Origin of the sequence: Streptomyces sp. NRRL F-2580 (assembly GCF_000720115.1) — a bacterium.
Classification (GTDB): Bacteria; Actinomycetota; Actinomycetes; order Streptomycetales; family Streptomycetaceae; genus Streptomyces.
Map to the genome: position 1 here is coordinate 167,835 of NZ_JOIR01000013.1, position 55,908 is coordinate 223,742.

At 74.4% G+C, this 55,908-nt stretch carries 48 protein-coding genes and 2 pseudogenes (2 of these 50 running past the window's edge); 24 read left to right on the forward strand and 26 right to left on the reverse strand.

From position 1 onward, the window contains the following. From IF88_RS40410 to IF88_RS0117015, 4 genes and pseudogenes are all read left to right on the forward strand, one after another. Window positions 1–158, forward strand: a pseudogene (locus IF88_RS40410) (GNAT family N-acetyltransferase); it begins 419 nt to the left of the window's first position. A gap of 88 nt (window positions 159–246) precedes the next feature. After that, window positions 247–531 carry a DUF6400 family protein gene (locus IF88_RS0117005; RefSeq protein WP_030712206.1) on the forward strand — a complete coding sequence of 95 codons (285 nt, stop codon included), beginning with the start codon at window positions 247–249 and terminating at the stop codon, window positions 529–531. Then, the gene (locus IF88_RS0117010) at window positions 518–778 is read left to right on the forward strand and encodes a hypothetical protein (protein ID WP_030712208.1); all 261 of its coding nucleotides are present in this window, start codon (window positions 518–520) and stop codon (window positions 776–778) included. Before IF88_RS0117005 ends, IF88_RS0117010 begins: the two co-directional genes overlap by 14 nt. A 111-nt stretch (window positions 779–889) precedes the next feature. Continuing rightward, window positions 890–1,720 carry a class I SAM-dependent methyltransferase gene (locus IF88_RS0117015; protein ID WP_030712211.1) on the forward strand — a complete coding sequence of 277 codons (831 nt, stop codon included), beginning with the start codon at window positions 890–892 and terminating at the stop codon, window positions 1,718–1,720. Window positions 1,721–1,755: 35 nt separating this feature from the next. On the opposite strand, the gene IF88_RS0117020 is transcribed toward IF88_RS0117015, so the two are convergent. Further along, window positions 1,756–2,715: a LysR family transcriptional regulator gene (locus IF88_RS0117020; protein ID WP_030712213.1), complete on the reverse strand. Its 960-nt coding sequence runs from the start codon at window positions 2,713–2,715 to the stop codon at window positions 1,756–1,758. A 179-nt stretch (window positions 2,716–2,894) separates the two neighbouring features. Here IF88_RS0117020 and IF88_RS0117025 point away from each other — a divergent pair, with 179 nt between their 5' ends. Further along, the gene (locus IF88_RS0117025) at window positions 2,895–6,368 is read left to right on the forward strand and encodes a M28 family peptidase (RefSeq protein WP_030712215.1); all 3,474 of its coding nucleotides are present in this window, start codon (window positions 2,895–2,897) and stop codon (window positions 6,366–6,368) included. A 78-nt stretch (window positions 6,369–6,446) separates the two neighbouring features. On the opposite strand, the gene IF88_RS0117030 is transcribed toward IF88_RS0117025, so the two are convergent. Both IF88_RS0117030 and IF88_RS0117035 read right to left on the reverse strand, forming a co-directional pair. Further along, window positions 6,447–7,556, reverse strand: coding sequence for a serine hydrolase domain-containing protein (locus IF88_RS0117030; protein WP_030712217.1), 1,110 nt, complete (start codon window positions 7,554–7,556; stop codon window positions 6,447–6,449). A gap of 192 nt (window positions 7,557–7,748) precedes the next feature. Beyond that, entirely contained in the window at window positions 7,749–8,033 is a 285-nt protein-coding gene (locus IF88_RS0117035; RefSeq protein WP_030712219.1) for a hypothetical protein, read from the reverse strand. 99 nt (window positions 8,034–8,132) lie between these two features. Here IF88_RS0117035 and IF88_RS0117040 point away from each other — a divergent pair, with 99 nt between their 5' ends. Together IF88_RS0117040 and IF88_RS0117045 are read left to right on the forward strand one after the other, a co-directional pair. After that, window positions 8,133–8,525 (forward strand): response regulator, encoded by a 393-nt coding sequence (locus IF88_RS0117040; protein WP_051837048.1) that lies wholly within the window; start codon window positions 8,133–8,135, stop codon window positions 8,523–8,525. Between the two features lie 304 nt (window positions 8,526–8,829). Beyond that, complete coding sequence (locus tag IF88_RS0117045; protein ID WP_030712223.1) at window positions 8,830–9,480, forward strand: DUF4360 domain-containing protein; 651 nt, start codon at window positions 8,830–8,832, stop codon at window positions 9,478–9,480. An 81-nt stretch (window positions 9,481–9,561) separates the two neighbouring features. Here IF88_RS0117045 and cynR read toward each other — a convergent pair whose 3' ends face one another. Next, window positions 9,562–10,470: a transcriptional regulator CynR gene (cynR, locus tag IF88_RS0117050; RefSeq protein ID WP_030712226.1), complete on the reverse strand. Its 909-nt coding sequence runs from the start codon at window positions 10,468–10,470 to the stop codon at window positions 9,562–9,564. A 125-nt stretch (window positions 10,471–10,595) separates the two neighbouring features. On the opposite strand from cynR, the gene IF88_RS0117055 reads away from it, so the two are divergent. Continuing rightward, window positions 10,596–11,207, forward strand: coding sequence for a carbonic anhydrase (locus tag IF88_RS0117055; RefSeq protein WP_030712228.1), 612 nt, complete (start codon window positions 10,596–10,598; stop codon window positions 11,205–11,207). Window positions 11,208–11,254: 47 nt separating this feature from the next. Next, a complete protein-coding gene (gene cynS, locus IF88_RS0117060) occupies window positions 11,255–11,725 on the forward strand; it encodes a cyanase (RefSeq protein WP_030712230.1) in 471 nt (156 codons plus the stop codon). Window positions 11,726–11,955: 230 nt separating this feature from the next. Here cynS and IF88_RS0117065 read toward each other — a convergent pair whose 3' ends face one another. Both IF88_RS0117065 and IF88_RS0117070 read right to left on the reverse strand, forming a co-directional pair. Next, on the reverse strand, window positions 11,956–12,366 hold the full coding sequence (locus IF88_RS0117065) for a rodlin (RefSeq protein WP_030712232.1): 411 nt from the start codon (window positions 12,364–12,366) through the stop codon (window positions 11,956–11,958). A gap of 79 nt (window positions 12,367–12,445) precedes the next feature. Next, complete coding sequence (locus tag IF88_RS0117070; protein WP_030712234.1) at window positions 12,446–13,207, reverse strand: class I SAM-dependent methyltransferase; 762 nt, start codon at window positions 13,205–13,207, stop codon at window positions 12,446–12,448. 63 nt (window positions 13,208–13,270) lie between these two features. Here IF88_RS0117070 and IF88_RS0117075 point away from each other — a divergent pair, with 63 nt between their 5' ends. Continuing rightward, window positions 13,271–14,866 carry an AMP-binding protein gene (locus tag IF88_RS0117075; RefSeq protein ID WP_030712237.1) on the forward strand — a complete coding sequence of 532 codons (1,596 nt, stop codon included), beginning with the start codon at window positions 13,271–13,273 and terminating at the stop codon, window positions 14,864–14,866. A gap of 23 nt (window positions 14,867–14,889) precedes the next feature. On the opposite strand, the gene IF88_RS0117080 is transcribed toward IF88_RS0117075, so the two are convergent. The 3 genes from IF88_RS0117080 to IF88_RS0117090 all read right to left on the reverse strand — a co-directional run bounded on the left by IF88_RS0117080 (window position 14,890) and on the right by IF88_RS0117090 (window position 16,686). Beyond that, window positions 14,890–16,044, reverse strand: coding sequence for a serine hydrolase domain-containing protein (locus tag IF88_RS0117080; RefSeq protein ID WP_030712239.1), 1,155 nt, complete (start codon window positions 16,042–16,044; stop codon window positions 14,890–14,892). Between the two features lie 121 nt (window positions 16,045–16,165). Then, on the reverse strand, window positions 16,166–16,348 hold the full coding sequence (locus IF88_RS0117085) for a hypothetical protein (RefSeq protein WP_030712242.1): 183 nt from the start codon (window positions 16,346–16,348) through the stop codon (window positions 16,166–16,168). Window positions 16,349–16,410: 62 nt separating this feature from the next. Then, window positions 16,411–16,686, reverse strand: a complete 276-nt coding sequence (locus IF88_RS0117090) for a hypothetical protein (RefSeq protein ID WP_030712245.1) — start codon at window positions 16,684–16,686, stop codon at window positions 16,411–16,413. A 273-nt stretch (window positions 16,687–16,959) separates the two neighbouring features. Here IF88_RS0117090 and IF88_RS0117095 point away from each other — a divergent pair, with 273 nt between their 5' ends. Next, entirely contained in the window at window positions 16,960–17,391 is a 432-nt protein-coding gene (locus tag IF88_RS0117095) for a GNAT family N-acetyltransferase (protein WP_030712249.1), read from the forward strand. 130 nt (window positions 17,392–17,521) lie between these two features. Continuing rightward, window positions 17,522–18,247, forward strand: a complete 726-nt coding sequence (locus IF88_RS47270; RefSeq protein WP_051837050.1) for a hypothetical protein — start codon at window positions 17,522–17,524, stop codon at window positions 18,245–18,247. Here the strand turns inward: IF88_RS47270 and IF88_RS0117105 are convergent. Further along, window positions 18,244–18,936, reverse strand: a complete 693-nt coding sequence (locus tag IF88_RS0117105; RefSeq protein WP_030712255.1) for a lysophospholipid acyltransferase family protein — start codon at window positions 18,934–18,936, stop codon at window positions 18,244–18,246. The two genes, IF88_RS47270 and IF88_RS0117105, sit on opposite strands and share 4 nt — an antisense overlap. A 446-nt stretch (window positions 18,937–19,382) precedes the next feature. On the opposite strand from IF88_RS0117105, the gene IF88_RS47840 reads away from it, so the two are divergent. Beyond that, complete coding sequence (locus IF88_RS47840; protein WP_234323564.1) at window positions 19,383–22,205, forward strand: D-alanyl-D-alanine carboxypeptidase; 2,823 nt, start codon at window positions 19,383–19,385, stop codon at window positions 22,203–22,205. Between the two features lie 85 nt (window positions 22,206–22,290). Here IF88_RS47840 and IF88_RS0117115 read toward each other — a convergent pair whose 3' ends face one another. Beyond that, window positions 22,291–23,097 carry a hypothetical protein gene (locus IF88_RS0117115; protein WP_030712261.1) on the reverse strand — a complete coding sequence of 269 codons (807 nt, stop codon included), beginning with the start codon at window positions 23,095–23,097 and terminating at the stop codon, window positions 22,291–22,293. Continuing rightward, complete coding sequence (locus tag IF88_RS0117120) at window positions 23,097–24,374, reverse strand: VWA domain-containing protein (RefSeq protein ID WP_030712264.1); 1,278 nt, start codon at window positions 24,372–24,374, stop codon at window positions 23,097–23,099. The genes IF88_RS0117115 and IF88_RS0117120 overlap by 1 nt, the downstream gene beginning before the upstream one ends. A 172-nt stretch (window positions 24,375–24,546) precedes the next feature. On the opposite strand from IF88_RS0117120, the gene IF88_RS0117125 reads away from it, so the two are divergent. Continuing rightward, window positions 24,547–24,912 (forward strand): DUF6204 family protein, encoded by a 366-nt coding sequence (locus tag IF88_RS0117125; RefSeq protein WP_030712267.1) that lies wholly within the window; start codon window positions 24,547–24,549, stop codon window positions 24,910–24,912. 91 nt (window positions 24,913–25,003) lie between these two features. On the opposite strand, the gene IF88_RS0117130 is transcribed toward IF88_RS0117125, so the two are convergent. After that, on the reverse strand, window positions 25,004–26,659 hold the full coding sequence (locus IF88_RS0117130; protein ID WP_030712273.1) for an FAD-dependent monooxygenase: 1,656 nt from the start codon (window positions 26,657–26,659) through the stop codon (window positions 25,004–25,006). 76 nt (window positions 26,660–26,735) lie between these two features. Then, the gene (locus IF88_RS0117135; RefSeq protein ID WP_030712274.1) at window positions 26,736–27,146 is read right to left on the reverse strand and encodes an organic hydroperoxide resistance protein; all 411 of its coding nucleotides are present in this window, start codon (window positions 27,144–27,146) and stop codon (window positions 26,736–26,738) included. A gap of 128 nt (window positions 27,147–27,274) precedes the next feature. On the opposite strand from IF88_RS0117135, the gene IF88_RS0117140 reads away from it, so the two are divergent. Together IF88_RS0117140 and IF88_RS0117145 are read left to right on the forward strand one after the other, a co-directional pair. Next, on the forward strand, window positions 27,275–27,760 hold the full coding sequence (locus tag IF88_RS0117140; RefSeq protein ID WP_030712277.1) for a MarR family winged helix-turn-helix transcriptional regulator: 486 nt from the start codon (window positions 27,275–27,277) through the stop codon (window positions 27,758–27,760). Between the two features lie 48 nt (window positions 27,761–27,808). Beyond that, on the forward strand, window positions 27,809–28,843 hold the full coding sequence (locus IF88_RS0117145; protein ID WP_030712281.1) for a PHP domain-containing protein: 1,035 nt from the start codon (window positions 27,809–27,811) through the stop codon (window positions 28,841–28,843). A gap of 112 nt (window positions 28,844–28,955) precedes the next feature. Here the strand turns inward: IF88_RS0117145 and IF88_RS0117150 are convergent, their stop codons facing one another. Then, window positions 28,956–29,957, reverse strand: a complete 1,002-nt coding sequence (locus IF88_RS0117150; protein ID WP_234323565.1) for a UbiA family prenyltransferase — start codon at window positions 29,955–29,957, stop codon at window positions 28,956–28,958. A 76-nt stretch (window positions 29,958–30,033) separates the two neighbouring features. On the opposite strand from IF88_RS0117150, the gene IF88_RS0117155 reads away from it, so the two are divergent. Genes IF88_RS0117155 through IF88_RS0117165 form a run of 3 tightly spaced genes read left to right on the forward strand, consistent with a single transcriptional unit; the run spans window position 30,034 to window position 32,732 of the window. After that, window positions 30,034–31,092: a type III polyketide synthase gene (locus IF88_RS0117155; protein ID WP_030712287.1), complete on the forward strand. Its 1,059-nt coding sequence runs from the start codon at window positions 30,034–30,036 to the stop codon at window positions 31,090–31,092. A 30-nt stretch (window positions 31,093–31,122) separates the two neighbouring features. Continuing rightward, window positions 31,123–31,707 carry an isoprenylcysteine carboxyl methyltransferase family protein gene (locus IF88_RS0117160; protein WP_051837052.1) on the forward strand — a complete coding sequence of 195 codons (585 nt, stop codon included), beginning with the start codon at window positions 31,123–31,125 and terminating at the stop codon, window positions 31,705–31,707. Continuing rightward, window positions 31,704–32,732 (forward strand): NAD(P)/FAD-dependent oxidoreductase, encoded by a 1,029-nt coding sequence (locus IF88_RS0117165; protein WP_030712293.1) that lies wholly within the window; start codon window positions 31,704–31,706, stop codon window positions 32,730–32,732. Before IF88_RS0117160 ends, IF88_RS0117165 begins: the two co-directional genes overlap by 4 nt. A 54-nt stretch (window positions 32,733–32,786) precedes the next feature. Here IF88_RS0117165 and IF88_RS0117170 read toward each other — a convergent pair whose 3' ends face one another. Then, window positions 32,787–33,809 carry a hypothetical protein gene (locus IF88_RS0117170; protein WP_030712296.1) on the reverse strand — a complete coding sequence of 341 codons (1,023 nt, stop codon included), beginning with the start codon at window positions 33,807–33,809 and terminating at the stop codon, window positions 32,787–32,789. 182 nt (window positions 33,810–33,991) lie between these two features. On the opposite strand from IF88_RS0117170, the gene IF88_RS0117175 reads away from it, so the two are divergent. After that, entirely contained in the window at window positions 33,992–35,623 is a 1,632-nt protein-coding gene (locus IF88_RS0117175) for a carboxylesterase/lipase family protein (protein WP_234323566.1), read from the forward strand. On the opposite strand, the gene IF88_RS42110 is transcribed toward IF88_RS0117175, so the two are convergent. Both IF88_RS42110 and IF88_RS0117185 read right to left on the reverse strand, forming a co-directional pair. After that, window positions 35,607–36,266, reverse strand: coding sequence for a hypothetical protein (locus tag IF88_RS42110; protein WP_158754427.1), 660 nt, complete (start codon window positions 36,264–36,266; stop codon window positions 35,607–35,609). The two genes, IF88_RS0117175 and IF88_RS42110, sit on opposite strands and share 17 nt — an antisense overlap. 80 nt (window positions 36,267–36,346) lie before the next feature. Next, the gene (locus IF88_RS0117185; RefSeq protein ID WP_030712302.1) at window positions 36,347–37,066 is read right to left on the reverse strand and encodes an MOSC domain-containing protein; all 720 of its coding nucleotides are present in this window, start codon (window positions 37,064–37,066) and stop codon (window positions 36,347–36,349) included. A gap of 26 nt (window positions 37,067–37,092) precedes the next feature. Between IF88_RS0117185 and IF88_RS0117190 the strand changes: the two genes are divergently transcribed. Then, entirely contained in the window at window positions 37,093–37,578 is a 486-nt protein-coding gene (locus IF88_RS0117190) for an HAD domain-containing protein (RefSeq protein WP_030712303.1), read from the forward strand. On the opposite strand, the gene IF88_RS0117195 is transcribed toward IF88_RS0117190, so the two are convergent. The 5 genes from IF88_RS0117195 to IF88_RS0117215 all read right to left on the reverse strand — a co-directional run bounded on the left by IF88_RS0117195 (window position 37,544) and on the right by IF88_RS0117215 (window position 50,514). Next, a complete protein-coding gene (locus tag IF88_RS0117195) occupies window positions 37,544–39,364 on the reverse strand; it encodes an SWIM zinc finger family protein (RefSeq protein WP_030712305.1) in 1,821 nt (606 codons plus the stop codon). The genes IF88_RS0117190 and IF88_RS0117195 overlap by 35 nt on opposite strands. Continuing rightward, on the reverse strand, window positions 39,361–43,422 hold the full coding sequence (locus IF88_RS0117200; protein WP_030712309.1) for a vWA domain-containing protein: 4,062 nt from the start codon (window positions 43,420–43,422) through the stop codon (window positions 39,361–39,363). The genes IF88_RS0117195 and IF88_RS0117200 overlap by 4 nt, the downstream gene beginning before the upstream one ends. Continuing rightward, window positions 43,419–44,576, reverse strand: a complete 1,158-nt coding sequence (locus IF88_RS0117205; protein WP_030712312.1) for an ATP-binding protein — start codon at window positions 44,574–44,576, stop codon at window positions 43,419–43,421. The genes IF88_RS0117200 and IF88_RS0117205 overlap by 4 nt, the downstream gene beginning before the upstream one ends. Window positions 44,577–44,725: 149 nt before the next feature. Further along, complete coding sequence (locus IF88_RS0117210; protein ID WP_234323567.1) at window positions 44,726–49,651, reverse strand: DNA-binding protein; 4,926 nt, start codon at window positions 49,649–49,651, stop codon at window positions 44,726–44,728. Then, the gene (locus IF88_RS0117215; RefSeq protein ID WP_030712323.1) at window positions 49,648–50,514 is read right to left on the reverse strand and encodes a DUF4132 domain-containing protein; all 867 of its coding nucleotides are present in this window, start codon (window positions 50,512–50,514) and stop codon (window positions 49,648–49,650) included. Before IF88_RS0117215 ends, IF88_RS0117210 begins: the two co-directional genes overlap by 4 nt. Before the next feature lie 200 nt (window positions 50,515–50,714). Here IF88_RS0117215 and IF88_RS0117220 point away from each other — a divergent pair, with 200 nt between their 5' ends. Continuing rightward, window positions 50,715–51,455 carry an HNH endonuclease family protein gene (locus IF88_RS0117220; protein WP_078892940.1) on the forward strand — a complete coding sequence of 247 codons (741 nt, stop codon included), beginning with the start codon at window positions 50,715–50,717 and terminating at the stop codon, window positions 51,453–51,455. Between the two features lie 132 nt (window positions 51,456–51,587). Here IF88_RS0117220 and IF88_RS43620 read toward each other — a convergent pair. Together IF88_RS43620 and IF88_RS0117230 are read right to left on the reverse strand one after the other, a co-directional pair. Next, window positions 51,588–51,871, reverse strand: a pseudogene (locus IF88_RS43620) (hypothetical protein); the annotation flags it as partial. Window positions 51,872–52,130: 259 nt separating this feature from the next. Then, window positions 52,131–52,664, reverse strand: coding sequence for a GNAT family N-acetyltransferase (locus IF88_RS0117230; protein ID WP_030712327.1), 534 nt, complete (start codon window positions 52,662–52,664; stop codon window positions 52,131–52,133). 150 nt (window positions 52,665–52,814) lie between these two features. Between IF88_RS0117230 and IF88_RS0117235 the strand changes: the two genes are divergently transcribed. Further along, window positions 52,815–54,107 carry a sulfite oxidase gene (locus IF88_RS0117235; protein WP_030712330.1) on the forward strand — a complete coding sequence of 431 codons (1,293 nt, stop codon included), beginning with the start codon at window positions 52,815–52,817 and terminating at the stop codon, window positions 54,105–54,107. A gap of 8 nt (window positions 54,108–54,115) precedes the next feature. Here IF88_RS0117235 and IF88_RS0117240 read toward each other — a convergent pair whose 3' ends face one another. Beyond that, window positions 54,116–55,279, reverse strand: coding sequence for an alpha/beta hydrolase family protein (locus IF88_RS0117240; protein ID WP_030712333.1), 1,164 nt, complete (start codon window positions 55,277–55,279; stop codon window positions 54,116–54,118). Window positions 55,280–55,707: 428 nt separating this feature from the next. On the opposite strand from IF88_RS0117240, the gene IF88_RS0117245 reads away from it, so the two are divergent. Beyond that, window positions 55,708–55,908, forward strand: partial view of a hypothetical protein gene (locus IF88_RS0117245; RefSeq protein WP_030712337.1) — the start only. Its footprint extends 267 nt past the window's final position; only the first 201 of its 468 coding nucleotides appear in the window; its start codon is at window positions 55,708–55,710; its stop codon lies beyond the right edge, outside the window.

Genomic DNA, 55,908 nt, shown 5'->3' on the forward strand with positions numbered 1-55,908 from the left:
ACGAGCGCGTCTACCTGCACACGAACGTCGACATCCCGGGCGCGGAGCGGTTCTGGCGCAGCCTGGCCACCGAGGTCTGGGACGCCCGCACGACGGGCGAGCACGGCGGATTCGGGACGGTCCACTTCGAGATCCCGGCGCCCTGGGCGCTGCCGTGACTCCGCGCTCCGCCGCGACTGCGGGCCGTGCTGTGACTCCGCCCACCCTCCCTTGACCGATCAAGGAAGGGTTACCTAAGTTCGACTCATGAGCCCGCAGCATCCCACTCCCCCCACCGGCCCGGACCACGCGTCGGCCGAGCCCGAGCTCGTCGGCTTCACCGTCGACCTCACCTCCCAGGAGGTCCTCCGGCGGGCCCAGGTGATGGAAGCCCTCGGCCCCGACTGGGATCCGATCGAGGTGCTGCGCGGCGAGGAGGCGGCGTACGACCTGCTGTACTCGGGACTCGACGCGGAGCAGCAGCGCGTGTACGACGACCTGGTCGCGGCGGGCGTGCTCCCCGATCGAGGACACGGCCGTGCTGCCGCTTGACCCACAGGCCGACATCGGCCGCCGGGCCTGGGTGGCCTGCCCGAACTGCGACGACACCCGTGGGTGCGAACCGTGCGGGAAGCGCGGCGCCTGCTCCGCGCACTGGCGCTACCTGCTCTCCAACACGGGCAGCCTGCTCCACCTCCAGTGCCCGGGCTGCGCCCACGTCTGGGTGCACGAGAGCGGCTTCGGCGCCACCCGCTCCACCCTGTGGAGCCGTCTCACCGGTGGCCTGTCCCACCCCTGACTCGCGCCTCGGCCCACCCCTGACCCGCCCCGCGGCGGTCGACGGGCCGGGCCCGCGGCAGGTGCCTATCCTCGAAGAAGGGGCTGCTCCGAGCCGTGGAGGACGGCTGTCATGACCGAGGCGAGCGAAGCGGCCCAGGCGGACCGCACCCTGAAGGCCCGGCACCGCGCGATGTGGGCGCAGGGCGACTACCCGTCCGTGGTCTCCCACGTCATTCCCGACCTCGGTGCCCGGCTCGTGCGGGAGTGCGGCGTCCGGCAGGGTGACCGGGTGCTCGACGTCGCGGCGGGCTCCGGCAACGCGGCCATACCGGCGGCCCTGGCCGGGGCCGACGTGGTGGCCTCCGACCTCACCCCCGAGCTGCTGGAGATCGGGCGGCACCTGGCCGCCGTACGCGGCGCCCGGCTGGAGTGGCGGGAGGCGGACGCCGAGGCGCTGCCGTTCGCGGACGGGGAGTTCGACATCGTGATGTCGTGCGTCGGCGTGATGTTCGCCCCGCACCACCGGCCCGCCGCCGAGGAGATGCTGCGCGTCTGCCGCTCCGGCGGCACGATCGGGCTGGTCAACTGGACCCCAGAGGGCTTCGTGGGCCGGATGTTCGCCGCCATGAAGCCGTTCGCTCCCCCGTCGCCGCCCGGCGTCCAGCCGCCGCCCCTGTGGGGGGACGAGGAACACGTCCACGAGCTGCTGGGCGACGCGGTGACCGACGTCGACGCCCGCCGCGAGACGGTCCGCGTGGACCGCTTCGGGGAGCCCTCGGGCTTCCGGGAGTTCTTCAAGGCCTGCTACGGGCCGACGATCGCCGTCTACCGCGCCGTCGCGGGCGATGCGGACCGGGTCGCGGCGCTGGACGCCGCGCTCGACGCCCTCGCCGCCGAGCACACCGTGGACGGGGTCATGGAGTGGGAGTACCTCCTGCTGACCGCCCACCGCCGGGGCTGACCGGCCCCTGGCCGGCTCCCGGGGTCACGCCCCGGTCAGTCGACGGCCGGGTGCACTTCCGGGTGGGCGTCCCACCACTCCTTGTGGAAGGGATTGTTGTCCACATTGGCCAGATAGGCGCGGGCCGCGGCCCGGTAGAGCAGTTCCGCCTGCCCGGCCGAGAGCGCCGAGCGGTTCCAGGCCAGCCGGATGCGGCCCGTGATGGGGGTGCCGACGAGCGGGCGCATCACCGTACCCTCCCCCGGCGGCGCCGTCGGCTGGCACAGCGAGACCGCGCGGCCCGCGGCGATCAGGTCGTGCTGCATCTTCCGGTCGGTGATCCGGTAGCGCAGTGACGGACTGAATCCGGCCTTCGCGCAGGCGGCCACGAGGGCCTCGGGGCCGCCGTCGTCGTCCTCGACCAGGGTCAGCCACGGCTCGTCGGCGAGGTCCGCCAGGTCGATGCGGTCGAGGCCCGCCAGGGGGTGCTTCGCCGACAGCCGGATGCAGAAGGGCTCCTTCGGGATCAGCGTCCTGGCCAGGGTGCCCTCCGGCAGCGGGACCTCGTGGTCGTTGACCTCCCCGTAGACGATGGCGTCGTAGCGCCCTGCGCCGAGCATCCGGGCCAGCGCGGTCACCGAATCCTCCAGGTCCACGGCGATCTCCCGGCCGGACATGGACAGGTCGGTCTGGGCCAGCAGGCCGTCGAGCAGCACGAGCAGGATGCAGCCCAGGCGCAGCGGGCCGCCGGAGGACAGGGCTCGCGCGTCCGCTCCCAGGGCGTCCATCTCGCTGAGCACGCGCCGCGCCCTGGCCAGGACGAACTGGCCGAGCGCGGTGGGTTCCACCCCGCCCCGGCCGCGCACGAACAGCTCGCCGCCCGTGACCTGTTCGATGCGCCGCAGCTGCGCGGAGAGTGCCGGCTGGGAAACACCGAGCCGCCGCGCCGCGCCCCCCAGGCTGCCCGCCTCCGCTATCCGGCAGACGGCTTGCAGATGCCTCAACTCCAGCTGCATCCGGGCAGCGTACGCAGCCGGCCGTCCCGGCACCATAACGCGGGCCTTATGCCGGCCGGGATGTCCCATTCCCGTCATGTCCACGCTCATACTCGGCCGCGAACGAACACTCATCCCCGACCCCCCCACGATCGGAGTGGACGTTGCAGCCCAGAAGATGGACGGCGGCCGTGGCAGCGATGGCGCTGACCGCAGGACTCGCCGGCACGCTGGCCGGAACGGCATCGGCGGCGCAGCAGGCGCAGCCCGCACCCTCCCCGAAGGACACACCGGCCGCCCGCGCGGTCGCGGCGGCCGACCAGGCCGTCGACAGTGGTCTCGACTCCCTGGTCAACTCCTCTCAGGAACAGTACGAACGACGCCTCGTCACCCCCTGGGTGAAGGACCTCTACTCCGTCTCGTACGAGCGCAGCTACCGCGGCCTGCCGGTCGTCGGCGGCGACGCGGTCGTGCTCGCGGACGGCGCCGGCAAGGTGCGCGCCCTCCAGTCCGCCTCCTCCGTGCGGATCGACGTGGCGACCCGCGCGTCGGTCTCCGCGAAGGACGCCGAGTCCACCTCGCGGTCGAGGCTGGCCTCGGTCGACAAGGTCGAGAGCAGCCGGCTCGTCGTCCGGCTCAAGGACGACAAGCCGGTGCTGGCCTGGGAGACCGTGTTGAGCGGCCGTACCAAGACCGCGCCCAGCCGCTTGCACGTGTTCGTGGACGCGCGGACCGGCGCCTTCGTCGACAGCTACGACGACGTGGTGGCCGGCTCAGGCAACAGCAAGTGGAACGGGCCGGGACCGGTCTCCATCGACACCACCAACTCGGGTTCCACATACACGCTGCGGGACCCGAACCGGCCCGGCCTCAGCTGCGCGGACTACGCCAACGGCTCGGTCTTCACCAAGTCCTCCGACTCCTGGGGCACCGGCAACCCCACGAGCAAGGAGACCGGTTGCGTCGACCTGATGTTCGCGGCGCAGAAGCAGTGGGACATGCTCTCCCAGTGGCTCGGCCGCAACGGCATCAGCGGCAACGGCCGCAGCTTCCCGGGCAAGGTCGGGCTGAACGACCTCAACGCCTACTGGGACGGCAGCTCGGTCACCATCGGGCACAACAGCGCCAACGAGTGGATCGCCGGCGTGGACGTGGTGGCCCACGAGTACGGGCACGCCATCGACTCCAACACCCCCGGCGGCACCAGCGGCCAGGAGTCCGGCCTCGGCGAGGGCACCGGCGACATCTTCGGCGCGCTGACCGAGGCGTACATCAACCAGCCGGCCCCCTACGACACCCCCGACTACACCGTCGGCGAGGTCATCAACCTCCAGGGCCGCGGCCCGATCCGCAACATGTACAACCCGCCGGCCGTCAACAACGACCCGGCCTGCTACAGCTCCGCGATACCCGGCACCGAGGTGCACGCAGCGGCCGGACCGCTGAACCACTGGTTCTACCTGCTGGCCGAGGGAAGCAGCCCGGGCGGCGGCAAGCCGAACAGCCCGACCTGCAACCAGTCCACGGTCACAGGAGTGGGCGTCCAGAACGCCGGCAAGATCTTCTACGGCGGCATGCTGCTCAAGACCAGCAGCATGTCCTACAAGAAGTACCGCACGGCGACGCTGAACTCCGCCAAGTCCCTCGACACCACCTGCGATCTCTTCAACAAGACCAAGAGCGCCTGGGACGCGATCAGCGTGCCCGCCCAGTCCGCGGACCCGGCCTGCACCCCGAGCGGCCAGAACAACGACTTCTCGATGGCGCTGAACCCCTCGTCGGGCACCGTCCAGCAGGGCGGTACGGTCACCACGACCGTCGGCACCACCGTCACCACCGGCACCGCCCAGTCGGTGACGCTGACCGCGAGCGGCCTGCCGGCCGGGGTGAGCGCCTCCTTCAACCCCGCCACCGTGCAGTCCGGCCAGTCCTCCGTACTGACCCTGACCGCCACCGCCAACGCGGCGCCCGGCGCGTCCACCGTCGTCGTCAAGGGACAGGGCGCCGCCCTCTCCCACACCGTCGACTACTCGCTGAACGTCGGCGGGACCCAGCCCGGCAACGACCCGCCGGACATCAGCGTCGCCAACGTACAGGCGCACCTGGCCCAGTTCGGCACCATCGCGTCCCAGAACGGCGGCCACCGCCGGGCCGGCAGCGCCGGCTACACCCAGTCCCTGGCCTACGTGAAGGGCAAGCTGCAGGCCGCCGGCTACACCGTCACCGAGCAGAACTGCACCTCCTGCACCTACCCGTCGAACAACCTGATCGCCGACTGGCCGGGCGGCCCCGCCGACCAGACCGTCATGTTCGGCGCCCACCTCGACAGCGTCTCGGCCGGCCCCGGCATCAACGACAACGGCTCGGGCTCCGCGACCCTGCTGGAGAACGCCCTCGTCCTCGCCCAGAAGAACCCCACGATGACCAAGCACGTACGCTTCGCCTGGTGGACCGACGAGGAGCAGGGCCTCAACGGCTCCGAGTTCTACGTCAACCAGCTGAGCAGCGCCCAGCGCGCGACCATCAAGGGCTACTACAACTTCGACATGGTCGGCTCCACCAACGGCGGCTACTTCATCAACAACGTCAACTCCGCCACCGCGGCCCCGCTCAAGGCGTACTGGACCTCGCTGAACCTGGCACCCGAGGAGAACGTCGAGGGCCAGGGCCGCAGCGACGACTACTCCTTCCAGCAGGGCGGCATCCCCACCTCCGGCTACGCGGCCGGGGCCAGCGCCCGCAAGACCTCGGCGCAGGCCGCGAAGTGGGGCGGCACGGCCAACGCCGCCTACGACTCCTGCTACCACAGCTCCTGCGACACCACGAACAACATCAGCGCCACGGTGCTGGACCGCAGCGCCGACGGCGTCGCCTACGCCGTGTGGAAGCAGGCCGTCGGCGGTGAGACGCCCGCGCAGGACTTCTCCGTCGGTGTCAGCCCGTCCGCGGGCAGCGCGGCCCCCGGCGGTTCCACCACCGCCACGGTGAACACCGCCACCGTGAGCGGCGCCCCCCAGACCGTCGCCCTGTCCGTCAACGGCGCACCGGCCGGCGTGAGCGCCACGCTGAGCCCCGCGTCCGTTCAGTCCGGCAGCTCCTCCACCCTGTCCGTCCAGGTCGGCGCGAGCACCGTGCCCGGCACCTACACCCTGACGGTCACCGGCTCCGGCACCGTCAGCCACACCACCACCTACACGCTGACCGTCACCGGCGGCGGCAGCTGCACGCCGCGCCAGCTCGTGGTCAACGGCGGCTTCGAGAACGGCGCGAGCCCCTGGAGCGCGACCGCGGGCGTCATCACCAACCAGTCCGGGCAGGCCCCGCACGGCGGCAGCTACAAGGCGTGGCTGAACGGGTACGGGTCCACCCACACCGACAGCGCCGCGCAGTCGGTGGCCGTCCCGTCGGGCTGCTCCTCGTACCGGCTCTCGTTCTTCCTCCACATCGACACGGACGAGGACGAGAACGTCGCCTACGACCGGTTCACCGTCTCGGTCGCCGGCCAGACGCTGGCGTCCTTCTCCAACGTGGACGCGAACTCCGGCTACGCCGAGAAGTCCTACGACCTCTCCGCCTTCGCAGGCCAGACCGTCACCCTGAAGTTCAACGGCGTGGAGGACCAGTCCCTCCAGACCTCCTTCGTCGTGGACGATGTCGCCCTCCAGGTGAGCTGACGCCCACCCGGCCCTCCGATGTCCGGCCCGGCCCCCGTACGGCGGGGGCCGGGCCGGACGCCTGCCGGCGGGACTCCGTCAGGCGGAGCCGGTCTTGGCGAACTCGGCTTCGAGCACCTCGGTGAAGAGGCCGATCGGGTCGCTCCAGTCGCCGTTGAGGCTCTGGGAGACCAGGTGCTCGCCGTCGCGGGTGCCGAAGGTGTAGCAGAACGATCCGGTGAAGGCGCCGCCCATGCCCCAGAGCGTCGCGCCGCAGGACAGGTCCACCGATGCCACGCCGAGGCCGTAGGAGGTGCCGGGGATCCACTTGCCCTCGGGGGTGGGGAACACGGTGAACATCTCGCCCTGCTGGGCGGGCGGCAGCAGCCGACCGGCCAGCAGCGCGCCGAAGAACCGGTTCAGGTCGCCGACGGTGGAGACCATGCCGCCGGCCGTCCAGGCGAAGCTGGCGTCGATCTCGGTCACGTCGTGGATCTCGGCATCGGGCGCGGGCAGGTGGTTCTTGCTGTAGAGACGGGTGTGCGGTCCGCGCAGCTCGTGCTGGCCGCCGCCCGGCAGGTAGGTGCCGGTCAGTCCGAGCGGGCGGACGATGCGATCGTCGAGCTCGTCGGCGTAGCTCCGGCCGGTGGCCTTCTCGATGACCAGGCCGCACAGGACGTAGCCGGTGTTGCTGTACGTCCACCCCTCACCCGGCGCGAAGTCGGGGGCGTGGGACATCGCGACCCCCACCAGCTGCTCGGGGCGGAACCGGTCGTAGCGGTGCTCCAGGAACGCCGGGCCGTAGTGCCGGGACGTCAGCCGTTCGTCCTGGGCGTAGTTGAAGAGTCCGCTGGTCATGCCGAGCAGCTGGCGCAGGGTGATCCCGCCACCGTCGTTGCCGTTGCCCCGGACCAGGCCCGGCAGCCACTGCTCGACGGTGTCGTCCAGGCCGAGCGTGTGCTCGGCCGCCAGCTGGAGGAGGAGGGTGGCCGTGAACGTCTTGGTGGTGCTGCCGATGCGGAACTGCTCCTGCGCCAGCCGCGCACGCCCGGACGCCTTGTCCGCCACCCCCGCCGCGGCGAACCAGCCTCCCGCGCGGTCCTGGACCTCGGCGACCATCCCGGGAAGGCCGCTCTCGCTCACCGCCCGGTCCAGGACCTCCTGCACGGCCGCACGTGAACTCATCCTCTGGGGAACGGACTTGGTCATCTCGGTCTCCTCGGTGCGGCTCCGGCGTTCTTCCCGAAGGGAAAAACGCTACGCCGCGGGGCCCGCGTGGCGCTGGCCCGCTCCCGGCCAACATCGAGGACGACCTGGGCAGCCGGACGGGTTCGCCCTCTTTCTCCCCGCGGCCTCAGCTGCTACGGGAGGTCGGCGGGGCGAGGGGCCGGCGGCCCGTGGTCACCGGGAGGTGCCGCCCCCGCCCCGCTCGGGGGCGATCATGGCGGTCAGGCCGAGGTCCAGCTCCGCACCGTCGACGAGCAGCGCCTCGATCGAGCGGGTACGCGGGTCGATGTCGGCCTCCATGCCCTCACCGCGGTAGTGGGGGTAGCCGGAGGCGCCGGTCTCCCCGGTGGCCTCGACCGTGGCCGCGCGCAGGGCCCTGTCCGCGGCGGAGCCGCCGCGCAGGTTCTCGATGTGTTCGGGCACCAGCAGGATCCGGAAGCTCTGCGGCTCAGTGGTCATGGCTCGAAGCTACCCGATCAGGTGCCCCGGAGCGGGCGCTCACACGCCCCACCTCGTACGCTCTCCAGGACCCACGGACGCGAACGAAGAGGCAACACCATGAGCGGCGATTCCCCGAGCAAGATCCTCCTTGTGGCGAAGGACCGCACCCTCCGGACCTTGCTGGAGCGGCTCCTGGTGGGCCGCGGGTTCGCCGTGGTCGACGGCGGGAGCGGGGTGGACACCGTTGCCCTGCTGGGCACCGCCGGCCCGATCGCGCTGGTGATCTGCGAGCGCACCGGCCCGGGGCTGGACGAGGTGGCGATGTTCGAGGAGATCCGCCGCCACCCGGACCACGGGCGCGTGCCGATCCTCGCGCTGCCGCCCGCGGACCCGGAGTGCACGGTCCGTGCCCTGGAGGCCGGGGTGAGCGACTGCCTCGCGAAGCCGTTCCACCCCACCGAGTTCCTGGCCCGCGTCGAGCGCCTGGCCCGTCCGGACACCGCGGCCTGATTCCGCTCTTGGGTCTCCGGCCCGTCGTCGGGATCCGGCCGGTCCGGGCCGGAGCGTGCGATTGGCCGGACATCGCCCTGGTCCGGGCCGCCCGGGGTTCCTACGATTCGGGCACCCGGTCTTCACCCACCGGGAATTTTCAGGGACATGCTTAGATTCCCCTTCCTGGGCCTGCCCCGTTCCACCCTGCACACCGGTCTGTGACGACCCGGCCCCGCTCTGGCCGGCCGCACCCCCCACCCTCCGGCGCACGGGCACACCCGTCTGCGCGCCGCCCGGTACCGAAGCAGTGGATTGGAGAACCATGTCCGGTGGATTCCTCGTGAGCGGCGCGATCGGCGCCCTGCTCACCGCCACCCTCCCCACGCACACCACCCCCTCGACCATCGTGGACCCGCCGCCCGACCGGATCGTGATCGAGGTCGCGACGGTCAACGGATCCGGGTGCCCCAAGGACACCGCGGAAGTCGCCGTGTCCCAGGACAACACCGCGTTCACCGTGACCTACAGCCAGTACCTGGCACAGGTCGGCGGCGGCGCACCGCCCACCGCGGCGCGCAAGAACTGCCAGCTCAGCCTGATCGTGCACGTGCCCCACGGCTTCACCTACGCGATCGCCAGTGCCGACTACCGCGGCTACGCCTCCCTGGCACCGGGCGCGAAGGCCACCGAGAAGGCCTCGTACTACTTCCAGGGCTCCCCGGACACGGCCGCCCTCACGCACAACTTCAGCGGCCCGCGCGAGGACAACTGGCAGGCCACCGACGTGACCGACTGGGCCCAGCTGGTGTGGGCACCGTGCGGCGTGCAGCGCAACTTCAACATCAACACCGAGCTGCGGGTCAACAGAGGCACCTCGGCCCCGTCGTCCACCAGCTACATGACCATGGACTCCACGGACGGCAGCATCAACACCATCTACCACCTGGCCTGGAGGGAGTGCAGCCGCAACTGAGCCCGCCCGCTCCCCCGCACGTCCGCCTCCCCGCTCCGCGCTCCCGGGCGCGGCGGGGAGGCGCACCGCCTTCCCGGCCGGCTAGGCTCCGTCCCCCTCGGCGGGGTGGTAGCCGCGGGTGCGGACCACCTGGGCGATGAGCTCGGCGAAGGCGCGGGAGGCGGCGCTCTCGTAGGCGTTCTCGCGGCGCAGCAGGGTGACCGTGCGGGACGGGAGGGCGGGGTCCAGCGGGACGGGACGCAGGTACGGGTGGTCGTCGGTCACCGCGGCGGGCAGGACGGTGGCCAGCGAGGTGCGCCGGACGATCTCCGTGAGGGCCTGGACGGAGTTCGCCTCGACCTCGATGTGCGGCCGGACGCCGTGGGCGGCGAGGTAGGCGTCGACGTGCCCGCGGGTCGCGAAGTCCCCGCTGAGCAGCGCCAGTCGGCGCGCCGCCAGGTCGCCTACGGACAGCGGTCCCGGATCCGCGTCGGCGGCGGCGACCAGGGCCAGGGCCTCCGTGAACAGCGGGGTCGCCGCGAGACCCGGCAGGTGCGGCCCCCGGAAGGCGAGGCCGAGGTCGTGGTCGTCGGCGAGCAGGCCGGCTTCGATCCGGTCCTGAGGCATCTCCCGGACCTCCAGGGTGATGCCGGGGTGGGCCGTGTGGAGTGCGGCGACGAGCGGGCCGACGAGGTACGCGGTGAAGGTGGGGGTCAGGGCGAGGCGCAGGTGGCCGCGGGAAAGGTCGGCGAGGTCCAGGACGGCCCGCTCGGCGGCGGCGAGTTCCCGTAGGGCGGAGCGCGCGTGGTGGACGTACGTCGCACCGGCGTCGGTGAGCCGGACGGCGCGTCCGGTGCGGTCCAGCAGCTGGGCGCCCACGGTGTGTTCGAGCTGCTTCACCTGCTGGGACAGGGTGGGCTGGGAGATCCGCAGTTCCTCGGCGGCGCGGGTGAAGCTGCCGTGTTCGGCGACGGCGATCAGATAGCGCAGGTGACGCAGTTCCAGAGCCATGCAGACAACTATAGATGCCATCGATGACAGACATGGGTTTTGCGTCTTGGACACAATAGATGCAGCTCATGCATGGTGGAACACGTCAAGCCCCCCGGGGGCACGTCCCATCAAAGGGAGTGACCGTGCAGGACCTTTCGGATGGCGTCGCACGCTTCCGGCGCGAGGTGTTTCCGGCGAAGGCCGAGCTCTTCGCCCGGCTGGCCGGTACGCACCGGCCGACGACCCTCTTCATCGGCTGCTCCGACGCCCGCGTGGTGCCGGAGCTGATCACCCAGAGCGAGCCCGGCGAGCTGTTCGTCGTCCGCACCGCCGGGAACCTCGTCCCCGCGTACGCACCGGGCCCGGACGGGGTGACGGCCAGCATCGAGTACGCCGTCGCCGTCCTCGGTGTCACCGGCATCGTCGTGTGCGGGCACTCCGCCTGCGGGGCGATGACCGCCCTGGCCGAGGGCACGGACCTGGGCGCGGCCCCCTCCGTCGCCGACTGGCTGCGGCACGCGGACGCCTCGGTGGCCCGGACGGCGAGCACGGGCCCGGACCGGGTGTCCGCCCTGGTCCGCGAGAACGTACGCGCCCAGCTCGCGAACCTGGCCACCCACCCCTCGGTCGCCCGCGCCCGGGCAGCGGGAACCCTCACCCTGCGCGGATGGGTCTACGACATCCGCTCCGGCGGTGTCGCGGAGGTCGGCCCGGTCACCGACCGCCGGGCCGCGCTCACCCCGCGAACCATCTGAACCCCTCCTCCCCCTCTCCCCCCTCACCCCAGTCAGGACGTCCCGCCATGCCGCACGCCCAGTTCGACCCCACCGTCCGCCAGGCCCTGGCCGTCGCCGTCGTCGACGCCAAGACCCGCAAGGACCTCACCTGGCAGCAGCTCGCCGACACCGCCGGGCTTTCGGTCGCCTTCGTCACCGCCGCCCTGCTCGGCCAGCACCCCCTGCCGGCGCCCGCGGCTCACGCGGTGGCCGATCTGCTGGACCTCGACGAGGACGCGGCGCTGCTCCTCCAGACGATCCCGGCCCGCGGCCCGGTGAACGGCGGCGTCCCGACCGATCCGACGATCTACCGCTTCCACGAGATGCTGCACGTGTACGGGACCACCCTGAAGGCCCTGGTCCACGAGCAGTTCGGCGACGGCATCATCAGCGCGATCAATTTCCGGCTGAACGTCACGAAGGTGGCCGACCCCGAGGGCGGCGAGCGCGCCGTCATCACCCTGGACGGCAAGTACCTGCCGACGAAGCCCTTCTGACGACGCCGTGGTGCCGAGGCCGTTCTGGCGCAGGCCTTCCGGCACACGCCGAAGAGCCTCCGGCCCGGTCGGGCAGGAGGCTCTTCGGCGTCGTGTTCGGTGCCCACGCTGACGGCCGTCGGGCCGGTGGCCCGTTGAAGCGTGGATCCGCGGATCCGGGTGGAACAAGCCGGGGCCCCGTGGGCACTCGCGCAGGCGTCGGAGGCCCCGGCTCGCACAAGGGGACGGCGTCAGCTGCCAGCCGAGATGTTGCCCGACAGGACCGGGATGTTGTCCAGGATGTGCGAGAGCGGCTCGTCACCCTTGGCCTGGGTGGAGTTCTCGGTGCACTGCTGGTTCTGCGGGTTGGACAGGACGTTGATGTCCTGGACGCCGACGTTGACGAGGGCGAGGACCGACTGGACGTTCAGCTTCGCCGGCAGACCGATGCAGGGCTTGTTCAGAGTGCCCTGGACCACGCTGAGCTGCGGGCTCAGGTCACCGTGCGTCTTCTGGTTGCCGTAGATCTGCTGGGAACCGTTGCCGTTGACGGTCGTGACCCCCTGGTCGTTGCCGATGGCCATGGCCGGGGCGGCCAGGGCGGCGCCCACACCGACGATCGATGCGGTGGCGGCGGCGGTGGCCATAATCTTCTTCAGCATCAGTGGTCCTTATGTCGCACGAGTGCGTGTTGAGTGATCGCCTTGATCAACGCCCGGGACGACGACAGGTTCCTCCGGTTCACCCGATCGGCCCCTCCCCTTCTTCGGGGCCGCGTACGGCCAGGCTCAGCTCGACGACGTAGTGCTCCTCCACTCGGCCGTCCGGGAAGTCGCGCATGAGGAGGGCACGTTCGTCGGCGAGGAAGGCGTCCGTGCCGGGCTCGCCGACGAGGAAGAGGGAGTGCGTGGACAGCTTGGCCAGATGGGTGTCGACGGGGACGCGGCGTGACCAGGTCAGGCGGCGGACGGTGAAGCGCAGCCCCTCCTGCGAGCGGGCGCGCTCGTTGATGTACCAGCCCGGGCCGAACCGCTCCTCGATGCGCGCCTGCTGGTCCGCGATCCAGCCGACGGTGACGTCCGGGTCGTTGTGCCAGACCGCCAGCGCCCCGCCGGGCCGCAGCACGCGCAGCGCCTCGGGGACGGAGCGGGCCGGGTCGGTCCAGTGCCAGGACTGTGCGTACGTCAGCAGGTCCAGGCAGCCGGAGGCCAGCGGCAGCCGGTTGCCGTCCGCACGGACGAGCGGGATCCGGGGGTTGCGGCGCCGGAACTCCGCGGCCATGCCCGCGCCCGGCTCCACCCCGATCACGCGGGCCCCGCGCGCCGCCAGCAGGGCGGTGGCGATTCCCGTACCCGCCCCGACGTCGGCGACCCGGGCTTCGGCCAGCGGAAATCCGGCCAGTTCCGCCAGCGTGTCGAAGAGCGCGGGCGGGTACGACGGGCGATGGTCTGCGTAGCGCGCGGCCGCGGCGCTGAATGAACGAGCACGGGATTCGGTCGTCATGCCCCTCATGATGCCGAGGGCCGCGGGCGCTGTGGAACGGGGCGCGGAGAGGCGGGTCGGAGCGTGGGGGCCGCACGGTACGTCACGGAACTGGTCGGGGCGCTGGAGCGGAACGCGGGGCGGCCCGCGCTCGGGACCGGCCCGCTCGTCCTGGAGTTCCAGGAGGTCCTGGACGGCGCCTACCGGCTGGCCGGGGTGCTCGCCGAGGCGGGGATCGCGCGCGGTGCGGGGCTGGCCTGCGTGGCGGGCACGAACCGGCCGGAGGTGCTGCTGGTACGGATCGCCGCCCATCTGCTGGGTGCGCGGCTGACGCAGGTACTCGTCGGACCGGCTCTGTACGGTCTGGACTTCATCCTGCGGGACTGCCGCCCGGACCTGGTGGTGCACGAGGTCGCCGTGCCCGGTACGGGGGCGCCGCGGGTCGCCCTGGACGAGCTGCTCCGGCGGGCCGCTCGTCGCGAGCCGGCGGCGGTGTCCGTGGCGGCGCGGGAGGACGACGTGGCGCGGGTGACGTACACCGGTGGGACCACGGGGCGGCCCAAGGGGGTGGCCTCCACCTTCGGGGCGATGGCCGCACGGAACGCCGTACACGCGGAGGGCTGGGCGGAAACGGTGTACCTGTCGGTCACCTCGCTGGCGCAGCGTTCGGGCGGCCGGTGCCTGGAGCAGTTGCGCGCCGGGGGGCGGGTGGAGATCCTCGACCCCTTCGGGACCCGGGAGTTCGCGGCCGCCTGCCTGCGGCTGGCGCCGGTGTCCACGTACCTGACGACCTCGATGGTGTACCGGCTGCTGGACGACCCGGTGACGGCCCACGGTGTGCCCGGGCTGGAGACGGTCTCGTACGGCGATTCGCCCGTCCACCCCGAACGGCTGCGGGAGGCGGTGACCCGCTGGGGCGGCCGGTGGCAGCAGGGCTACGGCATGAACGAGGCGGCGGTGATCTGCCGCCTCTCCCCCGCCGACCACGAGGCGGCGGTGGCCGGCCGGCCCGAGCTGCTGGCGTCGGTCGGACGGCCGGTCGCGGGGGTGGAGGTCGAGGTACGGGACGAGCGGGGCACGGCGGTGGCGGCCGGTGGCACGGGCGAGGTGTGGGTGCGGTCGGCGGCGATGATGGCCGGGTACTGGGGCCGGCCCGGGCTGACGGAAGAGGTGCTGCGGGACGGGTGGCTGCGGACCGGGGACCTCGGACACCTCGGCGCCGACGGCTACCTCTACCTCGACGACCGGGTGAAGGACGTGGTGATGGTCGACGGGGACAACGTGTACTGCGTTCCGGTCGAGGCGGCGCTCACCCGGCATCCGGGCGTGGCGCAGGCCGTGGTGGTGGGCCGGCACAGCGAGCTCACCGGCGAGGAGGTGTGCGCCTTCCTGGTGCCGGCGGCGGGGTGTCCGCCCGGCGCGGAGGTCGCCCGTGAGGCCTGTGACCTGGTGGAGAAGGAGCTGGCCCCGGCGCACCGGCCCACCGCGGTGTTCTGGGAGCGGACGATCCCGCTGACCGCGCGGGGCAAGCCGGACAAGCACCGGCTGCGGGAGCGAGCGGCCGCCGCGGCCGCCGATGACGACGGCGGCGGCGGCAGCTGCGGCAGCTGCGGCAGCGGCAGTGGCAGTGGCAGTGGCAGCGGCAGCGGCAGCGGCAGCGGCAGCGGCGGACGGGCGTAGCCGACGGGCGCGACCCCCTCCCCCTAGTACCGGGCGGCGGCGTAGGTCCAGAACTCCCGCATCACCTCGGGCGGGGTGGGGCCGGTCAGTTCCCGCTGGGTGAGCAGGATGGTGACCGTCCCGGTGGCGGGGACCACGTGCGCGGCGGTGCCGGTGCCGCCGATCCAGCCGTACCGGCCCGGAACGTTCCACGGGTCGATGCGCGCCACGTCGACCGAGCCGCCGAATCCCCAGCCCTGGCCCTCCAGGAACAAGGTGGCCTCCTCGCGCTGCCGCGCGGTGAGGTGATCGGTGGTCATCTGCCGTACGGACTCCGGCGAGAGCAGCCGCCCGCCCCCGTACGAGCCCTCCGCGAGCAGCATCCGGCCGAAGGCGAGCAGGTCGTCGGCGGTGGAGACCAGACCGCCGCCGCCGGACGGGAACGGGGGGAGGCTGCTCCACTGGCCGTCGGGCGCGTCGACCCGTTCCAGGGCTCCGCCGTCGGGGGCGGCGCGGTAGGAGCTGGTGAACCGGTGGCGCTGCTCCGGCGGTACGGCGAAGGCGGTGTCCCGCATGCCGAGCGGCTCGAAGAGGCGCTCGGCCAGGAACTCCTGGAAGGGCAGTCCGCTCGCGCGGGCGACGAGCACCCCGAGGATGTCCGAGCAGGTGTTGTAGAGCCAGGCCCGCCCGGGCTGGTACAGGAGCGGGATGCCCGCCAGGGTCGCCGTCCACTCGTCCGGCTCCGCCACCTGCCCGGGGTGCGGCGGCCCCTGCTTGAGCTCGCTGAACAGCGGGGCCACGGCGGGCAGCGAGAAGTCGGCGGGGAAGCCGTAGCCGGCGCGGAAGGTGAGGAGATCGGCGACGGTGATCGGGCGGTCGGCGGGAACCACGTCGTCGACGGGTGAGGCCGGGGTACGGACGACCACCGGCGCCGCCAGTTCCGGCAGCCAGCGCGCCACGGGGGCGTCGAGGTCGAGCGGGCCCTCCTCGATCAGCAACATGGTCGCCGCGGCGGTCATCGGCTTGGTGACCGAGGCGATCCGGAAGAGGGAGTCGCGTGCCATCGGGGTGGTGCCGGACGTGTCGAGGGAGCCGACGGCCGCGACCTCCACGTCGTCCCCGTGGGCCACCAGACCCACGGCGCCGGGCAGCGATCCGTCACCGACACGGGTCTCCAACAGACTGCGCAGGTCGCTCATGGCCCACCTTCTCGTACGTGCGGATGCTCGTAGGGAAGACTGCTGCCGGGCCGCGCATTCATCGGTCCGACACGCACCGGTCCGACACGCACCGGTCCCGGTCTCCATCGGACCACGGTCGCTAGGCGGCCGGAACCACCGAGGCCCTTATGGCTGCGGCCCACTCCTGCAGCAGGGCGGCGTGCCGGATCCGGTCCGCGTCGGAGAGGCGGCCCTCGGCGCGGGCGAAGAGGCAGCGGATGTCGGCGTTGATCTCGGCGAGGGAACGTTCGGCTGCCGGGTGGTCGTCAGGGGTGGTGCTCACGTGATCAAGAGTAATAGCGGAGTGTGACAGCCGTGGACCATGTCCGTCATCCGGACGCCCCCTCATTCCCCGATCCGGGCGGCCCGGAACTGGAGGCAGCGGCGTTCCGGAACGCTGAGGGTGAGTCCGGCGGCCTTCGCGTAGGCGGCACGCGCCGCCGCCCGGTCGCCCGCCATCTCCAGTAGGTGGGCCCGCACGGCCTCCAGGCGGTGGTTGCCCGCGAGGCGGTCGCCCTCGTCCAGGGCGGCGAGCAACGCGAGGGCCTGCCGGGGCCCGGGCACCATGGCCACCGCGACGGCGTGGCCCGGGCGTTCCACGGGGCCCGGGACCAGGCTCATCAACACCTCGTACAGGGAGCGGTCCTGCCGTAGCGCGGACGAGCGCGCCGAGGACCTGCGGAGCCAGCTCGGGGCAGCAGGTCTTCGCTCGCCGGGGCGGATTCCGTCGTCACACCTCGGTTCCCGAAGCACTGTCGACGGGTCGGACGACGACCGGGTAGTCGGGGGCGCCCTCCGGCGCCGGGCAGGCGTAGGCGCGGACGGCGATCTCGGCGGCCCGGGTCGAGGGGCCCGATAGGCCGAGGGCCCGAGAGGCCCCCTTACGCTGGCCCCATGAAGATCATCGACCTGGAGCCGGGTGACCCGCGGCTCACCGCCGACCTGCTGCCCGTGCTGCGTGAGCTCCGCCCCCACCTCACCGAGGAGCTCTTCCTCGGGATCCTCGCGGAGGGGCACGGCCAGGGGCTGCGCTTCACGGCGGCGTACGACGCTGACGGCGTGTGCGTGGGCGCGGCCGGCTGGCGGCTCGTCGCCACCACCGCCCTGGTCCGCAAGCTCTACGTGGACGATCTGGTCACCGCCGCCACGGCCCGTTCCACCGGGGTGGGGCACGCGCTGCTCGCGCACCTGGAGGAGCACGCGCTGGCCGCCGGTTGCACCGCCCTCACGCTCGACTCCGGCACCCAGCGCACCGACGCGCACCGCTTCTACTTCCGCGAGCGGATGGCCGTGACGGCCTTCAGCTTCGAGAAGCCGCTCGGCTAGCGGGGCCGGGGACCCTTGCGGGCGGCCGTGACCGAACCGTCGCCGCCCCGAGGCCCGATCGGGCTCGTCGGCCGCTCACCTGGTTGCTAGGTTCCAGCGGAAGCCGACCGACTCTGGGGGAACCGATCTCATGTCCGCATCCCGAGGCCCCCTCAGGGGCCTGTCCGCCGCGGCCGTGGCCGCTGTTCTGCTGGCGGGTTCCACGGGGTGCGGGGACAAGGACGCCGCGGACCCGGCGGCCTCGGTCTCGGCCTCGGCCGCCGCACAGGTGTCGGCGTCCGCGTCGGCCTCGGACGCCGCCGCCGCGGCCTCCTCGGCCCCTGCCTCCGCGCCCGTTTCGGCCTCCCCGTCCGGCTCCTCCGGGCCGCCGGCCCCGGCCACGACCCGGGCCGCGACGCCTCCTCCGGCCGCGACCCGGCTGACCGTCGCGGTCGACACCCGGGGCGGCCGGCTCGTCCTCGTACGCGGCGGCGTCGCGCAGGAGTTCACCGTCACCCTGCGGAACGGGAACTCCGCCGAGTACCGCCATCTGCTGGTCGCCTTCCAGATGGAGTCCCTCGTCGGCGAACCCGGCGACCAGCCGGGCAGCGGGCCGGGGTTCCTGCTCGAACGCCTCGACCAGGCCTCGGGCACGTGGCGTCCGGCCGACTTCCGCATCGCCAACGACGTCAAGCCGCTGTCCCTGTACACGGGCGGCGGCCCGCTCGCCCGCGAGGCCGTGCGCGTCGAGCGCTACCGGCTGCGCGCGACCGCCGGCGGGCCGACGGGCAGCAGCCCGGTGGTGGTGTCCTTCGTCGACACGGACGCCGACCGGGAGGTCGCCGCCCATGTCGTCCTCGCGCACACGACCCGCTAGGACGGCTGGGAGGGCTGGGAGGGCTGGGACGAAGCCCCCGAGCAGGCTTCCCCGGCTGCGAGCGCGGCGGTTCGCCAGGCGGCGGTGACGGCCCGTCGAGCCCGGTCCGTCGCCTCCGGCACCCGGTCGGGCAGGTGCAGCGGCGAGCCGATGTGGACGTGCAGGCAGGGCCGGCGCAGCGGGGCGGTGACGACTCCTGCGAGCTGCTTGGCACTGCTGCCGGAGCACAGGCGACGGGCGCCCGCCTGGCCGACGGGTACGACGGGGGCTCCCGTCGCGGCGGCCAGCCGGGCCAGGCCGCTGCGGAAGGGGCCAGGAGCCGACTCCCCCGCGTCGCGGCGCGGCGGCAGGCCGCCTTCGCCGTAGAGCAGCACGCTGCGGCCCGAGGCGAGGGCGACGGCGGCGGCGTCCAGGGAGTCCGCGGCGCGGGCGGTGCCGCGGTGGACGGCGATGTGGCCCTCGCGCCGGAGCGCGGAGCCGAGCAGGGGTACGCGCCACAGGCCGCCGGTGGCCAGGATCACCGGCTCGATCCCGTACTTGCGAAGCGCGGCGACGACGACGGCCGGATCGGCGAGGGAGGTGTGGTTGGCGACGAGGATGCTGGGCGCGGCGGGCCTCGCGTTCGGGTCGGCGGTGACGGTCAGCCTCCCGAAGGCGGGGACGAGGGCGGCGGCGATTCGGCTGAGCATGGACGGCCCCGTTCGGGTGCGGTGGTTGGGGTGGTGCCGTCCATCGTCGACCGGTGGGGTGGCGCGGTCATGAGTAGCCGTACTCAATCGAATATGACCGAACTGTCACAGGATCGAGCGCGCGGAACGTGCGGGGGCACCGCGCACATCTAGCACTTCGGCGGGGCTCCTCGGGGCCCCGCCGCACGGTATCGGAACGGCGTGAACAGCAAGGCGGGGCAGGGATGAAGGCGGTAACGGTGGCGGGCGGTTCCTCGGACGACCCGGAGATCGAGCGGGGGCCCGCCGTCCCGGAGACGGAGCCCGATGTCGCCCCCGACATCAGGGACGACGACCCTACGCGGGCCCACACCCCCGCCCCCCGGGCACAACCCGAAGCCGAGGCAACAGCCCGGCCCACGCCCGCCCCCGAATCCGGCCGCCCGAACCCCACGGCTGACGCCGAAGTGGAGGCCGAGGCCGAGGGCGAACGCATGGCCGAAGCCAACGCCGGGGCGAAAGCAGGGGCGGAGGCCGAGGGCGCGAGCGAGGCGGGGGCGGAAGCCAGCGTCGGGGCGAAGGCCGAAGCCGGGGCTGGTACGAAGGCAGGGGTCCAGGGCATGGCCGAGGCGGAAGCCGACATCAAGGCGAAGCCCGAGGCAAAAGCCGGGGTCGAGCCGGAAACAACGGGCGCCGGGGCCGAGGCGGGAACTGGTGCGGAAGCCAGGGGCAAGGTGAAGGCCGGAGTCACGGCCGGGGCAGGGGCCGGGTCCCGGGTTGAAGCTGCGGTCGCCTCCGAGGCGGGAGCCAAGGCTGCGGTCGAGGCCGAGCGGGTGGTCGACAGGGCGGGCGAAGGCGCAACCGAGCGGCGCTCAGCCCTCGCGACACCCGAAGCAGGCGGTCCGGACCTTCAGACGGCACGCGAGGCAGCCGAGGCTACGGCCGGCCCGAAGGGCGACCCTGGCGGCGCAGCCGCACCCGGGCGCGAAGCCACCGCCGAAATCGACGATGTGGCCGAGCCCGAGGTCAAGGCCGCAGCCAGATCGGCGTCTACGGCCGACGGCGCAACCGCAGCTGCGCCCGCGAACAAGATCGCAGTCGAAGCCGACACTGCGGTCAAGCCCGTTGCCGAAGCCAACGCAAGACCGGAGGCCGCGGCTGGCCGTCCCGAGGCAACCGGGCCCGCGAAGCAGGCTGCACCCGAAGCCGACACCAACGGCAAGGCCGGGCCCGGATCGGAGGCCGAGGGGGCACGCGAAGTCGGCGCCGAAGCCGAGGCCAAGGCCAAGGCCAACATCAAAGCCAGGGCTGAGGCCGAGGGCGCAGCGACGGCAGGGCCGAAGGCCACGGCCGGACGGGCAGGCGCAACCCCGCCCGCCAACCCAACCGCACCCGAAGCCGACAACAAGGCCAACACCAAAGCCAAGGCTGAGCCCCAAGGCGACGCGAAGACAGGGCCGAAGGCCACGGCCGGACGGGCAGGCGCAACCCCGCCCGCCAACCCAACCGCACCCGAAGCCGGCGGTGTGGTCAAGGCCGTAGCCGAAGCCAAGGCTGAGGCCCAAGGCGCAGCGAAGGCTGGACCGGCGGCCACGGCGGGACGGGCAGGGGCAACCGGGTCCGCAGACCTGGCCGCACCTGAAGCCGAGGCCAAGGTCGACACCGAAGCCGAGGCGGAAGCCAAGGGCGGGGCGGCGCGTGAAGCCGGGGGTGGGCCGGGTGGCGCAGGCGCGGGTGGTCCTACGGACGAGGGGGATGCGGGCCAGGGCGCGGTCGGCGCGGCGGACGAGACTCAGGTCCTCGTCGTGCCCAAGCCCCCGCGAGGCGACGGCGCGCCGAAGGTGCCTTCCTGGGCGCGTCAGGGCGAGGCGGAGGCGGACTCCGAGCGGACGAGCCAGTTCGTGGCGCTCAAGCCGCTCGACGTCGCCGCGCCCGCCGCGGCGGAGCCGAAGGCGGAGCCGCGTGTGCGGCCCCAGCCGCCGGAGGCGAGCGCCCCGCTGCCCCCTCTCGATCTGCTGGCCGAGCTCACCAACACCGCTCCCCCGCCGGAGACCCCGCGCCGGACCGCCGTGCGCCGCGTCAAGGTGTGGACCCCGGTCCTGCTCCTCCTCGCCGGCGCCTACGTCGGGGCGCAGATGCTGCGCCCGCTGCCCGCCCCGCAGATGGTCTCCGCCGAGACCAACCGCACCGTCGACGGGCAGTTCTCCATCCCCTGGCCCGGCAAGGGCCAGGGGGCCGTTCACGTCGTCGGCTCCGGCGACCTCGGCACCTTCGGCGAGCAGAAGCCCGTCCCGACGGCCAGCGTCGCCAAGGTGATGACGGCGTACGTGGTCCTCAAGGGGCACCCGCTGCGCATGGCCGACCCCGGTCCCGACATCACGGTCGACGCGAAGACGGTCGCGGACGGCAAGGCCGAACACGAGTCCCGGATCGAGGGACTCACCGCCGGCCAGAAGTTCAGCCAGCAGGACATGCTCAAGATGCTGATGATCCCCTCGGGGAACAACGTGGCCAGGCTGCTGGCCCGTTGGGACACCGGGAGCGACGCCGAGGCCGCGTTCGTCGCGAAGATGAACGCCACCGCCAAGGAACTAGGGATGACCAACACCACGTACACGGACCCCAGCGGTCTGGACGCGGGCACCGTCAGCACCGCCGCGGATCAGCTCAAGCTCGCCGAGACCGTCATGAAGGACGAGGTCTTCCGCTCGATCGTCGCGCTGCCGAACGCCACCATCAAGGGGCTTTCCACGCCGCTCGACAACAACAACGACCTGCTCAACAGCAGCATCCGCGGCATCAAGACCGGTTCGAGCACACCCGCCGGCGGGGCCCTGATGTGGGCGGCGTACAAGACGATCGACAACAAGGACCAGTTGATCCTCGGTACGTTGATGGACCAGCACGTGGACGGCCCGGACCTGAACGGCGCGAACAGCCTCATCCTCGTGCAGGACAACAGCAAGAAGATCATCGAAGCGGTACGGGGGGCCCTGGCGTCGGCCCCGGTCATCCGCAAGGGCCAGCCGGTGGGGTACCTGGAGGACGGGCTCGGCGGCCGGATGCCGCTCGTGGCCACCAAGGACCTGAACGTGATCGGCGTACCGGGCCAGCAGCTGAAACTGTCGCTCCTGCCCGGCGCCTCGCCGCTGCCGCACACCGCGAAGGCCGGTACCGAGGTCGCGACGCTGACCGTCGGTGAGGGTGACGGGGCCAAGAGCGTGCCGGTGGCCGTCCAGAAGGACATGGCCGAGCCCTCGTTCGGCACGCGCATGACCCGTATGCGCTAGAACTAGCCGATAACGCCCTATGACAGCCGGTACAGGCAGAGGCGGTCGTGGCCCGAGGGCCGCGACCGCCTCGCCGTGCGGTGGGTCAGGCGCCGCGCGGCACCCGCGACGGCCGGCCCGAGCCGCGCGTCAGGGAGTACCCGAACATGCCCGCGGCGGCGGCGAGCACCCCGCCCATCGCGGTCCAGATCCAGCGGTCCGACCACCAGCCGCCGGACCAGCCGTCCTCCGGCTCGCGCAGGGAGGCGGTCACCGTACCGGCGACCAGCGGCGTGGAGAGGGCGCCGTCCACCGCGTGGGCGCCTCCGGTCTCCTTGACCTCGGCCTCGACGGCCGCGCGCACCGGCAGGCCCAGGTCCTCCTCCGGCAGGTTCACGACCGTCAGGCGGACGTAATAGCTGCCGGGCAGCGGGTCGTTGGCCCACGGCTCGGCGCCGGCGCGGACCGTGCGCAGGGTGCAGGACAGTTCGACGGACGTGGCTTCCTTCGCCGCGGCCGCGCTCTGCGTGCCGTACGTGCACGCCTGCCTGCGGCGCAGTCCGTCGTACACGTCGAGCTGCCAGGTCGACGCGCCGTGCCGGGTCGCCGACGCGGGCAGGGTGACCGCGGCCTTCACCGTGGCACGCTGCTGCGCGTCGAGCGGCAGCACCCAGTAGAGGTAGTCACCGGCGGACGCGTCGGCCGTGGCCTTCTGGCCCGGCCGGAACGCCGCGGCGGTACGGAAGCCGGTGCCCGCCTCGGTCGGGGCGGAGTCGGCCTTGCCCTTGCCCGGGGTGGTGGTGGGGCTCGCCGACGGCGTGTCCGCGACCGCCGTGCCCACGGCCGTACCCGCCACCGCGAAGGCGGCGGCTCCGGCGAGCAGGGCGGCGGTCAGTGTGCGTACGGTACGCATCAGTTGGTCCTCCAGACGGAAATGCGCCAGCGCGAGATCCATCCCCACACCAGACCGGCCAGCAGCCCGGTGAGCGCCAGCACGGCCAGCAGCCACCAGCCGCGGCCGAGGCCGAAGGCGGCCACGTCGGAGGCGCCGTCGGGTCCGTCCACCAGGTCGATGGTCAGCTCGACGGGCATGCCCGGGGTGGTCTTGACGGACGCGGGAGCGGAGAAGGAGTTGCTGACCTGGATGCAGACGGTCTCCGCCGCGGGCTTCCCATCCCCGTCCTCGTCGTCGATCTCGGCCTTCGGGTACCTCAGTCCGGTCGAGATGACGTCGGTGCGCCCGTCGCCCGCCTCCGCGCCGCGCACGATCTCACGTCCGTGGACGGTCGTGGCGCGCAGCAGGACTCCGTAGTCCTTGTTGACGGCGCGGTCGGCGCCGATGCTCACCGAGGCGCGCAGCTCCTGGCCCGGGAGGACGTCCACCCGGTACCAGCGGTGCTCGCCGAAGGTCTCGCGGTCGCTGTAGAGGCCGGCCTTCAGCTGCGGGGCGCCCTCGCACTGCTTGGCGCCCTCGGTCGCCACCGGGTTGACGACCGGATCGGCGGCCCGGTCGACGAGTTGGCGCACTCTGCTGGAGAGTTCCGCCTTGTGCTGTACCGAGGTGTACGTACCGCCGGTGGCCTCGGCGATGCAGGTCAGCTGGGCCCGGGTCTTCGCGTCGGGTACCAGGCCGAGGGTGTCGATGACCAGGTGGATGCCCTTGGCGGCGATCTCACGCGCCACTTCGCAGGGGTCGAGCGGGGCGCAGGTGTCCTCGCCGTCGGTGATGAGCACGATCCGCTTGGTGGCGTTGCCGCCTTCGAGGTCCTGGGCCGCGCCCTGGAGGGCCGGTCCGATCGGGGTCCAGCCGGTGGGGGCGAGGGTCGCCACGGCGGTCTTGGCCTCGGTCCGGTCGAGCGGCCCGACCGGGTAGAGCTGCTTGGTGTCCTTGCAGCCGAGCGCCCTGTCCTCGCCGGGGTAGGTCGCGCCCAGGGTCCGTATGCCGAGTTGCACCTCGGCGGGTACGGCGTCGATGACCTCGTTGAAGGCCTGCTTCGCCGCGGCCATCCGGGACTGGCCGTCGATGTCGGTCGCCCGCATGGAGCCGCTGACGTCGAGGACGAGATCGACCTTGGGAGGTTCCTTGGCCGTCGGTCCGTCGGCGGCGGTGGCGCTCGCCGGGAAGAGCCCGACGGCCAGGGCGGCGAGCAGGCCGCACGCCCCGGCCGCCAGCCGTTTTCTAGTGATCATCGCCGGATCGTATTGAGGATCGTCCGGCAATCCAAAACCGGGTCCCCGTCGTGGCTTTCACGGTGTGGGCGGCTTTCCGCCAGGTGCCCCGGCGGTGCACGGGGGCGGCGGACGGGGCGGACCGGCGGATATCCGGGTGCATGGGACGGAGCGCCCGTTCTACTCTGCCGGGATGAGTACCCGTACCTTCCGTATCACCGTCCGCGGTTCGTTCGACGGTCTGACCGACGGCCAGCGGGCCGAGCTGCTCGCGGCCGCGCCCGAGCACGACATGCTGCGTGCGGAGTTCACCGCCGAGGGGCACCTGACGTACGACCTCGCGGCCCGACCCTTCTTCACCTTCCGCTTCCTGGACTCGGGCGAGGCCGAGGCGGACATCCTCGACGCGACGGCCCGTGCCGAGCTGGCGGCGGAGAGCTGGCTGACCGAGCGCGGTTACGGCTTCAAGCAGTTGAAGTCGCAGGCGCAGGATCTCTCGCAGGCTCCGCTGGGCAAGCGCGGACGCCGTGAGGCGGCCCGCGCCGACGGCCGGGACTGACGGCCGGGACTGACCGCCGGGACTGACCGCCGGGGCTGACCGCCGGGGCTGACCGCCGGAACCTGACGGCCTCTCCGGTCAGACTCGCCGGTCAGGACTCGTCGTTCGCGGCGAAGACGACCCCGAGGTGGGCGGCCAGTGCCCGCGGGGCGGGCGGGGTGAGGCGGGCGCCGAGGTAGCCGTCCGGCCGGATCACGAAGGCCGTCGGCTGGTCGACCGCGTAGCGGCGGGCGAACTCGCCTCGGGAGTCCCTGTACACCGGCGGCGGGGACGCGCCGGCCTCACCGTCGGGCCGGGCATCGGCCGGGGCGTCGGCCGGGACCACCACGCAGGCCTCCACCAGGCCCCCGGAGGACTCCCGTGCCGTCCGGACGAGTTCGTCGAGGCCCGGCCCGGTCCCGTACAGCAGCAGGAGGTGCTCGCGCTCCCGCAGGAGGTCGTAGAGCCGCAGCGGGTAGGCGGGGATCTCGCCGGTGAGCCCGCGGCAGTCCGGTGCGCGGTCGCCCGGCCGGGGCCCCCGGCCCTCGCCGGGCGGGTCCACGACGGGGCTTCCCCGGTAGCCGACGAGGAGTTGCGCCTCGCGCAGCATCAAGGTCTCCGGGTCGTCCGGGTCGGCCTCGAATCCCTTGACGGCGTGCCGTACGGTGCGGCCGACGACTTCCTCGCCGACGGGCCGGCGCTCGGCGTCGTAGCTCGCGAGGAGGGCGGGGTGGGCCGCGTCCCGGACCGCGAGGGCGAGTTTCCAGGCCAGGTTCCAGGCGTCCTGGATACCGGTGTTCATGCCCTGGGCGCCGGTGGGCGGGTGGATGTGGGCCGCGTCCCCGGCGACGAAGACCCGGCCGTCCCCGTACCGGTCCACGATCCGGTGGCTGATGCGGAACACCGAGGCCCAGCGGATGTCGGAGGCGGTGGTCGGCTCGGGTGACAGCCGGTCCAGGACGGTCTGGACGTCCGCCAGTCCGGGGGCCCGGCTGCTCCGCAGGCCGTGGGTGATGCCGTCGGAGGCGTCCTCGGCCTGCCGCGCGGTGGAGAGTTCGGGCGGCACCATCATCGACATCCGGTACCGGCCCGGGCCGGGCAGCGGGATGCACACCAGCAGGTCGTCGACGGCGCCGTCACCGTCTCGGTGCAGGGAACGCACGCCGAACCCGCGGGGTACGTCCCAGTCGACCCGCACGTCGGCGAGCATGTATTCCTCGGGGAAGGCCCCGCCCTCGTAGCTGAGCCCGAGCCCCTTGCGGACGATGCTGTGGGCGCCGTCGCAGCCCACCAGGAAGCGGGTGCGTATCTCTTCCTCGGCGCCGGACGGGGTGTGCAGCCGGCAGGTCACGCCGTCGGCGTCCTGCCGGAACGACACGAGCTCGGTGCCGCGTTCGACGGCGGTACCGAAGCGGGCCAGGAACTCGTCGAGGATGCGCTCGGTCTCGTACTGCGGCAGCGCCGCGAACCCGTAGGGCACTTCGGGCGGCAGGACGAGGTCGATGCGCGGCTGCTCGATGCCGTTGACGTACATGTACTGGCCGCGCATCGGGACGGCCGCTTCCAGGGCCGTGCGGACCAGTCCCATGCGGTCCCAGATCTCCAGGGTGCGCGGCTGGATCCCCACGGCCTTGGCGAACGGCAGCCGGGCGGGCAGCCGGTCCACGATCCGGCAGGAGACTCCGCGTCTGCGGAGCTCGGCCGCAGCGGTCAGTCCGACCGGGCCGGCGCCGACGACGAGGACGTCCGTTGCATAGGTGCGCGCCACTGGCGCCTCCCGGCGTGCGGCCCCCCTGGGGATCGGTGCCCCTCCATGGTCGCCGCGCGCCGGGTGCCCGGCATCTTTACTCGATCACGAGGTCGACGTCGACGTTGCCGCGGGTGGCGCGGGAGTACGGGCAGACCTCGTGCGCCTGCTTCACCAGGAGGGCGCCCGTCTCGCCCGCCAGGGACTCGGGGAGCTCGACGCGCAGGGTGACGCCCAGGCCGAAGCCGGCGCCGTCCTTGCCGATGGAGACCTCCGCGGTGACCGAGACCTCGCTGGTGTCGGCCTTGGCCTGGCGGCCGACGAGGCCGAGGGCGCTGGCGAAGCAGGCGGCGTAGCCGGCCGCGAAGAGCTGCTCGGGGTTGGTGCCCTGCCCGTTGCCGCCGAGCGCCGGGGGCATGGCGAGGGCGAGGTCGATCTGGCCGTCGGAGCTGACGGTGCGGCCCTCGCGGCCGTTGGCGGTGGCGACGGCGGTGTAGAGCGCGTCCATGAGAGTTCCTCTCGCAGAAATGAACCTTGGCGGCGGCCGGTGGTCGACCGCGCTCCACCAGTAGAGCACGCAATTCAGTTGTGCGCAATTCAATGTCGCTCAAGTCTGGTCCGGGTACACTTGCCCTCATGACCGAGCAGCCGACCGCGACCCACCCCGACCAGGACTTCCTGCGCCTGGACGGCCAGATCTGCTTCGCGCTGAACGCCGCGAGCCGTGCCTTCGGCGGCCTCTACCGGGTCGTCCTCAAGGACCTGGGGCTCACCTACCCGCAGTACCTGGTGATGCTGGTGCTCTGGGAGCACGGCGAACTGCCGGTCAAGGACATCGGGCAGCACCTCCGGCTGGACTCGGGCACGCTGTCCCCGCTGCTCAAGCGGCTGGAGACGGCCGGACTGGTCCGCCGCGAGCGCAGCACCGAGGACGAGCGCTCCGTCCACGCCCACCTCACCGACGAGGGCGCCGCGCTGCGCGTGCGCGCCGCGGAGGTGCCCCGGCGGATCGCGGCGGCGACCGGCTTCGAGCTCGCCGAGGTCCTCGACCTCCAGACCCGCCTGAACCGGCTCACCGCCGCCCTCGACGCGGCCGTGCCGCGGGAGGCAGGAGAGGCGTAGCCGCCTCCCGCGCCGGACACTGGGTCCGGGAAAGGCAGGAGGTGCGCGATGGAACCGGTGGCGGCGCTGGACCGGATCGCCTTCCTGCTGGAGCGCGCGCAGGCCCCCACCTACCGGGTACGGGCCTTCCGCACGGCGTCCGCGGCACTCGCGCGGATGGGCGAGCGGGAGGTGGCCGAACGGGTCGCGGCGGGCTCCCTGGAGGCCGTCAAGGGCATCGGTCCCAAGACGGCCCAGGTCGTACGGGAAGCCCTCGACGGGGCGGTGCCCGCCTATCTGCAGACCCTGGAGGACGAGGCCGCCGCGCTCCCCCAGGGACCGTCGGCCACGCCCGCCGCCACCGCACTGCGGGCGGCGCTGCGCGGGGACTGCCACCTGCACTCGGACTGGTCGGACGGCGGCAGTCCGATCGAGGCGATGGGCCGGGCGGCGGCCTCGCTGGGCCACGAATGGGCCGTACTGACCGATCACTCGCCGCGCCTGACCGTCGCCCGGGGGCTCTCCCCCGAGCGGCTGCGCGAGCAGTTGGGGGTGGTGGCCGAGCTCAACGACACGTGGGCACCCTTCCGGCTGCTCACCGGGATCGAGTGCGACATCCTCGACGACGGGGCGCTGGACCAGGAGCCGGAGCTGCTGGAGCGGCTCGACCTCGTCGTCGGCTCGGTGCACTCGAAGCTGCGGATGGACGCGCCGTCGATGACCCGGCGGCTGCTGGCCGCCGTGCGCAATCCGCTGATGGACGTACTGGGCCACTGCACGGGCCGACTGGTCACCGGCCGCACCCGGCCGGAGTCGCAGTTCGACGCCGAGGCCGTCTTCACGGCCTGCGCGGAGGCGGGTACCGCGGTGGAGATCAACAGCCGCCCCGAGCGCCTGGACCCGCCCCGCCGGCTGCTGCGCCTGGCCGTGGCGGCCGGCACTTTCTTCGCCATCGACACCGACGCGCACGCCCCCGGCCAGCTGGACTGGCAGGTCCTCGGGTGCGAACGGGCCGTGGAGTGCGGCGTCCCGGTCGAGCGGATCATCAACACCTGGAGCGCGGACCAGCTCCTGAGCTGGACCGACACGCGGCGCGCCGGGTGAAACGTCCGCGTGCCGGGGTCACCGCCGGCTCGGCCGGCACCGGCCGCTGCGCCCGCGGCCGGGCTCCTCACACGAGCAGCGCTCCGAGGCCTACACCGCCAGGACCTGCGGCTCAGGAGCGGAGTTCGACGAGCAGCAGGACCACATCGGCCGCGGCCACCGCCATGGTGGTCAGGAACGGGAGCCTTCCGGCGGGCCGGCGGACGGCGAGGAGCAGCGCCGCCGCCGTCGCGGCCAGCAGCCCCCAGCCGTACGCCGTCACCGGTCCCGGCGGTCCCGCGATCAGGGCCGCGGTCGAGCCGAGGACGAGCAGGGCGGCCAGCGCGGCCGAGCGCCGTACGCCGAGCCGCTGGGGCAGTCCCACCACGCCGGTGGCCAGGTCGTCCTCGATGTCGGGCAGCACGTTGGCGAAGTGCGCGCCCGCGCCGAGCAGGGCAGCGGCGGCCGTGAGCCAGGGCGGCGGCCAGGGCGCGCCCGGCAGCCCCAGGGTGACGAAGGCGGGCAGCAGGCCGAAGGCCAGGGCGTACGGGGCCCAGGAGGCGGCCGTGCTCTTCAGCCGGAGGTTGTAGGCCCAGGCGGCCGCGACGCCGACGAGGTGCACGGCGCCGGCGAGGAGTCCGCCGGCCAGCGACAGCGGGACGCAGAGCAGCAGGGCCAGGGCCGCCGCCCAGGTCACGGCGGCGGCCGACACCGTACCGGCGACCAGGGGTTTGTCCCGTCGGCCGGTGGCCAGGTCGCGCCGCAGGTCGGCGCGGTCGTTGCACCAGCCCACCGACAGCTGTCCGGCGGCCACCGCGCCCACGGTGACGGCCGCCCCCGGCAGGCCGCGGCCCGCCGCGGCCGTGAGGGCGGCGCTGAAGAGGGTGACGGCCGCGGCGGGCAGGGGGTGGCATGCCGCGAGCAGGCCGGTCACGGCCATTGCGGACCCGGCCGGGAGGTCGGCCCTGGTGGGCGCATCGGTCTCGGGGGGCGCGGTGGTCTCGGCGGGGGCGGTCGTCTCGGGGGGAGCGGTCATCTCGGCGGAAGCGGTCGTCTCGGCGGAAGCGGTCGTCTCGGCGGGAGTCGTCTCGGCGGAAGCGGTCGTCTCGGGGGTCTGTGGGGTTCGCGCGGGCACGGCGACACGGTATGCGGCGCCGCGCCCGGTTCTCCTGATTCATAACGTTGTGTCAGTTGTTTCCTATGGTGAATCAATGACACGTGTTCTGGCAGTGCGCAGCGTGTTCCCGCCCCACGTCCATCCCCAGGCCGAGATCACGGAGGCGCTCGCCCGCTTCATGCCGTCCGGCTCCGATACCGCCCTGCTGCGCCGGGTCCACGCCTCGGTCCGCGTGGAGCGCCGCCATCTCGCGCTCCCCCTGGAGCGGTACGGGCCGGCGAACGACTTCGGCACGACGAACGCCCTCTTCGTCGAGAAGGCCCTGGAACTCGGCGCCCACGCCCTCGAACTCGCCCTCGCCGATGCCGGCCTCGCGCCGGACGAGCTCGACCTGGTCATGTCGACCACGGTGACCGGGCTCGCGACGCCGTCCCTGGAGGCGCGGCTCGCCACCCGCGCCGGCCTCCGGCCCGACGTGCGGCGGGTGCCGCTCTTCGGCCTCGGCTGCGCGGCCGGCGCGGCCGGGGTCGGTCATCTCCACGACCATCTGACGGGCCGCTCCGGCCACGCGGCCCTGCTGCTGTCGACCGAGCTGTGTTCGCTCACCCTCCAGTCCACGGACACCTCGATGGCGAACCTGGTGGCCGGGGCCCTCTTCGGCGACGGCGCGGGCGCCCTGCTGGCGGTCGGCCGCGACCATCCCCTGCACGCCACCGGCGCCGGCCCCGAGGTGGTGGCCGCCCGCAGCCGGCTCTATCCGGGCACCGAGCACCTCCTCGGCTGGGACATCGGGCACTGGGGGATGCGCATGGTGCTCGGCCGTGAACTCCCCGACCTGGTCAGGATGCACGTGGCCGAGGAGGTCGAGACCTTCCTCGCCGCCCACGACCTCAAGCCCGCGGACGTCGACGCGTGGATCTGCCATCCCGGCGGCCCGAAGATCCTCGACGCGCTCTCGGACGCGCTCGCACTGCCGGAGCAGGCCTTCGCCGCGAGCCGGCGTTCGCTCGCGGCCGTGGGCAACCTCTCCTCCGCCTCGGTCCTGCACATCCTGGACGGCGTCCAGAGCGCGGGGCCGCCGCCCGGATCGGTCGGGCTGATGCTCGGCTTCGGCCCGGGCTTCGCCTCCGAACTCGTCCTCCTCCGCTGGTGACCCGACGAACGCGATGGACCCGGTGACCTCATGAGCTCCTTGACCTCTCTCCCCTCCTCCCTCGGCCCCTACCTGCTGCTCATCGCCCTCGTCGTCGCCGAGCGCCTCGCCGAGCTGATCACGGCCCGCCGCCACACCGCCTGGAGCCTGGCCCGGGGCGGACACGAGTACGGCCGCGGCCACTACCCGGCCATGGTCGCCCTGCACACCGCGCTGCTGGTCGGCTGCGTGGTGGAACCCTGGGCGGCCGGCCGGCCGTTCGTCCCCCTGCTCGGCTGGTCGGCCCTCGCCGTCGTCGTGGCCGCCCAGGGCCTGCGCTGGTGGTGCATCGCCACCCTCGGACGGCGCTGGAACACCCGGGTGGTCGTCGTCCCCGGTCTGCCGCTGGTGGAGGCGGGACCGTACCGGCTGCTGCGCCATCCCAACTACGTGGCGGTGGTCGCCGAGGGGATCGCGCTCCCGCTCGTGCACTCGGCCTGGCTGACCGCGCTCGGCTTCACCGTGCTCAACCTGCTCCTGCTGCGCGTCCGGATCGGCTGTGAGGACGCCGCCCTGACCGACGGCGGCCGGCTGCGCGCTCCCGCCTCCGTCCCGTCCGCGGGCGCCAGGCCGTGATCGACCTGCTGATCGCGGGCGGCGGCCCGGCCGGGCTGGCCACGGCCATCCACGGCGCCCTCGCCGGCCTGGAGGTGGTGGTCGTGGAGCCGAGGCCCACGCCCATCGACAAGGCCTGCGGGGAGGGCCTGATGCCGGGCGGCGTACGCCGGCTGCTGGAGCTGGGCGTCCCCGTGGCCGGGCAGCCGTTCCACGGGATCCGGTACGTCGACGGCGTGAGCGGCCGGCAGGCGGAGGGCCGCTTCCGGTCCGGCCCGGGCCTCGGCGCCCGGCGGACGGTGCTGCAGGCCGCACTGGCCGAACGCGCCGCGCAGCTCGGCGTTCGGGTGCTCCGCCAACGCGTGGACCAGGTGCGCCAGGACGTCCACCACGTCAGCGCGGCCGGGCTCACCGCCCGCTACCTCGTGGCGGCCGACGGCCTGCACTCCCCCGTCCGGCGCGGGCTCGGCCTCTCGGTGCCGGCCGCGCCCCGCAGGCCGGCCCGCTACGGGCTGCGCCGCCACTACCAGGTCGCTCCGTGGAGCGACCTCGTCGAGGTGCACTGGTCGGCGCGGTGCGAGGCCTACGTCACCCCGCTGGGGCCCGACCGGGTCGGCGTGGCCGTACTGACCACCGAACAGGCCCCGTTCGACGTACAGCTCGCCGGCTTCCCGCTGCTGGCGGAGCGGCTGGGCGCGGACGCGGCCGGTACGCCGGTGCGCGGGGCCGGGCCGCTGCGCCAGGGGGCCCGCGTACGGGTGGCGGGGCGCGTGCTGTTCGTGGGGGACGCGGCGGGGTACGTGGACGCGCTGACCGGCGAGGGCCTCACCCTGGCCGTCACGGCGGCGGGCGAACTGGTGCGCTGCGTGCGGGAGGGCCGGCCGCAGGCGTACGAGCAGGCCTGGCGGGACCTGTCGCGCGGCTACCGCGCCCTTACCGCTTCCCTGCTGTGGGCCCGTCACCAGCCGCGACTCGCCCCGCGGATCGTCCCGCTGGCCGCCCGGCTCCCGCGCGTGTTCACGGGGGCGGTGAACCTGCTCGCATGACACGGCACCCCGCGCACGGGGCGCGGGGTGCCGGTCGGGCGTAGGGGCCGCGGGTCAGGCCGAGTTCTCCTGACGGTTCCTCAGCGCCAGTCCCGCGAGGACCGCGCCGGCCGCCGCGCACAGCACGACGGTGACGCCCGCCCAGGCCAGGGTGGAGCCCACGGCTCCGGCCAGCGGGTCGAAGCCCGCCGATCCGCCGAGGACGTGCAGGGCCACCACGCCGGTGCCTGTGACCGCGCCGGCCCGCCACACCCCGGGGGTGTCCCGGAGCGCCACGAGGGCGCCGACTCCCAGGCAGAGCAGCGCGACGAGGAGGGGCAGGAAGTCGGCGGGGGCCGCGGACGGCAGGGCCGTCAGGTCGTTCGGCAGGTGCAGGGCGCCGCTGACCAGCAGGGCGAGCGCCACGGGCCAGCGCAGTACGTGCCGCAGGGCCGGGGAGCCGGCCGGTGCGGCGACGGGGGCGGCGCGCCGGCGCGGGTCCTGCTGCCGAACCGGGTGCCGGTCCTGCTGCCGAACCGGGTGTCGGTCCTGCTGCCGGTCCTGGTACGGCGCGTCGGACAGCTCCGTGTACGGCAGCTCGTACGGCTCCTCGAACCGCTCGTCGTAGGGCTCTTCGTCGGGCTCGTGGTAGCGCTCCTCGTCGTCCTGCTCGGAGGGCCCGGCCCGGCGCTGCCGGTCCGCCGCTCCGGTCTCGTCCTTCCCGAGGCTGGTGACCAGCAGGGCGACGTCCTCGATGGACCGTCCGACGGCGGCGGCGCGCAGCGTGATGTCCGCTTCGACCACCTCGTGCGGTGACTCGCCCAGGAGGGCGACCATCCGTTGTACGTCCTGTACGGGCCGGGTCACGGCGGCCGTGCGCAGTGCCTCGTGTCCGGCGTCGGGCAGCCGGCCGTCACCCTCCTTGAGGAGGCTCACCAGGGCGGTGACCTCCTCCAGGGGGCGGCAGGTGGCCGCCGCGTCCAGCAGGGTACGCATGCGCTGCGTGTTCGGCGCGTCCGGCGCGTCCGGTGCGTTGGAGTCGGGGGTCCCGCGGCGGTCTTCGTGGGGCGTCGTCGCGAGGGTGATGGGGTCCTTCATGGAAAGCTCCGTTCGCCGACGCGCGGGTTCGCACGCCGGTCATCGTGCGTCATGGGAAGCGCACGCTTTGTTACATTGAGTGCCAGTGCTGATCGCTGCGCCATTCGGGGCGGGCAAACGGGTGGTCTCCACGCCGGTCGGCCCGCCGGCCCATCCGGGTCGCACGGGGAAAGGTCGTGGGCGTGCCCGACATTCGCCAGGTCCGACGCCGGTGCGCGCTGCTGCTGCCGGTGGTGTTGCTTTTCCTGGGCGCCGCGGCCCCGCCGGAGCGGCCCGCCGTCGACCCGGAGCCCGTCGTGAGCACCGACCGCGGAGCCGTACGCGGCCGCGCGCACGGCGCGTACGACACTTTCGAGGGCATCCCCTTCGCGGCTCCGCCGACCGGCGCCCGGCGCTGGCGGCTGCCCGAGCCGGCTCCCCGCTGGGAGGGGGTGCGCGAGGCCGGGGCGCCCGGCGCGCGCTGTGTGCAGCTGCCCGTGCTCGAACCGGGCGGGCCGATCGGCTCCGAGGACTGCCTGTACCTCAACGTCACCGCTCCGGCGGGCGGCCGCGACGCCGGTGGCCGGCTCCGGCCCGTCATGGTCTGGTTCCACGGCGGCGGCTTCTTCAGCGGCGCGGGCGACACCTACCAACCCGACCGGCTGGCCGAGCGGGGCGGGGCCGTGGTGGTGACCGTCAACTACCGGCTCGGCGTCTTCGGCCTGTTCGCCCATCCGGAGCTCGGCGGGGCCCCCGACTTCGCCCTGGCGGACCAACGGGCGGCGCTGCGCTGGGTGCGGGCGAACGCGGAGCGCTTCGGCGCGGACCCGCGCGACGTCACCGTCTTCGGGGAATCGGCGGGGGCGCTCAGCGTCTGCGCCCACCTCACCTCCCCGGCTTCCGCGGGACTCTTCCACAAGGCGATCGTGCAGAGCGGGTCGTGCTCGACCACGGTGCCTCCCCGGGCGCTGCTGCCCGGCCTCGGCAGGTACGAGCCCTTCGTGCCCCAGCGGCGCACGGTCGAGGAGGGCGCCCGGGCGGCGGTCCGGCTCGGCTGCGGCCGGCCCGCCGGCGTACTGGACTGCCTGCGCCGCCTGGACACCGGCGCCCTCGCGACCGCCGACCTGATGCAGCGCTTCTCCCTGGTCTCCTACGGCAACGGCACGCTGCCGCTGGAGCCCCGGCGGGCGCTGGAGGCGGGGCGGTTCCACCGGGTGCCGGTGATGCAGGGCGTCATGCAGGACGAGATGCGCCTCTTCCTCGCGCAGGCCCTCGCCGTGTACCCGATCGGCGGCGAGGCCGCGTACCGGGCCCGGCTGGAGCAGTCCTTCGGCGCCTCGGCCGCCGACGCCGTGGAGGCCCGCTATCCGGTGTCGGCCCACCCGACCCCGGCGGTGGCGTGGGCCACCCTGCTGACGGACGCGTCGTTCATCTGCCCCGCGTTGCGGGACGGCGCGGCGCTGGCCCGGCACGTGCCGACGTACGAGTACCGGTTCAGCGACCGCGGCGCGCCCAACTTCACCGGCCTGCCGGAGGTGCCGGGGCTGCCGTTCGGCGCGGCCCACGGTTTCGAACTGCCCTACCTGTTCACGATGGCTCCGCTGAGCGACCCGCAGCGGCGGCTCGCGGACCGGATGACCGGCTACTGGACGGGATTCGCCCGCACGGGCGTGCCGACGGCGCCGGGGGCCCCGGAATGGCCGCGCCACCGGTCGGCGGCGGCCGTGCTGTCGCTGGCACCGGGCACGGGCGGGATCCGTACGGTGGACGCGCGGGCCGAACACCACTGCGCGCTCTGGGACGCGCAGTGGCCCGGGGTCACCACTTCTGGGTGATGACGTCGTAGTCGTGGGTGCGGAGGGTGAGGGTGCCGGTGTCGCCGTAGACCTGGCGCCGCCATGCGGTGAAGACGTCGGCGATCCGGCGGGCGTCCTCGGCGGCGCCCTTGCCGACCTGCCTGGTGGTGAAGGTGATGCGCGCCTCGCCGACCGCGCTGACCTTGCGGACGCGGGTCTCCCTGAGGCGGATGTCGCTGTCCTGGTCGGTGCGGCGCTTGTCGTAGTAGGCGTTGAAGTCCCGGGTCATGTCGAACCAGTCGGCCGGGCCGCAGGGACCGCCGCCGTTGCCCATCTCGCCGTCGGTGGGCGGGCCCACGTATCCGCCGGTCTCCTGGTCGGTCGGCGGACCGGCGGGGGCGCCGGTGTCCTCGTCGGTGGGCGGGCCGGCAGGCGCGCCCGTGTCCTGGTCCGTCGGCGGACCGGCAGGGCCGCTGGTCTGCTGGTCCGTCGGGGGGCCGGCGTCGGCGCCCGTGTCCCCGTCCGTCGGTACGTCGAGGTCGCAATCGGCCGGCGCGAGCGTGGGCACGCCGGCGGGCGGCGCGGCCTGCCCCGCCCGGGTGGTCCCGCACCCCGCCAGCACAGCGCACAGGAGCCCCGCCACCACCATGCGCCCCGTCACGGACCTCGCTGCGATCGTCATGACCATCCCCCATCCCCCTTTGGCCATCAAGAGGTGATCCGGGCGGTCCCGGTTCCACCCCGCGCTCGCCTGATCGCGGCCTAGGCGAGGACGACGGACTCCCCGACCCGGACCGTTCCCGGTGTGATGACGCGGGCGAGCATGTCGAGGCGGTTGTCGTGCGCCTTGGCGATCGTCTTCAGGATGAGCGGCGCATGCGGAAGGTCCTGCTGGGCCTGGTTGGTCATCACGCACCGCTCGCTGGAGCGCAGGAACTCGATGTGGAGGGTGTCCCCCACCCGGGCCTCGCGGCCGATCCACTCGTCCTCGACGAACGGCGGGGTGCCGGGCGGGGTGCGCAGCAGGAGGTTCGGCCGGAACCGGCGTTCGTCGACCGGTACGTCCGGCACCTCGTCGCGGATCCAGTCGAGGGTGGCCGTCGTCAGGACGCTGAGCGGCAGTTGGTCGAAGTGCGAGACCTCGCCCTCGCGGGCCAGCTCGACGTCATCGCGGCCGAGGTAGGTGCGGAGGTAGGCCGTGGGGTCGGCCACCACGCGTCCGTGCGGGTCGACCAGTTCCGGCAGGCCCGGTTCCTGGTCGCCGGGAGCGTAGCGGGAGCTCACGTGGAGCAGCCCGTCCATCCGCCGGAAGCGGCGGGTGTTCTTGCCCGAGCCGAACTTCCCCTCGGCGTCCCGCACCGCGTACAGCCGGTCGCCCGCCAGGCCGCGCTCGTCGATCCGTACGCCGCGCAGCCGTTCACCGCCTGTCGACTTGATCGGGTACCGCCAAATCCGCTCTATCACGCCCGCGTTCTCTGCCACCGGCACGACGGTACTACGGTGGGATCATGACCGGTCCCGAGATCCCTCCCCTCCTCTACCTCGACGTCGACGGACCCCTCATCCCCTTCGGCGCGGGCCCGTACCCGCCCGGGGACGATGCCAATCCGCTGCTCGCCCGGATCGGTCCCGCGCTCGGGCCGCAGCTGGCGGCGCTGCCGTGCGAGCTCGTGTGGGCCACGACCTGGATGGCCGAGGCCAACGAGTGCGTCGCGCCCCGGCTCGGCCTCCCGGAGCTGTCGGTGGTGGCCTGGCCGGAGCCGTCCGACGCCGACGCCGACGGGAGAGGCGGGATCCACTGGAAGACCCCGGCCCTCGTCGCGCACGCGGCCGGACGGCCCTTCGTCTGGGTCGACGACGAGATCACCGGCGCCGACCGGGACTGGGTGGCCGCCCGGCACCCCGGCCGGGCGCTGCTGCACCGCGTGGATCCCGGCCGTGGGCTGGGCGAGGCGGACTTCACGGCGCTGTGGGCATGGTTCCGTTCGGCGTGACGGCCCAGGACGCGGCGACCAGGGAGCGTTCCGCCGCCGCGAGGTGGGTGGCCGCGGCCAGCCAGGCCCAGGCGTAGCCGTCGGGCGAAGGGTCGGTGAGGCGGCCGAAGGCGTTGCGGGGGCGGCGGTCGGCCTCGGCGGCGAGGGCGGCGGACAGCTCCGCGGCCGCGGTGAGCCCGGCCCGGCGGAGCGGGCCGAACGAGGCCAGGGGCGCCGTACCGCGGCCCGCTTCGGCGACGGCGCGGCGGCCGCCCGCGACCCCGGTCTCCAGGAGGCGGCGTACCCGCCACAGCGGGGAGTCGGCCAGCGGGTCCGGCCCCTCGGCCGCCGCGACCGGCCCGGGGGCGTCGGCCCGCGGCGGGAAGTGGACGCCCTGGAGGCGGTCGTAGCCGAGGTCGGCGCGGCCCAGCCATTCCTCGGGCAGCCGCAGGGTGTACGGCGCGCCGGGCACGGGGCCGACGGCGAGGGGGCGCAGCGTGGCGGCGCGGTCCAGGTCGGGGCGGCCCAGGACGCGCAGCTGGAGTCCCGGGTACCCGGCGATCCGGCGCAGGTTCGCCGTGTGCGGCAGCTCGGGGTGGGGGTGCGCGGGCAGCAGCCGCAGCAGCGGGGCGTCCGGGCGTGCCTCGCGGACGAGGAGGTGTTCACCGGCCGCGCCGACGACGGTGACGTCGCAGCCGAGGAGCGCGGAATCGGCTCCCTCCGGATCGGCCAGCAGCTCGGCGATGGCCTCGGCGGCCGGGCGGGCGAAGAGCGGCGCGGCGGGCTGCTCGGTCCAGAGCGTGCCGCGCAGCGGGGTCGCCCTGACCTCGCGTCCGGCGCCGAGCCGGCCCTCCGCCGAGACCGTCGCGCCGACGATGCGCAGGCCGCCGCGGGCCAGACCGGCGTGGTCGAGGACCGCGCCGCCGAGGGACACGGAGGCGGAGCCGGCGCCGCGGGCACGGGCCAGGCCGCCGGGGCGGACGTCGGACACCGAGTAGCGGGCGCCGTCGAGTGCCAGCAGGTGGGTGACGACTCCGCCGTATCCGGTGGCCGAGAGCACCGGTTCCCGGCACAGGCCGTGCACTTGGAGGCTGCCGCCGGGCGCGTAGGCGCGGCGGGCGGTGCCGGTCAGCGCGGGTTCGGCCGTTCCGCAGGCCAGCACGCCGGCGGTGTGCAGGAGCTCGCGGAAGGCGCCGGTGAGGGCGCCGAGCCGCTGCGTGGCCCGGCGTTCCCGGGCGGCGCGCAGGCCGCGTACGACGCGCAGGGCGGCGGCCTCGGCGCGCGGTAGCCCGGCGAGGCGGGCGGTGTGGGCGGCGCGCAGCAGCTCGGCCTGGACCACGGCTCCGCCGGCGGTGACTCCGGCGGCGAGGGCTTCGGCGGCAGCGTGCCAGAGCGCGGTCGCCGCGCCGAGCTGGGCCTCGGTGAGGGCCGGCGCCGGGCCCGTGGACTCGGCGGGCCCGGACTCCGTCGGGGCTTCCGGCTCGGGCTGCTCCGCGGCCGGTGGCGGCGGGGCCGCGTCCGCGAGCGGGGCGGCGCCCAGTGCGGCGGCCCGGTGCAGGCAGCGGGGCGCCAACAGGCAGCTGCACGTGGCCTGTCCGGCCTCGGTGACCGTGCCCGAAGGGCCGGGGCGCAGGGTGACGAGGGCGTCCTCGCCGAAGCGGACGGTGACGCTGCCGTCCGCCTCGCGGGCGGCGGCCGCCGCGCAGTCCTCGGTGGCGGCGTCCAGCTTCTTGCGCAGGCGGGCGGTGAGGTTCTCGACCGCTTCGGCGAGCACCTCGGGTGCGACGGGCGGCAGTTCGGTGCTCAACGGGACTCTCCACGGAGGCGGTCGCCCACCCAGCGGGCGAGGGCGAGGGGGCTGAGGGCTGCCACGGGCATGCCGGCCGCGACGAGTTGTCGCGCGACCGGGACCGAGTACCGGGGCGTTCCCGCGTCGTCGAGCGCGGCGCAGCCCATCAGGTGGGCGCCGGAGGCGGCCAGCGCGCGGACCTCGCCGAGGAGCCCGCCGATCGGGGCTCCCTCCTCGAAGTCGCTGACCACGACGACGAGGGTGCGGCTCGGGACGGTGATCAGGGTGCGGGCGTGCGCGAGACCGGCGGCGATGTGCGTACCGCCGCCGACGCGGACCTCCAGCAGCAGCGAGAGCGGGTCGTCCACGCGGTCGGTGAAGTCCACGACCTGGGTGGAGAAGGCGAGGAAGTGGGTGGACAGGGTCGGTACGCCGCCCAGCACGGCCGCGGTCAGGGCCGACCAGATGACGGAGGCCTCCATCGAGCCGGACACGTCGACGACGAGGATCAGCCGCCAGTCGGCCTCGCGGTTCGCCCGGGTGCTGAAGACGGGCCGCTCCGGTACGACGACGACCGTGCCGTCGGCCCGTCGCCGGGTGTGCGCGAGGTTGGCGCGCAGGGTCCGGGCCAGGTCGAGTCTGCCGCCGGGGCGGCGGGTGGGGCGCGGGGTGGCGAGGCCGGAGAGCGCCGGGCGCAGGCGGGTGGCCAGCTCCTTGGCGAGCTCGTCGACCAGCCGTTTGACGAGGGGGCGCAGGCGGGCCAGTTGGGCCTCCGGGAGTCCGCCGGCCAGGGACAGTACGGAGCTCAGCAGTTCCACGGAGGGCCGTACGGCCGCCGGGTCGAGCTGGGCGAGCACGTCGGTGCGGCCCGCCTCGGCGGCGCCGGCGAGCACCTCCTCCCGTACGTCCGCGCCGAACAGCGCCTCCAGCTCCTGCGACCACTCGCGGGCGGTGGGGAAGGAGGCCTCCTGGCCGCCGCCCTGGCCGCTCCCTTGGCCGGAGTCGAGGTCGGATGCGCCTTCGCCGCGCCCGGCGCCGTACAGCTCGTCCAGTGCGTGGGCGTAGCGGCGGGCGCCGGCGGGGAGGCGGTCGCGCTCGCGGCCGAGCAGCAGCCGCCAGCGGTCGGCGGGGGCGAGCCGGTGTTCCCCGGCTTCGGGGGTTCCGGCGGGGGGGGCGTCGGGAACGTCCGGGCCCGGGGCGGGTGCCTGCGCCGCGGGCAGCGGGAGGGCCTTGAGCGCGGCGAGCCCGGCGGCGTCGGCGGCGGCCCAGAGGGCGAGCAGGGCGGGCGACGCGTCGAGCGCGAGGTCGATCCGGTCGCCGAGCCGCTCGGTGACGGTGTCGAGCAGCCGGTCGCGGGCAGCGGGCGAGAGGGCGTCGAAGCCGCCGCGCAGAGCGGGGAGGCGGTCCAGGAAGTCCTGGTCGGCGAGGCGCTCCACGCGGGCGAGGAGCGGGGTCAGGGCGGCCGGGGAGGACCCCAGCAGCGGGCCCGCGGCGGTGAGGAGTCCGGCGAGCCGGCGGGTCAGGGCGCGCCGGCTGTCGGCGGTGCCCGCGGCGTCGATCCATCCGGCGGCACGGTCGCCGAGCCCGGCGGCCGGGTCGAGGTCGAGGAGGACCCGTACGGCCAGGGCGGCGCCCTGCATCAGCGGGGACGCGGAGGCCGCGAGGCCGGCGAGGGCCTCGTCCGTGCGCAGGCCGAGGTGGTGGGCGGCGGCGCGGTCGGCGAGGGCCACGAGGGCGGTCGCGTCGGCGGGGTCGTCGCTGCCGGCGAGGCCGGGCAGCGACCGTACGGCCGCTTCGAGGAGGTCCCCGGTGAGGGCGGCGGCGGTGGCGCGGGACCCGTCCGAGGTGCCGGGGAGGTGGCCGCGGTGGAGGGCCTCCAGGAGGTCGAGGGCGTCGAGGAGTTCGGGCAGGGTCGCCGTCTGCGGCAGGACGGTGGCCGCCTCGTGGAGGCGTACGTCGACCAGCTCGGGCAGATCGCAGCGCGCGGCGGCGGCCAGCCCGGCGAGGATCTGCGCCGGGGTCGGCCCGCCGTCGGCGGCGGCCCGGCGGGCGGTGTCGCGCAGGGTTCCGGCGGCCGCCTGGGCGGCGGTGACGCCGCGGACCCCGGCGAGATCGAGGCGGGCCGGGACGGAAGGCGTCCAGGACAGCCGCCATTTGGTGCCGAGGGCGGTGCCGTCGCCGGTGGCGGCCACGGTGAGGGGGTCCCCGTAGGAGGCGCCGCACACGAGGAGCCGTTGCAGCAGGACCTCGCGGCGGCCGTCCAGGGCGGAGCGCAGCGGGTCGAGGCGGACCTCGCGGGAGGCGGGCTCGTCGGGGCCGGGCAGGCGCAGTTCCGTCAGCTCGGCCTCGACGGAGGGGCCGAGGCCGGAGCGGGGGGCGTGCGGGGTGATCCGCCCGCGGGCGGTGCCGACGAGCACGGCTTCGAGGGCGCGGGCCAGCGCCCGGCCCCGGCCCAGCGGTTCGCCCTGGCCGAGGACGGTGGTGACGGCTTCGAGGAGCTCGCCGCGGCCGGGCGCGGGGAGCCCGCGCAGGACGGCGAGGTCGCAGGCGAGCCGCAGGGTCTCGGCGGCCTCGCCGGTGCCGGCGGTGTGCCCGGCCCGGCGCAGCTCCCGGCAGAGCCGGGTGACGGCGACGGAGGCCGCGTCCCGGACCCGCCCGGGGTCACCGGCGGCTTCCAGGACGGCCTGCTGCCAGAGCGGATCCCGGATCCCGGCGGGGTACCCGGAACGGGAGTCGAGCAGATCGAAGGAGTACGGCACGAAGGAGGTGACGGCCCCCTCCGCCGCCGCGCCGGCGCGTGCGGGGCCTGCGGCCCGAGGCCCCGGCTCGGCCCCGGCACGGGGTGCCGGGACCGAACCGCCGGACTCCCCCGGAAGGACACCCCTGGGCCCGTTGCCCACGCCCACGGCAGCCGGGCCGGTCCCGGCGCTCGCGCCCACGCGCGCCGAGGTGACGTCCACGGGCCCGGCCCCCGCATCCGCGGCCGTACGATCCGGGTCCGCAGCGGCGGGGCCCGTCCCGGCGGCCACACCCTGGCGGGCGCCGTCCGCACCGGCCGGGCCGGTCCCGGCGCCCGCGCCGAGGAGGGCACGGTGCGCAGCGGTCGGCCCTGCCTCCGCGTCCAGACCCGCACAGGACGCGTCGAGATCGGCGGGGCCGGTCCCGGCGGCCGGACCCTGAAGCGCACCGCCGGCAGCGGCAGCGGCCGATCCGGTGCCCGCATCCACACCCGGGAGGGCGGGGGCGTGGTAGGCGCCGATCACGGCGGCCACGCGGTGGCCCGCGGCGGTGGCGCCGGCGATGACGGAGCGCATGTGGGACTCGCGGGCCAGGTCCCTGGCCGGTGGGGTGGAGTCGGCGCGCAGCGCCCAGCCGACGCCCAGCGCGGCGCGGCGCACGGCTTCCGGGGTGCAGCCCGGTGCGAGCACCTCGACGGCGCGGTCCCACAGGTCGTCACCGTCACGGCCGGTACCGGCGGCGGTGAGCGCGTCCGCGAAGGGCCTTCCCCGCGGCGCCCGCGCATCGGGCTCGAAGCCCGGCTCCGCCGGGGTCGGCACCGCGCCCGCGGGGTCGGGCTGACCTGCGGGCCGAGCCGGGTCGGCGCCGGCCGGGGCCGCGTCGGCGGGCTTCGCCCGGCCTGGGGTCGGCCCCGCCTGGACCGCCGGGTCCGGGCCCGTAGGGCCGGGCGGCGGTGCGGGCTCGGCCGTCCAGCCGGGGGACGGGAGAGGGAGGTCGCAGCAGAGGACGGTGGCGCCGGTGCGGCGGGCCCAGCGGATGGCGGCCAGTTCCGGGGAGAAGTCGGCGAACGGGTAGAACGCCAGACGGCCTTCGCCGTCGGTGCCCGCGAGGGCGACCGGGGCGACGGTCTCCGGGTCGGCCAGGTGCTCCAGCCACGGCTGGAAGTCCGCCGGGAGCTCGACGCAGACCACGTCCGCGCCCGAGGCGTTCAGCAGGTCGGGCACCACCGCGGCCAGCGCCGGGCTGTGGTGGCGCACCCCGATGAGGTACGGCTCGCGGGTCGCGGCGAGGGCCTCCACCGCGGCGCGCGGGTCCGCGCGCGGGTCGGTGTGCGTCAACGCAGGCTCCCGCGCAGGTCCCAGAGGCGGCGCCACATCGCCGAGCCGTCCTCGGCGCGGCGGCGCACCGGGCCGTCCCAGTAGCCGAGGAGGCGGCCGTGGTCGGCCGGGTCGTCCTTGCGGACCACGCCCAGCAGGTGCCCCGGCAGCAGGTCCAGCACGTCCCCGCCCGGCAGGTACGCGGCCGCGACCCCGAGCGAGGCCGCCACCTGCACGGCTTCGGCGGTGGACATGACCGTACCGGGGCGCTCCACGTCCCAGCCCTCGGCGGAGCGCCCGGAGCGCAGGTCGCGGAAGACGGTGACGAGCGCGTCGAGGACGGCGTCGTCGACGCCGAAGGCCGCGCCGGCCCGCTCGACGGCGGCGACCGCCTGCCGGCGGATCAGCGAGGCCTCGGCGTCCGCGTCGGCGATCGGGGCGACCGTCTCGAAGTTGAAGCGCCGCTTGAGGGCGGCGGACATCTCGGAGACGCCGCGGTCCCGCAGGTTTGCGGTGGCGATGACGGTGAAGCCGGGGGCCGCGGAGACCACGGCGTCCTCGGTGGCGGTCAGTTCGGGCACGCTGATCCGCCGGTCGGACAGGATCGACACCAGCGCGTCCTGCACCTCGGGCAGGCAGCGGGTGATCTCCTCGACGCGGACCACCCGTCCGGTGCGCATGGCGGAGAGCACCGGGGAGTCGACCAGGGCTCCGGAACTGGGGCCCTGCGCGAGCAGCAGCGCGTAGTTCCAGCCGTAGCGGAAGGCGTCCTCGGTCGTACCGGCCGTGCCCTGGACGGTGAGGGCGCTGGTGCCGCTGACGGCGGCGGCCAGCAGCTCGGACAGCATCGACTTGGCGGTGCCGGGCTCGCCGGTGAGGAGCAGGCCGCGCTCTCCGGCGAGGGTGACGACGCAGCGCTCCACCAGGGCGCGTTCGCCGACGAACTTGGGGGCGATGGCCAGCTTGGCGGGAAGCCCGGCGCGGCGCTTCGGCAGGGCCAGTTCGGCGCCGGCGCTGCCGCAGACGAAGGTGACGACGGCGCGCGGGGTCAGGGCCCAGCCGGGCGGGCGGGGGCCGGGGTCCTGGGCGGCGAGGAAGTCGAGTTCGGCGGCGTACCGCTCCTCGGCGGGCAGCACCTGCCGGGCGGCGGGGACGGATGGTGCGGTGACGGTCATCGGGGTCCTCCGGGACGGAAGTGGAAGGGGGAACGGGGAAGGGGCCGGGAAGGAAGGGGAACGGAAAGGGAACGGGTACGCGTGTCGGGCGGGGCGCGGCGCACCCCGACGGGGTGCGCCGCGCCGAGTGGGCCGGGACGGCCCGTGCTTCAGCGGCGGCGGCCGCGGGTGCGCTTCACCTTGAGCTCCTCGAAGCGCGGGACGTCGCCCTCCCGGACCCGCTGCCAGGCCCGGCGGTAGAGGTCCGCGGCCGGTTCGGCCGGGGCCAGCACGCCCAGCAGCGGCCGCTCGCCGGCGCCGAGACCGTACATCGGCAGCTTCCACTGCTCCACCGGCAGCGTCGGGGAGGCCATCTCGGCCCATCCGCCCGGCAGGAACAGCGAGCGCCCGGCGCGGGTGCGCCCGGCCGACACCACGAGCTCGGTGGCGGCCAGTTCGGCGCGGGCGGCCTTGAGGCGGGCCGGCTTCCAGCCCGTCCACCCCGCGGTGTTGCGGTCGGTGGGGTCGGGCATGGCGAGAAGCGCGAGGTACAGGGTGGCCGCGTCGGCGCCCAGACCGTACGCGGCGGACACCTCCTCGACGAGCTCCGGGACGGAGCGGCTCGGGTCCTGCGGCCACCAGGTGCCGTCGGCGTCCACCGCACCCGCCGCCGGGGCGCCCGGGTCGGCGAGCAGCGCGGCGAAGCGCGGGTCGTGGACGGTCCGCAGCGCCGTCTCGACCGCGGAGGGCCGCTGGTCGGCGCCCCGCAGCGCCGGCAGGTACGGGTCGGAGCCGGTGGAGTCCAGCAGGGCGGGGCGCAGCGCGGGCTTGGGCTGGTCGTCGTGGGTGGCCATGACGACCGCGCCGTAGCGCTCGTAGCCCTCGCCGGTCTCGGTCGGGGTGCCGGCCGCCTTCCGGAAGTCGGGCAGGCTGGTGTAGTGCCCGATCTCCAGGAGCAGTTCGGGGCCGGCGAGCCGCTGTCGTACGGCGGTCAGGGCGGGCGGCAGGGCCGCTCGTACGGGGTCTCCCGCAGGCAGCCGGTGCGCCAGCCAGGCCGCCGTGGCCACCGTCCCGGTCAGGACGCTCCCGGTGAAGGGGCCGGTGGCCGGCTCGCGGGGCTCCACGTGGTCGCCGCTGACCGTCCAGGCCACGTCGACGGAGAGTTCGCGCGAGGCCGCCGGGTCCAGTAGGGCGCCCAGGGCGCGGTTCGCGGCCCAGCCCCGGCCGACGGCGCGGGCGACCTCGGTGGCGAGCCAGTCGGGTACGCGGGTACGCCGGCCCACGCGCCGGTTCCACACCTCCGCGGCGGCGGCCACGTCGGGCCCCTCGCTCCACAGCTTCGCCGGATCGGCGGGCAGCAGGGCGGCGACCACGGCGCGGCGCACCTCGACGTCGAGGTTCTTGAGCTCGTCGCGGGCGTGGGCCGCGTCGGGGGCCTTGATCCCGAGGGCGGTGCGCAGGTCCGTGGGCAGGAAGTTGCGCTGGTAGGTGTCGATGTGCGGCAGTCCGGCGATCACCAGGCGGGCGAGGGCGCCGGAGACTCCGGTGAGTCGGGAGAACTCCTCGGCGGCTTCCGGGAGGAAGGGGGCCGGGCCGTGCTCGGTGACCGCGGCGAGGAAGTCGGCCAGCCAGCCGGCGCCGCGTGCGCGGTCGCCGAGGGGGGCGTGGCCGCGCACGGTGTAGGGGCCGGGGACGGTGAAGCGGCCGGTGGGGTCGTGCAGCAGGGCGCCGAACTCGTGGCCGTAGGACCCGGATTCGGCGTGCTCGGTCAGGGCGAGGACGGCTCCGCCGCCCAGCGGCAGCAGGCCGCGGTGGTAGAGGTCGCGGGCCAGGCCGTCGGGGCCGGTCAGGTGGGGGCGGTCGAGGTGGATGAGGACCCGGCGCCAGCGGTCGGCGGAGCCCTCCGCCGAGGCCAGGCCGAGGGCGTTGACCGAGCCGAGCAGGCTGACGAGGGCGGCGCGCTGTTCGTCGGTGGCCGACACGGTGGACGCGCGGTAGGCGACGGCGGCGGGTTCGTGGAGCAACGGCGTCCAGGAGAAGGTGTAGTGGGGCAGCGGGGGCACGTCGAAGTGGAGCCGGCCGGGCACCTCGGCCTCGTCGGTGCGCGCGCAGGCGGCACGGAGTTGGCTCAGGATGTGGTGGGCGCCGTCCTCGTCGCTGCCCCATCGGCGGTACCCGTAGCCGATGAGTCCGCTCAGCGCTTCGCCGAGCAGCCCGTCGCTCGGGCCGTGTTCGCGTTCCTCGACGGGGGTGTCGTCCGGGTGGAGCCGGGCGGCGACCTCGTCCAGGGCCTTCTGCTGGGTGAGGGTGAAGCGCAACACCTCGACGATGCCGCCGATCAGCTCGGGGGCGGTGACCTGCGGCAGGGCCGCGCTCACCAGGCCGGGCAGGTCGGTGACCTTCTCGGCCGCGGCGGCCGCCTTGAGCAGCGCGGCGACGGTCTCCCGGTCGGCTGCGCGCAGCGCGGCCGAGCCTTCGGTGTCGCGGGGGCGCAGGGCGTACCAGTGCGACAGCGGCGGGAGGTCCACGCTGCCGGTGCCGAAGTCGGAGCGGCGGCGGTCGCCGCGCGAGCGGGCGGTGACCACCCCGTCGGGGTCGCTGATGCTCAGTTCCTGCCAGTGCTGCGTCAGCGCGCGGGGCCGGTCGTCGCCGGGGAAGGCGAGCGCCGCGAGGGGCATGTCGCGGCCCTCGGGCACGGTGACGCTGCGCCCGCCGGTGTCGGTGCCCTCCCAGCCGTGGCCGGGGACGCGCACGGTGCGCCAGCCGAGCAGGCCGTCGGCGGGGGCGCCGAGCACGGAGCCGGCCACGGTGGGCGCCGGGCGCAGCCAGTTGGAGTGACCGCTGCGGCGGGCGTTCTCCGGGTGGGTGCGCAGCGCGTCGGCGAAGAACGCGGGCAGGGAGGTCCGGCCGTAGGCCGCGCCGGCGGGGTCGTACTCGAGCCAGCCGGCTTCGTTCTTCTCGTCGCGCCGCTGCCACACCCAGTACGAGGTGCCGTCGGACAGCAGCGGCCGCTCGTCGGGGAGCTTCGTGTCGCCGCGGTGCAGGACCCCGCCGCCGGTGGCGCGGCCGCCGCCGGGGAGCGGCAGGGAGATGTGGTCGCTGCGCAGCGACCAGTGGTTGCGGTCGGTGTCCAGGGTGAAGACGGTCTGGGGATCGGAGTGCCAGTAGCCCTCCGTGCTGTTGGCGCTCCACGCGGACCAGAAGACCAGCAGGTCGCCGTCGACGTAGTGGAACGCGTGCCGGTAGTTGGACCCGGCGGGGACGCGCAGGTCGTGGGTGAGGACGGTGGAGTCGGCGTCGATGACGCGGACCTCGGTCTCGTTGGCGACGATCAGGTACGGCCAGGCTTCGGTGACCGTCAGGCCCCGGTGGTTCTTGCCCGGGCTCAGTTCGGCGAGGGCGCGCTCCCAGGAGGGCCAGGCCAGCTCCTCGAAGAGGCCGCCGCGCAGGGTGCGGGCGAGGGTTTCGGCGAGGTCGGCGGCGGCCGCGGCGGCCACTTCCTCGGGGGCGAGTTCGAGCGCTTCGGTGGGCAGCCAGGTCAGGCGCTGGATGGCGTCGGGGACGCCGGGCAGGCCTGCGGCGATCGAGGCGCGGGCGACTTCGCGCATCCACTCGGTCAGCAGCGGGCGGCCGCCGGGCGATTCGGCGACGCGCCGGATGACGTCGGGGCCCTCACCGCCGCCGAGGGCGTTCAGCGCCCGGCGGAAGGCGGGGTGGAAGCGCTGGTCGGCGCCGAGGGCGAGCAGGTCGCGGCGCTGGTCGGCGGCGGCCCAGCCGGCCAGGTTCAGCTGGTCGTGCCGGTGCCGCTTGTTCTCGGTGTCGGGGTCGGGGTCCGCGACCGGGATCTGCAGGGCGAGCAGCAGGTCGAGGAGGTCGGCGTCCTCGACCCCGATGCGCAGGCCCGTTTCCCGGCCGGGCCGGGCGAGTTCGGTGCGCAGCTGCTCCGCGCAGCGCTCGACGACGTCGAGGAGGACGGTGAGGGTGGGGCGCACGCCCCAGCCGCTGTGGCGGGCGGCGTGGAAGCGCTCCAGCCAGCCGGCGGCGCCGTCGGGGGACCGCTGCTCGGCGGGCAGTTCCTCACCGGTCAGTCCGGCGGTGGCGCCGGACTCCTGGAGGATGTCCAGCCACAGGGTGGTGAGCTCGTCGCCGGCGGGCGGGGTCAGGCCGAGGAGCGTGCCGCGTACGTCGGGACGGCGCTGGGCGAGCGCGACGAGGGCCGCGCGGTGGGCCTTCCACCAGCCGGGCGCGGCGCGCAGGGTGGCGGGCAGGGGCAGCAGTTCGGCGAGGTAGTCCTGCTCGGCCTCGGTTCCGGTCAGGCCCGCGGCGCGGGCGAGGCGGCGCAGCTCGACGACGGCCTGGGCGGAGGGCGGCAGTCCGCCGGCGGTGCGGCGCACGCACAGGCGGCGGAAGCGCTCGTGCGCCTCGGCGGGGGTGACGCGGCCGGCCAGGGCCTTGCCGTAGCCGGTGAGCACCTTCACCGGCAGGGCGCCGGCCAGGGCGAATTCGAGGAAGACGGAGTCGAGGCGGTCCTCGTCGATGGCCAGGCCGTACTGGGCCTCGGCGGCGCGGGCGCGGCCGAACAGCTGGGCGGCGTAGGTGGTGTTCTCGACGGCGAGGAAGACGCGGGCCGCCTGCTCGTGGAAGACGGGCAGGAAGTGCGGGACGGAGACCGCGAGGCGGTCGGCGAGTTCCTGGCAGGCGTCGAGGGCGGCCTTGGGCTTGGTCTTGGCCTGCCGGGCGATCCGGTCCAGTTCGGGGACGACGGCGAGGGCGTGGTGGCCGTCCTCGGGGTGGTGCACGAGGACCCATTCGGGGAAGCCGAGCGCCTGGCGCCGGCTCAGGCCGACGACGGGGGGCTCGCCCTCGTCGCGTACGAGTCCCAGGAAGCCGGCGGCGAGGTCCTCGGCCGGACCGAGTTCGGCGGGCGAGAGCCGGACGACGACGCGGTCGTCGCCGAGCCCGGGGTGGCGGTAGGAGCGGGCGGTCAGTTCGACGGCGGTGGGGCCGGCGCCCGTGGTGTCGTGCGGCAGTACGGCGCCCGCCTTGAGCAGCAGTTCGGCCGTGTTCATCTCGGTGTCCCCCAGGTTGGTGCTCATGCGTCCCCGCCCTCCTCGATCTTGCGCCCGGCGTACAGCGCCGCGGCCATTCGCATGCCCTCGGACCAGGCCACCGGTCCGACGGTGGCCAGGGGTACCGTCCGGCCGTCCTCGTCGTGCCAGCTCAGGGCGCCCGTGGTCATCTCGTCCTCGTAGTAGGGCTCGCCGATCCACACGGCGGCCTCCGCGCCGGCGCCGGCGTCCCGGACCTTGCAGGTGGCGTAGCCGCCGGAGACGCGGTAGCCGAGGGCGGTGGCGCGGGCGGCGAGGCTGAAGCGGGTGGGGAAGACCCCGCCCGCGTAGTCGCGCACCTCGGTGGCGGTGGCGGTGAGCCCGTCCGGCTTCTGCCAGGTCGCGCGGTGGATCTGCTCGACCCGCTGCACTATGGCCAGCTCGGCCGCGAACTCCCGTACGTCGTCCAGGTCCGGCAGCAGCACCGGGTGGGGCAGGGTCACCGTGCGCGGGGAGAGCCGTACGGTCTCGCCGTCGAGGTTGACCACCTTCAGTTCACCGGAGGCGGTCGCGTCGCGCAGGAAGCCCACCTCGTCCGGGTCGTCGCCGACGACGGCCATGTCGCGCAGGGCGTGCTGCCAGGCCTCGTCCGGCCAGACCCGCGCGAGCAGTCCGGTCGGTACGGGCAGCGAGGACACCATCCAGGCGTCGACCTGTGCGACGCACGCGGCCTCGTGCCGGTCGAGCCATTCGGTGAGCCGGCGCAGCCGGTCCACCTCGGGATGGTCCTTCAGCGCCTTGGGCAGCGTCTTCAACTGCCGTCCCGCCGTCCGGCCGGTGGCGGACCTCGCCACCACCCGTCCTTCCTCCAGGGCGATCTCGTACCCCTCGCCCGCCGCCAGCCATGCCATCAGCCTGTGCCCCTCCGCCTGTCGCGTCCGGTTCCGCGCAGCCCTGACAGGGGGAACTGACCCCCCTGAGCTGCGGTATGCCGGGAGACTAGCGAGCCGCACTGACAACGCCCGCCGGAGGGTGCGCATCCGGTTGTATGTCCGGTTCTGGGTAGTCTTCCGGGGACAGTTGCGACGCGCGGCCGGCAAGGGGTGGGGTTATGGGACGTCAGACAGGTGTGCCCGGTGCGGTCCTGGCGGCCGTGCTGCTGGCGGCGGGCGGGGCCGGTTGCTCCGGTACGGCCGCGCCGGACGGCGGGGACGCGAAGCCGTCGGCCACGCGGACCGCGCGGCCCACGGACTCGAAGCCGGACTCCACACCGGACTCCAAGCCGGGCGGCGGGGACGTGCTTCCGGGGATGGTGACCGCGGCCGAGGCCCGGACCCGGCTGGCGGCGCTGAAGGTGGCGCCGGGGGGCACGATGGCCGGCTACAGCCGGGACAAGTTCACGCACTGGGCCCAGCAGGGCAACAAGTGCGACACGCGTGAGGTGGTCCTGGAGCGCGACGGCTCCGGTGTCCAGCGGGACGCGGAGTGCCGGGCGGTGTCCGGCAGCTGGAAGAGCCTGTACGACGGGCTGGCCGTCACCGACGCCGCGAAGATGGACATCGACCACATGGTCCCGCTCGCCGAGGGGTGGCGCTCCGGCGCGGCCGGCTGGGACGCCGCCAAGCGCAAGGCCTTCGCCAACGACCTGACCAACCCTCAGTTGCTCGCCGTGACGGCGGCCTCGAACCGTGCCAAGGGTGACCAGAGCCCGGACCTGTGGCAGCCGCCGGACAAGTCGAGCTGGTGCCAGTACGGACGGGCCTGGACCACCGTGAAGTCCACGTACGGGCTGACCGTCACCGAACCGGAGAAGAAGATGCTCACCACGATGCTCGACACCTGCGCCTCATGACCGGGGGACACCACCGGCGGTGGCAGGACCGGGTGACTCCCGGTCCGGGCGGCGCCATGACCGACGAGGTCGGCGTCATCACCGGCCCGCTCACCCTGTGCACCACCGCCGTGGCCGGGGTGACGGGCCCTTGCCCGTGCCGGGCTCCACCGCTCCCGTGCCGACCACCAGGAGCCGGCCGTCGGCGGTGACGGTGGCGCCGTGCTGGTGGGTGCCGGCGGTCATCGGCTCGACGGTGGTCCCGCCGCTGCGCGGGTCGACGACGGCAATTTCCCGTCGGCCGGGCGGACGGCCGCGTAGTGCGGCTTCAGCCAGGAGCCGAGTCCGCCCTCGGTGCCGTACGGGGCGACCTCGATCCGGCGGGGCCGCAGCGACGCGGCCGCCACGACGGTGACGTCGAAGGAGTCGTGGCCGGTGACGAGTCCGGGGCGTTCGGGTCGGCGAGCAGTACCCCGGCCGCGGCCAGGTGGTCGCCGGGCGCGGCGAGCAGCAGCGGCGTGCGCGTTCATGGTGTCCCTCTCGGCTCCGGGGCGGGGAGGGCCGCGTACGCCCTCCCGCTCCCCCGGTCCATGCTCGCCGCGCCGGGGCCCGCGGCCGGTCCGCCCGCCGGACGGAGCCCGGGAGCGGTCCGGCCGACCCGGGGGTCGTCCGATCGGCTGATGCGGGACGGCCGGATCAGGCCTCGTACTCCGTGAGGTCGATGCCGTGGATCCGCACGGAGGTCTGGTACCGGGGGTCGGTGGTGTCGCGTTCCATCACCATGCCCAGCTTGCGGATCACGTTCTCGGAATCGGTGTTGCTCATCCGGTTGATCGCGACGACCCGGTCCAGGCCACGGTCCTGGAGGGCGAACTCCAAGGTGGCGTGGGCGGCCTCGGAGGCGTAGCCCTGGCCCCAGTACTGGCGGCCGAGCCGCCAGCTGATCTGCACGTCCGCCCGGGCGTCCGGCAGGTTCTCGAGGACCGAGAGGCCGACGGCGCCGATGAGCTCGCCGGAGCCTAGGAGCTCGACGGCGAAGAGCCCGAAGCCCTCGTCGTCCCACTCCTCCTCCCAGCGCTCGATCTCCTCGGCCGTCTCGTCCAGGCCGAGGGTGGATCCGTCACCGATCCAGCGCATCACCTCGGGGTCGGCGTTGATCTCCGACAGGGGGACGAGGTCGTCGTCGGTCCAGCGGCGGAGGAGGAGGCGGGGGGTACGGATCTCGGTCATGCCCCACATCCTGCCGAAATTCCGCCGACCAGCGGTAATCGGCCGTTGCGGCGGTGTTTCGAGTGCGTGGCCATCGCCCTGGGAAGGTTCCCGCGGCCCGCCCGGGACCTCTACGGTCCGTCGGGAACCGCGACCGAGGAGATTCCCGCCATGCCCTTCGACCTGTCGGACGAGAGCCGGTACGACCGCACGCGCCTGCGGCAATGGGCCCGCGGGCGCGCCCGCTCCGCCGGAGTGGACCGCCGCGACCTGCTGAAGCTGTTCGCGGTCGGGGCGGCCGCCGGATCGTTGGGCGTGGCGACGGGCGCACCGGCCGCGGCCGCGGGCTCGGCCGCCACCCCGGGCGCACCGGCCGCGGCCGCCGGCCCCGTCACCGTCAAACCTCTGCCGCCCGAGCTGTTCACGCTCCGCGGCACCAACGCGGAGACGAACTTCGCGGCGCTGCGCGGCACCGGCCCGCTCACCCCGATCGACCGGTTCTTCGTCCGCAACCACACCTCCACCCCGCGCGTCGACGCGGGCGGGTGGCGGCTGAAGGTGTGGGGCGACGGGCTCGCGGGCGGCCCGGTGGAGTTCTCGTACGAGCGGCTGCGGGCCCTGCGGGCGGTCGAGCGGACGCTGTTCATCGAGTGCGCGGGCAACGGCCGGAGCTTCTACACCACGCAGCAGGGGCAGCCGGTGACCGGCACCGCCTGGACCCTGGGCGCCATCGGGGTCGCGCGCTGGCGCGGGGCGCGGCTGTCGGACGTGCTGCGGCTGGCCGGGGTCACCCGCGGGGCCGTCGACGTGCTGCCGAGCGGGCTGGACGACGAGGTGATCGCGAACGGGGTGAACCTGGGCCGGGTGCGCCGCCCGCTGCCGGTGGCGAAGGCGCTGGACGACGTCCTGCTCGCGTACGAGATGAACGGTCAGCCGTTGCCGCCCGACCACGGCGGTCCGGTGCGCCTCGTCGTACCGGACTGGGTCGGGATCTCCTCGATCAAGTGGGTGGGTGACATCGAGGTGAGCGACGAGCCGCTGTACTCGCCGTGGAACACCGACATGTACCGGCTGTTCGGGCCCGAGCACCCGGCGCAGGGCAGCGCCCCGCTGACCCGGCAGACCCTCAAGAGCGCCTTCGAGCTGGAACTGGGGGCCACCGTTCCCGTGCACCGGACCCGGCTGCTGACCGGCCGTTCCTGGTCGGCGGCGGCCCCCGTCACTCGCGTCGAGGTCAGCACGGACGGGGGCGGCCACTGGCGGCGGGCCCGGATGCACGACGCCCCGCGCCGGGGCGGCTGGGTGCGCTGGTCGCTGCCGTGGACCCCGCGGACGACGGGTGCGACGGCGCTGCTGGCCCGGGCGACCGACGCGAGCGGGCGGACGCAGCCCGAGACCTCGGTCCACAACACGCAGGGCTACCTCTTCGACGCGGTCGTGCGGCACCCGGTGACCGTGGTCTGAGCGGCGGTTCAGGGCGTGTGGAAGCGGACCTCCGGCGCGTCGGGGGACGGGCCGTCGAGGAGGGGCTGCGGCATGCCCTTGAGGTGCTGGTCGAAGAAGGCGGCGACGTAGCGCCGGGTCAGCTCGACGGAGCGGCCTCCGGGCAGCGGGGCGTCCTGGTCGGGGAGGCCGAGCTGCTCGCCGATCGCCGGGAAGTCGCTGAAGGTAAAGTGACCCGAGTCCGCGAAGGTGATCCAGCGCTTCCAGCCGTCGAGCTTGGGCCAGTCGTCGTCCCACGACTTGATGCCGCCGGGGACGCTCTTCTGCTCGCCGAGGAACATGAAGGGGCGCCCGCCGAGTCCGGTGTCGGGGACCGGGGTGTGGAGTCCGCCGTCCATGTTCACCCCGGCGCGGATCCTGGGGTCGACGGCCATCGCGGCGACCGCGGAGGCGCCGCCGATGGAGTGGCCCGCCATCGCGATGCGGCTCTGGTCGATGAGGCCGGCGTGGCGCCAGGCGGGGTGGCGTCCGGTGAGGTGGTCCAGCAGGAAGGACACGTCGCGGCCGCGGGTGTCGCTGACCGTCCGCATCGGGGTGCCCGCCTCGGTCTTGTCGCAGGCCAGGCACTTCAGCACGCGCCCACCGGGGAAAGCGGTGCCGACGCTCTCGTAGGCGTGGTCGACGGAGGCGACGACGTAGCCGCGGGAGGCCAGGTCCTCGGCGAGCGCGGTGAGGGTGGCGCGGTGGACGGTGAAGCCCGGGGAGAGCACGACCAGCGGGTACCGGCCGGCGAGGGGACGGGCGTGGGTCCGGGAGGCGCTCGCCGTGCCGGTCAGGGTCGCGACGGGGATGACCTGGTCGAGGCCGCGGTCGACCAGCAGCAGCCGGGCCTCCTCGTCGGTGAGGTAGCGCGCGGGACCGCCGGTGTCGCGCCGTGCGGGGTAGCGCATGGTGACCATCAGCTCGCGCGGCCCGGATCCGGCCCAGGGGTCGGTACGGCTGCGGTCCACCAGGTGCAGGTCCTCCCGGCCGACGGCGAATCGGCCGGTGGGGCGCGGCAGTTCCACCGCGGTGCGGAGCTGCGCGGCGGCGGACGGCGAGTCCGCCGCGACGGCAGTACCCGCGCCGGCGAGCGGGAGCGGCAGGAGCAGGGCGAACAAGGCGGCTGAGGCGACAGCTCTGCGTCGGTTCATGAAACCGAGGCTATGCAGCGGGAGTAGACGGATCGTCAACTCGCAGGAGGATCGCCCAGTCCCTCCCGAGTAGGTCCCGCCTCCGCCTCAGGTCTCATCCGGCCGGTGTCAGGGCCTCCGTCCTTTCGCTTCGCCGCCGGCTTGCCGAGCGTGCGGTAGCCGGGGTGCGGGCCGGGCGTCAGTTCCCGCTGCGCCGGGACACGTTCGAGGAGTTCCAGGAGGTGGGCCCGCCCGTCGGAGTCGAGGGCGGCCAGCAGGTCGTCCTCGTGGGCGGCGGCCGCCGGCCACCCTCGTCCTGCTCACGGAGGCAGCCGCCCCGCTCCTGCCGATCGCCCGCTTCGCCGGGCCGGCCCGGCTGATCGCCGCGGGCTTCCTGCTGCCGCGCCATCGTGTCCGTACACCCGTCCGTGTCCCCGAGGAGGGCTGACATGACGACCATCACCGATCGGGACCCCGCCCAGACGGAGCGCCTGCTGCGGTTCCACCAGCCGGAGATGCTCCTGCGCCAACTGGGCCCGCTCGACGAGCCGGTGCTGGCGGCTCTGTTCGGGACGGATGCCGGGGAGTACCGGGGCCGGCAGGAGCGGTTCGAGGAGCGCAACCGGGAGGCGGCGGCCAGGCTGTCGGCC

Bases quoted from the DNA above. Each gene is read 5' to 3' on its own strand.
- IF88_RS0117005 (WP_030712206.1), top strand. From the start codon at position 247: ATGAGCCCGCAGCATCCCACTCCCCCCACCGGCCCGGACCACGCGTCG.
- IF88_RS0117015 (WP_030712211.1), top strand. From the start codon at position 890: ATGACCGAGGCGAGCGAAGCGGCCCAGGCGGACCGCACCCTGAAGGCC.
- IF88_RS0117020 (WP_030712213.1), bottom strand. From the start codon at position 2,715: ATGCAGCTGGAGTTGAGGCATCTGCAAGCCGTCTGCCGGATAGCGGAG.
- IF88_RS0117025 (WP_030712215.1), top strand. From the start codon at position 2,895: ATGGCGCTGACCGCAGGACTCGCCGGCACGCTGGCCGGAACGGCATCG.
- IF88_RS0117030 (WP_030712217.1), bottom strand. From the start codon at position 7,556: ATGACCAAGTCCGTTCCCCAGAGGATGAGTTCACGTGCGGCCGTGCAG.
- IF88_RS0117035 (WP_030712219.1), bottom strand. From the start codon at position 8,033: ATGACCACTGAGCCGCAGAGCTTCCGGATCCTGCTGGTGCCCGAACAC.
- IF88_RS0117040 (WP_051837048.1), top strand. From the start codon at position 8,133: ATGAGCGGCGATTCCCCGAGCAAGATCCTCCTTGTGGCGAAGGACCGC.
- IF88_RS0117045 (WP_030712223.1), top strand. From the start codon at position 8,830: ATGTCCGGTGGATTCCTCGTGAGCGGCGCGATCGGCGCCCTGCTCACC.
- cynR (WP_030712226.1), bottom strand. From the start codon at position 10,470: ATGGCTCTGGAACTGCGTCACCTGCGCTATCTGATCGCCGTCGCCGAA.
- cynS (WP_030712230.1), top strand. From the start codon at position 11,255: ATGCCGCACGCCCAGTTCGACCCCACCGTCCGCCAGGCCCTGGCCGTC.
- IF88_RS0117065 (WP_030712232.1), bottom strand. From the start codon at position 12,366: ATGCTGAAGAAGATTATGGCCACCGCCGCCGCCACCGCATCGATCGTC.
- IF88_RS0117070 (WP_030712234.1), bottom strand. From the start codon at position 13,207: ATGACGACCGAATCCCGTGCTCGTTCATTCAGCGCCGCGGCCGCGCGC.
- IF88_RS0117080 (WP_030712239.1), bottom strand. From the start codon at position 16,044: ATGAGCGACCTGCGCAGTCTGTTGGAGACCCGTGTCGGTGACGGATCG.
- IF88_RS0117090 (WP_030712245.1), bottom strand. From the start codon at position 16,686: ATGAGCCTGGTCCCGGGCCCCGTGGAACGCCCGGGCCACGCCGTCGCG.
- IF88_RS0117095 (WP_030712249.1), top strand. From the start codon at position 16,960: ATGAAGATCATCGACCTGGAGCCGGGTGACCCGCGGCTCACCGCCGAC.
- IF88_RS47270 (WP_051837050.1), top strand. From the start codon at position 17,522: ATGTCCGCATCCCGAGGCCCCCTCAGGGGCCTGTCCGCCGCGGCCGTG.
- IF88_RS0117105 (WP_030712255.1), bottom strand. From the start codon at position 18,936: ATGCTCAGCCGAATCGCCGCCGCCCTCGTCCCCGCCTTCGGGAGGCTG.
- IF88_RS0117115 (WP_030712261.1), bottom strand. From the start codon at position 23,097: ATGCGTACCGTACGCACACTGACCGCCGCCCTGCTCGCCGGAGCCGCC.
- IF88_RS0117120 (WP_030712264.1), bottom strand. From the start codon at position 24,374: ATGATCACTAGAAAACGGCTGGCGGCCGGGGCGTGCGGCCTGCTCGCC.
- IF88_RS0117125 (WP_030712267.1), top strand. From the start codon at position 24,547: ATGAGTACCCGTACCTTCCGTATCACCGTCCGCGGTTCGTTCGACGGT.
- IF88_RS0117135 (WP_030712274.1), bottom strand. From the start codon at position 27,146: ATGGACGCGCTCTACACCGCCGTCGCCACCGCCAACGGCCGCGAGGGC.
- IF88_RS0117140 (WP_030712277.1), top strand. From the start codon at position 27,275: ATGACCGAGCAGCCGACCGCGACCCACCCCGACCAGGACTTCCTGCGC.
- IF88_RS0117145 (WP_030712281.1), top strand. From the start codon at position 27,809: ATGGAACCGGTGGCGGCGCTGGACCGGATCGCCTTCCTGCTGGAGCGC.
- IF88_RS0117155 (WP_030712287.1), top strand. From the start codon at position 30,034: ATGACACGTGTTCTGGCAGTGCGCAGCGTGTTCCCGCCCCACGTCCAT.
- IF88_RS0117160 (WP_051837052.1), top strand. From the start codon at position 31,123: ATGAGCTCCTTGACCTCTCTCCCCTCCTCCCTCGGCCCCTACCTGCTG.
- IF88_RS0117170 (WP_030712296.1), bottom strand. From the start codon at position 33,809: ATGAAGGACCCCATCACCCTCGCGACGACGCCCCACGAAGACCGCCGC.
- IF88_RS42110 (WP_158754427.1), bottom strand. From the start codon at position 36,266: ATGACGATCGCAGCGAGGTCCGTGACGGGGCGCATGGTGGTGGCGGGG.
- IF88_RS0117190 (WP_030712303.1), top strand. From the start codon at position 37,093: ATGACCGGTCCCGAGATCCCTCCCCTCCTCTACCTCGACGTCGACGGA.
- IF88_RS0117205 (WP_030712312.1), bottom strand. From the start codon at position 44,576: ATGACCGTCACCGCACCATCCGTCCCCGCCGCCCGGCAGGTGCTGCCC.
- IF88_RS0117210 (WP_234323567.1), bottom strand. From the start codon at position 49,651: ATGAGCACCAACCTGGGGGACACCGAGATGAACACGGCCGAACTGCTG.
- IF88_RS0117215 (WP_030712323.1), bottom strand. From the start codon at position 50,514: ATGGCATGGCTGGCGGCGGGCGAGGGGTACGAGATCGCCCTGGAGGAA.
- IF88_RS0117220 (WP_078892940.1), top strand. From the start codon at position 50,715: ATGGGACGTCAGACAGGTGTGCCCGGTGCGGTCCTGGCGGCCGTGCTG.
- IF88_RS0117230 (WP_030712327.1), bottom strand. From the start codon at position 52,664: ATGACCGAGATCCGTACCCCCCGCCTCCTCCTCCGCCGCTGGACCGAC.
- IF88_RS0117235 (WP_030712330.1), top strand. From the start codon at position 52,815: ATGCCCTTCGACCTGTCGGACGAGAGCCGGTACGACCGCACGCGCCTG.
- IF88_RS0117240 (WP_030712333.1), bottom strand. From the start codon at position 55,279: ATGAACCGACGCAGAGCTGTCGCCTCAGCCGCCTTGTTCGCCCTGCTC.